Source organism: Rahnella sp. PAMC25617, from assembly GCF_050606005.1.
Classification (GTDB): Bacteria; Pseudomonadota; Gammaproteobacteria; order Enterobacterales; family Enterobacteriaceae; genus Rahnella; species Rahnella variigena.
The window spans coordinates 115,344-173,014 of the sequence record NZ_JBOCUM010000019.1 but is presented as its reverse complement, the minus strand read 5'-3'; the positions used below and the strand labels follow the sequence as shown (position 1 = coordinate 173,014).

49 protein-coding genes (2 of these 49 cut by a window edge) are annotated in these 57,671 nt (G+C 53.6%); 25 read left to right on the top strand and 24 right to left on the bottom strand.

Annotated features, from left to right (window positions below):
* The 7 genes from ACM615_RS22165 to ACM615_RS22135 form a co-directional block, all read left to right on the top strand.
* Positions 1–2,070, top strand: partial view of an intracellular growth attenuator family protein gene (locus ACM615_RS22165; protein ID WP_181955535.1) — the 3' portion only. The gene continues 72 nt to the left of window position 1, outside the view; the window shows 2,070 of its 2,142 coding nt (coding positions 73–2,142); its start codon lies off the left edge, out of view; the stop codon is at positions 2,068–2,070.
* 122 nt (positions 2,071–2,192) lie between these two features.
* Positions 2,193–2,882 (top strand): GMP/IMP nucleotidase, encoded by a 690-nt coding sequence (gene yrfG / locus ACM615_RS22160; protein ID WP_112288643.1) that lies wholly within the window; start codon positions 2,193–2,195, stop codon positions 2,880–2,882.
* A gap of 24 nt (positions 2,883–2,906) precedes the next feature.
* Positions 2,907–3,311, top strand: coding sequence for a ribosome-associated heat shock protein Hsp15 (gene hslR, locus ACM615_RS22155; protein WP_129637659.1), 405 nt, complete (start codon positions 2,907–2,909; stop codon positions 3,309–3,311).
* 22 nt (positions 3,312–3,333) lie between these two features.
* Positions 3,334–4,218 carry an Hsp33 family molecular chaperone HslO gene (hslO, locus tag ACM615_RS22150; protein ID WP_431012547.1) on the top strand — a complete coding sequence of 295 codons (885 nt, stop codon included), beginning with the start codon at positions 3,334–3,336 and terminating at the stop codon, positions 4,216–4,218.
* A 226-nt stretch (positions 4,219–4,444) separates the two neighbouring features.
* Entirely contained in the window at positions 4,445–6,067 is a 1,623-nt protein-coding gene (gene pckA, locus ACM615_RS22145) for a phosphoenolpyruvate carboxykinase (ATP) (protein WP_431012546.1), read from the top strand.
* A gap of 103 nt (positions 6,068–6,170) precedes the next feature.
* A complete protein-coding gene (locus ACM615_RS22140) occupies positions 6,171–6,383 on the top strand; it encodes a FitA-like ribbon-helix-helix domain-containing protein (protein WP_112288646.1) in 213 nt (70 codons plus the stop codon).
* Positions 6,380–6,859 (top strand): PIN domain-containing protein, encoded by a 480-nt coding sequence (locus ACM615_RS22135; RefSeq protein WP_431012545.1) that lies wholly within the window; start codon positions 6,380–6,382, stop codon positions 6,857–6,859. The genes ACM615_RS22140 and ACM615_RS22135 overlap by 4 nt, the downstream gene beginning before the upstream one ends.
* 662 nt (positions 6,860–7,521) lie before the next feature.
* On the opposite strand, the gene envZ is transcribed toward ACM615_RS22135, so the two are convergent.
* Together envZ and ompR are read right to left on the bottom strand one after the other, a co-directional pair.
* Positions 7,522–8,883 carry a two-component system sensor histidine kinase EnvZ gene (envZ, locus tag ACM615_RS22130; protein WP_112288648.1) on the bottom strand — a complete coding sequence of 454 codons (1,362 nt, stop codon included), beginning with the start codon at positions 8,881–8,883 and terminating at the stop codon, positions 7,522–7,524.
* Positions 8,880–9,599 (bottom strand): osmolarity response regulator transcription factor OmpR, encoded by a 720-nt coding sequence (ompR, locus tag ACM615_RS22125; protein ID WP_009635740.1) that lies wholly within the window; start codon positions 9,597–9,599, stop codon positions 8,880–8,882. Before ompR ends, envZ begins: the two co-directional genes overlap by 4 nt.
* 589 nt (positions 9,600–10,188) lie before the next feature.
* Here ompR and ACM615_RS22120 point away from each other — a divergent pair.
* The 4 genes from ACM615_RS22120 to ACM615_RS22105 all read left to right on the top strand — a co-directional run bounded on the left by ACM615_RS22120 (position 10,189) and on the right by ACM615_RS22105 (position 15,270).
* The gene (locus ACM615_RS22120) at positions 10,189–10,737 is read left to right on the top strand and encodes a fimbrial protein (RefSeq protein ID WP_113877193.1); all 549 of its coding nucleotides are present in this window, start codon (positions 10,189–10,191) and stop codon (positions 10,735–10,737) included.
* A 106-nt stretch (positions 10,738–10,843) separates the two neighbouring features.
* Positions 10,844–11,530, top strand: coding sequence for a fimbrial biogenesis chaperone (locus ACM615_RS22115; protein WP_132966958.1), 687 nt, complete (start codon positions 10,844–10,846; stop codon positions 11,528–11,530).
* Positions 11,531–11,601: 71 nt separating this feature from the next.
* Positions 11,602–14,145 (top strand): fimbria/pilus outer membrane usher protein, encoded by a 2,544-nt coding sequence (locus tag ACM615_RS22110; RefSeq protein ID WP_431012544.1) that lies wholly within the window; start codon positions 11,602–11,604, stop codon positions 14,143–14,145.
* 9 nt (positions 14,146–14,154) lie between these two features.
* Positions 14,155–15,270: a fimbrial protein gene (locus tag ACM615_RS22105; protein ID WP_431012543.1), complete on the top strand. Its 1,116-nt coding sequence runs from the start codon at positions 14,155–14,157 to the stop codon at positions 15,268–15,270.
* Between the two features lie 14 nt (positions 15,271–15,284).
* On the opposite strand, the gene pbpC is transcribed toward ACM615_RS22105, so the two are convergent.
* Together pbpC and ACM615_RS22095 are read right to left on the bottom strand one after the other, a co-directional pair.
* Positions 15,285–17,654: a penicillin-binding protein 1C gene (pbpC, locus tag ACM615_RS22100; protein ID WP_431012542.1), complete on the bottom strand. Its 2,370-nt coding sequence runs from the start codon at positions 17,652–17,654 to the stop codon at positions 15,285–15,287.
* Between the two features lie 56 nt (positions 17,655–17,710).
* Positions 17,711–23,728 carry an MG2 domain-containing protein gene (locus ACM615_RS22095; protein ID WP_431012541.1) on the bottom strand — a complete coding sequence of 2,006 codons (6,018 nt, stop codon included), beginning with the start codon at positions 23,726–23,728 and terminating at the stop codon, positions 17,711–17,713.
* 264 nt (positions 23,729–23,992) lie between these two features.
* Between ACM615_RS22095 and greB the strand changes: the two genes are divergently transcribed.
* The 6 genes from greB to ACM615_RS22065 all read left to right on the top strand — a co-directional run bounded on the left by greB (position 23,993) and on the right by ACM615_RS22065 (position 31,209).
* Positions 23,993–24,466, top strand: coding sequence for a transcription elongation factor GreB (gene greB, locus ACM615_RS22090; RefSeq protein WP_113877248.1), 474 nt, complete (start codon positions 23,993–23,995; stop codon positions 24,464–24,466).
* A 111-nt stretch (positions 24,467–24,577) separates the two neighbouring features.
* Positions 24,578–26,908: a Tex family protein gene (locus ACM615_RS22085; RefSeq protein WP_129637667.1), complete on the top strand. Its 2,331-nt coding sequence runs from the start codon at positions 24,578–24,580 to the stop codon at positions 26,906–26,908.
* Positions 26,909–27,303: 395 nt separating this feature from the next.
* A complete protein-coding gene (gene feoA / locus ACM615_RS22080; protein WP_112288655.1) occupies positions 27,304–27,528 on the top strand; it encodes a ferrous iron transporter A in 225 nt (74 codons plus the stop codon).
* Between the two features lie 102 nt (positions 27,529–27,630).
* Entirely contained in the window at positions 27,631–29,949 is a 2,319-nt protein-coding gene (feoB, locus tag ACM615_RS22075) for a Fe(2+) transporter permease subunit FeoB (RefSeq protein WP_431012540.1), read from the top strand.
* Between the two features lie 8 nt (positions 29,950–29,957).
* Positions 29,958–30,194, top strand: a complete 237-nt coding sequence (locus ACM615_RS22070; protein WP_112288657.1) for a FeoC-like transcriptional regulator — start codon at positions 29,958–29,960, stop codon at positions 30,192–30,194.
* Positions 30,195–30,288: 94 nt separating this feature from the next.
* Positions 30,289–31,209 carry a LysR family transcriptional regulator gene (locus tag ACM615_RS22065; protein ID WP_129637668.1) on the top strand — a complete coding sequence of 307 codons (921 nt, stop codon included), beginning with the start codon at positions 30,289–30,291 and terminating at the stop codon, positions 31,207–31,209.
* On the opposite strand, the gene ACM615_RS22060 is transcribed toward ACM615_RS22065, so the two are convergent.
* From ACM615_RS22060 to bioH, 12 genes are all read right to left on the bottom strand, one after another.
* Positions 31,189–31,455, bottom strand: coding sequence for a DUF2442 domain-containing protein (locus ACM615_RS22060; protein ID WP_431012539.1), 267 nt, complete (start codon positions 31,453–31,455; stop codon positions 31,189–31,191). The genes ACM615_RS22065 and ACM615_RS22060 overlap by 21 nt on opposite strands.
* Entirely contained in the window at positions 31,439–31,678 is a 240-nt protein-coding gene (locus tag ACM615_RS22055) for a DUF4160 domain-containing protein (protein WP_113877203.1), read from the bottom strand. The genes ACM615_RS22060 and ACM615_RS22055 overlap by 17 nt, the downstream gene beginning before the upstream one ends.
* A 100-nt stretch (positions 31,679–31,778) precedes the next feature.
* Complete coding sequence (gene mdcH, locus ACM615_RS22050) at positions 31,779–32,714, bottom strand: malonate decarboxylase subunit epsilon (protein WP_112288660.1); 936 nt, start codon at positions 32,712–32,714, stop codon at positions 31,779–31,781.
* 27 nt (positions 32,715–32,741) lie between these two features.
* Positions 32,742–33,368, bottom strand: coding sequence for a malonate decarboxylase holo-ACP synthase (locus ACM615_RS22045; protein ID WP_431012538.1), 627 nt, complete (start codon positions 33,366–33,368; stop codon positions 32,742–32,744).
* Positions 33,369–33,384: 16 nt separating this feature from the next.
* Positions 33,385–34,347, bottom strand: a complete 963-nt coding sequence (locus ACM615_RS22040; RefSeq protein ID WP_095923831.1) for an AEC family transporter — start codon at positions 34,345–34,347, stop codon at positions 33,385–33,387.
* 189 nt (positions 34,348–34,536) lie between these two features.
* The gene (gene mdcE, locus ACM615_RS22035; RefSeq protein WP_113877205.1) at positions 34,537–35,352 is read right to left on the bottom strand and encodes a biotin-independent malonate decarboxylase subunit gamma; all 816 of its coding nucleotides are present in this window, start codon (positions 35,350–35,352) and stop codon (positions 34,537–34,539) included.
* Positions 35,349–36,191 (bottom strand): biotin-independent malonate decarboxylase subunit beta, encoded by an 843-nt coding sequence (locus tag ACM615_RS22030; protein WP_112288664.1) that lies wholly within the window; start codon positions 36,189–36,191, stop codon positions 35,349–35,351. The genes mdcE and ACM615_RS22030 overlap by 4 nt, the downstream gene beginning before the upstream one ends.
* Complete coding sequence (locus tag ACM615_RS22025) at positions 36,181–36,483, bottom strand: malonate decarboxylase subunit delta (protein WP_112288665.1); 303 nt, start codon at positions 36,481–36,483, stop codon at positions 36,181–36,183. The genes ACM615_RS22030 and ACM615_RS22025 overlap by 11 nt, the downstream gene beginning before the upstream one ends.
* Positions 36,484–36,523: 40 nt before the next feature.
* A complete protein-coding gene (locus ACM615_RS22020; RefSeq protein WP_431012537.1) occupies positions 36,524–37,381 on the bottom strand; it encodes a triphosphoribosyl-dephospho-CoA synthase in 858 nt (285 codons plus the stop codon).
* A gap of 5 nt (positions 37,382–37,386) precedes the next feature.
* Entirely contained in the window at positions 37,387–39,048 is a 1,662-nt protein-coding gene (mdcA, locus tag ACM615_RS22015) for a malonate decarboxylase subunit alpha (protein WP_113877208.1), read from the bottom strand.
* A 301-nt stretch (positions 39,049–39,349) separates the two neighbouring features.
* Entirely contained in the window at positions 39,350–39,619 is a 270-nt protein-coding gene (locus ACM615_RS22010; protein ID WP_112288668.1) for a YdgH/BhsA/McbA-like domain containing protein, read from the bottom strand.
* Between the two features lie 229 nt (positions 39,620–39,848).
* Positions 39,849–40,619 carry a pimeloyl-ACP methyl ester esterase BioH gene (gene bioH / locus ACM615_RS22005; RefSeq protein WP_431012536.1) on the bottom strand — a complete coding sequence of 257 codons (771 nt, stop codon included), beginning with the start codon at positions 40,617–40,619 and terminating at the stop codon, positions 39,849–39,851.
* A 46-nt stretch (positions 40,620–40,665) separates the two neighbouring features.
* Here bioH and gntX point away from each other — a divergent pair, with 46 nt between their 5' ends.
* From gntX to ACM615_RS21990, 3 genes are all read left to right on the top strand, one after another.
* Complete coding sequence (gntX, locus tag ACM615_RS22000; protein ID WP_113877210.1) at positions 40,666–41,355, top strand: DNA utilization protein GntX; 690 nt, start codon at positions 40,666–40,668, stop codon at positions 41,353–41,355.
* A 97-nt stretch (positions 41,356–41,452) separates the two neighbouring features.
* Positions 41,453–42,028, top strand: a complete 576-nt coding sequence (gene nfuA, locus ACM615_RS21995) for a Fe-S biogenesis protein NfuA (protein WP_112288671.1) — start codon at positions 41,453–41,455, stop codon at positions 42,026–42,028.
* Between the two features lie 275 nt (positions 42,029–42,303).
* Positions 42,304–43,722 carry a DUF7594 domain-containing protein gene (locus tag ACM615_RS21990; protein WP_112288672.1) on the top strand — a complete coding sequence of 473 codons (1,419 nt, stop codon included), beginning with the start codon at positions 42,304–42,306 and terminating at the stop codon, positions 43,720–43,722.
* Positions 43,723–43,766: 44 nt separating this feature from the next.
* On the opposite strand, the gene malQ is transcribed toward ACM615_RS21990, so the two are convergent.
* From malQ to ulaA, 8 genes are all read right to left on the bottom strand, one after another.
* Positions 43,767–45,842 (bottom strand): 4-alpha-glucanotransferase, encoded by a 2,076-nt coding sequence (malQ, locus tag ACM615_RS21985; RefSeq protein WP_431012535.1) that lies wholly within the window; start codon positions 45,840–45,842, stop codon positions 43,767–43,769.
* A gap of 9 nt (positions 45,843–45,851) precedes the next feature.
* Positions 45,852–48,266 (bottom strand): maltodextrin phosphorylase, encoded by a 2,415-nt coding sequence (gene malP, locus ACM615_RS21980; RefSeq protein WP_431012534.1) that lies wholly within the window; start codon positions 48,264–48,266, stop codon positions 45,852–45,854.
* Positions 48,267–48,533: 267 nt separating this feature from the next.
* Entirely contained in the window at positions 48,534–49,223 is a 690-nt protein-coding gene (locus ACM615_RS21975) for an L-ribulose-5-phosphate 4-epimerase (RefSeq protein ID WP_129637675.1), read from the bottom strand.
* Positions 49,220–50,080, bottom strand: a complete 861-nt coding sequence (locus ACM615_RS21970) for an L-ribulose-5-phosphate 3-epimerase (RefSeq protein WP_120162635.1) — start codon at positions 50,078–50,080, stop codon at positions 49,220–49,222. The genes ACM615_RS21975 and ACM615_RS21970 overlap by 4 nt, the downstream gene beginning before the upstream one ends.
* A 10-nt stretch (positions 50,081–50,090) precedes the next feature.
* Complete coding sequence (locus ACM615_RS21965) at positions 50,091–50,747, bottom strand: 3-keto-L-gulonate-6-phosphate decarboxylase UlaD (RefSeq protein ID WP_431012533.1); 657 nt, start codon at positions 50,745–50,747, stop codon at positions 50,091–50,093.
* Between the two features lie 25 nt (positions 50,748–50,772).
* The gene (gene ulaC, locus ACM615_RS21960) at positions 50,773–51,243 is read right to left on the bottom strand and encodes a PTS ascorbate transporter subunit IIA (protein WP_159281890.1); all 471 of its coding nucleotides are present in this window, start codon (positions 51,241–51,243) and stop codon (positions 50,773–50,775) included.
* A 10-nt stretch (positions 51,244–51,253) separates the two neighbouring features.
* Positions 51,254–51,562, bottom strand: a complete 309-nt coding sequence (gene ulaB, locus ACM615_RS21955) for a PTS ascorbate transporter subunit IIB (protein WP_013573565.1) — start codon at positions 51,560–51,562, stop codon at positions 51,254–51,256.
* A 42-nt stretch (positions 51,563–51,604) separates the two neighbouring features.
* Positions 51,605–53,008, bottom strand: coding sequence for a PTS ascorbate transporter subunit IIC (gene ulaA / locus ACM615_RS21950; protein ID WP_112291912.1), 1,404 nt, complete (start codon positions 53,006–53,008; stop codon positions 51,605–51,607).
* 414 nt (positions 53,009–53,422) lie between these two features.
* Between ulaA and ulaG the strand changes: the two genes are divergently transcribed.
* The 5 genes from ulaG to ACM615_RS21925 all read left to right on the top strand — a co-directional run.
* Positions 53,423–54,487, top strand: a complete 1,065-nt coding sequence (gene ulaG / locus ACM615_RS21945) for an L-ascorbate 6-phosphate lactonase (protein ID WP_431012532.1) — start codon at positions 53,423–53,425, stop codon at positions 54,485–54,487.
* A 228-nt stretch (positions 54,488–54,715) separates the two neighbouring features.
* A complete protein-coding gene (ulaR, locus tag ACM615_RS21940; RefSeq protein WP_113877221.1) occupies positions 54,716–55,471 on the top strand; it encodes an HTH-type transcriptional regulator UlaR in 756 nt (251 codons plus the stop codon).
* 84 nt (positions 55,472–55,555) lie between these two features.
* On the top strand, positions 55,556–55,876 hold the full coding sequence (gene glpE, locus ACM615_RS21935; RefSeq protein WP_431012531.1) for a thiosulfate sulfurtransferase GlpE: 321 nt from the start codon (positions 55,556–55,558) through the stop codon (positions 55,874–55,876).
* A 187-nt stretch (positions 55,877–56,063) separates the two neighbouring features.
* Positions 56,064–57,254: a trans-sulfuration enzyme family protein gene (locus tag ACM615_RS21930; RefSeq protein WP_431012530.1), complete on the top strand. Its 1,191-nt coding sequence runs from the start codon at positions 56,064–56,066 to the stop codon at positions 57,252–57,254.
* 119 nt (positions 57,255–57,373) lie between these two features.
* A protein-coding gene (locus ACM615_RS21925) for a helix-turn-helix domain-containing protein (protein ID WP_132967020.1) crosses the window boundary here: on the top strand, positions 57,374–57,671 show its 5' portion. The gene runs 191 nt beyond the window's last position; 298 of the gene's 489 nt are visible here — the first part of the coding sequence; the start codon lies at positions 57,374–57,376; its stop codon lies off the right edge, out of view.

Below are 57,671 nucleotides of genomic sequence, written 5' to 3'. Positions count from 1 at the left end.
GTATTGCGCCGCCGCCAACGCGACGAATCTGTCGTGCGTTTTTCCGCACCAAGCCAGCGCAAACTTTCACAAAAAGAACGCGATGCCGTAGAGCGTTATCTTCGCCAGTATGAAGGCCTCGGACAGACGCCGATCACCCACCGTAATAATCTGATTATCCTGCAAGATAAACTGACGCTGACCACTAAAAGCGAAAATGTTTACAGCCTTAAGCGTGCAATCACCCGTTATGGCGTGGCGAGTGAAGATCCCAACAAATGGCGTTATTTCCTGGATGCGACTGAAATTCACCTGCCGCCTTTCTGGGAGCAGTACATCGCTCAGGAAAACGAAGTCGAGCTGATCAAAACGCAGACCCTGCCGCTGGTGATTTCACTCAACGGCCACACTCTGGCGGATCATGTCTACGAAGGTCCGGTGCCGGTTTCAGCGGTAATCCCTTCTCAGCCGCAGAACGCATCAATCCGCCATGAAGAAAGTGAACATATTGAACTGGTGAAAGTGCGCAGCGAAACCCGCGAGGAACGCGCCCTGACCCGTTCGAACGGCGTCAAAGAAGCGCTGGCCGTTTCGGGCATTCTCCTGCTGCTGTTCATCACGTTGCAAAGCCCGGTGATCTTTCTCCCCTGGATCCTGATGGTTGCCGCAGCGCTGGCGGGCTGGGTTATCTGGCGGGTGGTGTCTGAACGCTTTGGTAAAAACCGTAAAGAAATCCACTGCCTGCGGGGTTTACCTAAACGCTGGGGATTGTTTGGTGAGTCCAAGCAAGGTGATATCAGCAATATTTCTCTCGGTGCTATCGACCTGATATATCCGCCACACTGGCAACCTTATATTGGCCGCGACCTGGGTCAGCCGACGGATGTCGAAGTGTATATGAACAGTCAGGTTGTCCGTCAGGGCAGCATTTTGTCATTGCATGATGAGGTCAAAAAATTCCCGCTCCAGCTTTGGGGAAAAAATCTTGTACTGGCTACCAGCGCATTTCTTCTGCTGCTGGCATTACTGGTTTATGTCCCTCTTGGCCTGCCACTGAAGCTCAGCATTGCCTGGCTACAGGGCGCGCAAAGTACGCAGGTTAACAGCGTTCAGGATCTGGAAAAAACTACGCTGCGCGTTGGCGATACCCTGAAAGTTCAGGGGACAGGCATGTGTTATGTGCCACCGTCAGCTACCCGTACCGCCTCCGGTTACATGCCTTTCGATTGTTCTGCCATCTACTGGAATAACGCGACGCCGCTGCCTGTCCCGCAGTCAGAAATCATTGAAGCCGCGACGGCGTTGCAGACGACGGTTAATAATCAGATGCATCCCGGCGAAAGCCCCGAGCAAAATATCAACCCGCAACTGGCTACCGCGATTGAGAAATCCGGCATGATCCTGCTGGATGACTTTGCAGATATCGTACTGAAAACAGAAGCGTTATGCGGAAACAGCAATGATTGCGTGCGGCTGAAAAACGCGCTGGTGAATCTGGGGAACTCAAGTAACTGGAATTCACTGGTTAAACGGGCGAAAGCGGGCTCATTGCAGGGTATCAACGTGCTGTTGCGACCGATCAGTGCGCAGTCGCTGAGCGAGCTGGTGAATAACGCCACGTCGTCGTTCTTCATGCAGGAAACCCGTCGTGCGGCTGACAGCCTCAACAGCCCGCCACCAGGTGGTTTCTTAATCAGCAATGATGAAGGCCGTGATTTGATTGAAATGCCAGCTCCGCCGGTCGGGTTGTACGCCAATCCGCCACAGGATCAGTGGAAGCAACTGCAACATTTATCTACCCTGCTGCTTCACACCCCGTTCAGTGCGCAGGGAGTGATCACCAGTATCAGCGTAGATGCCAACGGTACCCGTCATATTTCATTGCACAGCGAGCCGGACATCTCGACGCTGTGGCGTTATCTCGGTACCAGCGTGTTGCTGTTCCTGTTGTTCGGAATTCTGCTGGTGAACAGCGTGTTGTTTATCCGCCGCTTTATAAAAGATAAGCGCCGCATCGACGATATCCAGCAACATTACAATTCGTGTTTTCACCCCACGCTGACGCCCGTGATGGCACATAACCCTGGCTGAAAACCGCAGGGTGGCTCTGCGCCGCCCTGTGAGATTGTGCTACCCTGAAGCCCTTCCCTGCTTTCATTTTTTCTCTCCTGCGGCGCACGGCCCCACTTCAGCCGCCAGGACATGGAGTTTTCATGCCCCCTGATTTTAACTGGAATTCCATTGATACCGTTTTACTCGACATGGACGGCACATTGCTGGATCTGGCGTTCGACAGTCAGTTCTGGTTGCAGGATGTACCGTTAGCACTGAGCCAGCAGCGGTCTATTTCGCTTGAAAATGCCCGGCAGATTATTCATGAGGAATATCTGGCGGTGCAGCACACCATGAACTGGTATTGCTTTGATTACTGGAGCGAGCGGCTGGACATGGATATCTATCAGATGACCACGAATATCGGCAAAAATGCGCGATTGCGTGACGATACGCTGCCTTTTCTGACGCATCTCCGTGAAAGCGGTCGTCAGACTATTTTGCTGACCAACGCACATCCACACAGTCTGTCCGTTAAAATTGAGCATACCGGTTTAGATCAGCACCTTGATTTATTACTTTCCACCCACACATTTGGATATCCGAAGGAAGATCAGCGGTTGTGGTCTGCGGTCCAAAAGCAAACAGGCTTTGATCCTGAACGGACTTTATTTGTCGATGACGGTGAACCGATCCTGAATGCGGCAAAAACCTTCGGTATCCGCTATTGTCTGGGTATAGAAAATCCGGATTCGACCATGGCAGATAAGTCATTTCAGGACCATCCCTCCATTAATGACTTCCGTAGCCTGTTGCCTTCGATTCACCCCGTAACAGGCCCGGCTAAATAATTCCGGTAGCGTCAGGGGAGAAAGATGAAAGGTAAAAAGGACGACGACGATAACGCAGTACGTCTCGATAAATGGCTGTGGGCAGCTCGTTTTTATAAGACCCGCGCGCTGGCACGAGAGATGATTGATGGCGGCAAAGTGCATTACAACGGCCAGCGGGGGAAACCCAGCAAGCTAATGGAACTGAATGCCGAAATAACGCTGCGTCAGGGTAATGACACCAAAACGATCACCGTTCTGGGGCTGACCACTCAGCGCCGCAGCGCGGAAGAAGCACAGAAACTGTATCAGGAAACCGACGCAAGCATTGCCAGCCGGGAGAAAATCTCCGAGGCCCGCAAAATGAATGCAATGCCGCATCCGGACAGACGCCCGGATAAAAAGGAACGGCGGACCCTGATCAAATTCAAATATGGCGATTCAGAATAAATCGCCACAAAGAGAGAAAATTATGTCTAATCACGACCAACTGCATCGCTACCTGTTCAATCATCACGCCGTTCGCGGCGAACTGGTCTCGCTCAAAGAAACCTTCCGGGAGATTGTTGCCGGTCACGACTATCCGTCAGAAGTGCGTAATCTGCTGGGCGAAATGTTAGTAGCGACCAGCCTGCTGACCGCGACCCTGAAATTCGACGGCGATATTACCGTGCAGTTGCAGGGCGATGGCCCGCTGAAACTGGCCGTGATTAACGGGAATAACAAACAGGAACTGCGCGGTATTGCGCGTCTGCAAGGTGACATTACCGAAGGCAGTTCTCTGAAAGAGATGATTGGTAACGGCTACATGGTGATCACCATTTCTCCGACCGTCGGCGAACGCTATCAGGGCGTGGTCGGTCTGGAAGGTGAAAACCTGGCGGAATGCCTGGAAAACTACTTCATGCAATCCGAGCAATTGCCAACCCGCATCTTCATCCGTACCGGTGAAGTTGAAGGCCAGCCTGCTGCAGGCGGCATGTTGTTGCAGGTTCTGCCCGCTGAAGATACCGATCCTGAAGAATTCAGTCATCTGGCGCAGCTGACCACCACCATTAAAGCGGAAGAGCTGCTGAACCTTCCGGCTAACGAAGTGCTTTACCGCCTGTATCATCAGGAAGAAGTCACGCTCTACGAACCGCAGGAAGTCTGTTTCCGTTGTACCTGCTCGCGTGAGCGCTGTGCAGGCGCGCTGCTGACGCTGCCAGATGAAGATATTCTCGAAATGCTGGAAGCGGATGGCAAAATCGAAATGCACTGCGATTATTGCGGCGCAGACTACGAGTTTGACGCGATGGACATGGCGACGCTGAAAGCGGGCGGAGATGTTCACTCCGGAGATGACCAGGTTCACTGATCGTTAACAGTTTAAAATTGAGGGACTTTTCGCCGAAGAGTCCCTTTTTTGTTTCTTTTACATAACCTTTTTGCATACCTTTCGAGTTTTTCATCACAATTCTGGAAAAACATTTACACCTCCCGTTATTCTTTGAGACTTGTCGCGGTTAAAACGCGATAAATACCTACAATAACAACTGATTTATCCCTACCGAGGGATTCAAAGTTCAGTGAGGAGCAGGGAAATGCCTACGACTATCGGGATCACCGCCGAAAAACTCGCCCTTTATGGGATCCATCAGAATAGCGAAATCGTCTATAACCCTGATTACGAAAATCTTTTTAATGAAGAGACGGCGCCGGGTCTCGAAGGCTTTGAGCGCGGGCAAGTGACAGAACTGGGTGCAGTCAATGTCGATACCGGTATCTTCACCGGTCGTTCGCCGAAAGATAAATACATCGTCCGCGATGACACCACCCGCGATACGCTGTGGTGGTCTGATCAGGGCAAAGGCAAAAATGATAACAAGCCGATGTCACAGGAAACCTGGACGTCACTGAAGGCTCTGGTGAGCAAACAGTTGTCCGGCAAACGTCTGTTTATCATTGATGCTTTCTGCGGCGCAAATGCCGATTCTCGTCTGAAAGTCCGCTTTATTACCGAAGTCGCCTGGCAGGCGCATTTCGTCAAAAACATGTTTATCCGCCCGACCGAAAGCGAACTGGAAAATTTCGAACCGGATTTCATCGTCATGAACGGCGCGAAATGTACCAATCCTGACTGGCAGAAACAGGGGCTGAATTCAGAAAACTTCATTGCCTTCAACCTGACCGAGCGTATCCAGCTGATCGGCGGTTCGTGGTATGGCGGCGAAATGAAGAAAGGCATGTTCGCCGTCATGAATTATCTGCTGCCATTACAAGGGATTGCTTCAATGCACTGTTCGGCTAACGTCGGCGAAAAAGGCGATGTCGCGGTGTTCTTCGGGCTTTCCGGCACGGGTAAAACGACGTTGTCGACGGATCCGAAGCGCAAACTTATCGGCGACGATGAACATGGCTGGGACGATGATGGTGTCTTCAATTTTGAAGGCGGTTGCTATGCCAAAACCATCAAACTTAGCAAAGAAGCCGAACCGGAAATCTTCAAAGCCATCAAACGCGACGCGTTGCTGGAAAACGTGATGGTCAGTGAAGATGGCAAAATCGACTTTGATGACGGCAGCAAAACCGAGAACACCCGCGTTTCATACCCGATTTACCACATTGAAAATATCGTCAAGCCGGTTTCCAAAGCCGGACACGCCAGCAAAGTAATTTTCCTGACTGCTGATGCGTTTGGTGTCCTGCCACCGGTTTCGCGCCTGACGGCATCGCAGACGCAATATCATTTCCTGTCCGGTTTTACGGCCAAACTGGCGGGCACTGAGCGTGGCGTCAATGAACCAACGCCGACATTCTCCGCCTGCTTCGGTGCCGCATTCCTGATGCTGCACCCGACGAAATACGCAGAAGTATTAGTGAAACGTATGGAAGCTGCGGGCGCACAGGCCTATCTGGTGAATACTGGCTGGAACGGCACCGGCAAACGCATCTCGCTGAAGAACACCCGTGCGATTATCAACGCCATTTTAGATGGCACCATTGATGATGCCGAAACGTTCACTTTGCCGATGTTTAATCTGGCCGTTCCGACCGCCTTACCGGGCGTCGACACTCATATTTTGGATCCGCGTAATACTTACGCCAGCCGTGAACAGTGGCAGGAAAAAGCAGAGCATCTCGCGCAATTGTTTATCGATAACTTTGATAAATATACCGATACCCCGGCAGGTGCCGCGTTGGTCAGCGCCGGACCGAAACGGTAATCTGGCAATAATCTCTCATCAGGCGCGGGCTTCCGCGCCTTTTTTATTGCAACCGGCCGGTCAGCATTTCAGAATGACGGCATTGCTGTCAGAGGAACCTCATATGGCGACGATTACCGTACGCAATCTCGATGACGATGTGAAGGAACTGCTGCGTATCGCGGCGGCCAAAAAAGGCCACTCGATGGAAGAAGAAGCACGTCTCATTCTGAAACAGGCGCTCACTCCCGCCCAGCCTGACTTTGGCCTCGGCAGCCAGCTCCGCCAGCGTTTTTCCTCCGTGATCGCAGAGCCACTGGAACTGCCGCCCAAATGATTATTCTTAATACAGCCGTCATTCTTGAGATGATCAATCCCAGGCCACAAAAAAACGTTCTGCAATGGCTGGATGCGCAGGATGCCACACAGCTTTACCTGACCAGCCTGAGCGTGGCGGCGCTTTTCACCTGGGTCGATAATCTGCCGGAGCACCAGCCGAAAGCCGCGCTTTCTGAAGCCTTGCTGGAAATGCTGAATCAGGATTTTGCCGGTCGATTACTGTCGTTTGATGCGGCAAGCGCGCTGCATTACCCGCGGGTCATGACGTTGTCAGAAGCTGCCAATGTAGTGATGTCAGAGCAGGACAGACTACTGGCGGCTATTTGCCTGAATCATCAGGCGACTCTGGCGACCGATCATGGCGAAGCGTTTGCGCATACAGATGTCGTATTGGTTAATCCGTGGGATACAGGGAACACGCCGAGATGGCGGGAAGAAGCGGCAGAGTATTATGTGATGAGCAGGAAGAGCTGAATTATGGATTGCCTTCCTAACTGGCCTTAGGTCAAGACCGTGGGCTGCCGCCCACACCGGCCTTAGGTCTAAACCATGAGCTGCCTTCCTAACTGGCCTTAGGTCAAGACCGTGAGCTGCCGCCCACACCGGCCTTAAGGGTGGCTTATCGCCACCACCCTTAAGAATCCCCGGCTCTTTTACTGCGCGCTTCGCTCGCTGGCTATGTTTCATCAGCCGCAGCGACAGGCTGGAAATCTTGCCGCTGCGCGGTACCTTCTCTCGGTCTTCGAGCCATAGGTCTCGAAGCCGCTCCGTTCAGCAAGATTTCTGAATCGCCCGCAGCATTTTAAAAATAAAGAGAGTGAGGTTGTGAAGTCAAAGCCAAGGGCCGGTTCCAAAATACCGCCGGAGGAGAGGCGCAAAACCGTGCGTCTTTTTGCGCGGGTTGTAGCCCGAACGGAGGGCACCGCGCAGCGGCGGAATTTTGCGGCTATCGCATCGCTACCTGAAACATAGCCAGCGAGCTAAGCGGGGAGTAAAAAGCGGGGAGAGATCCAAGAGAGGGAAAGCACTTCCCTCTCTTTGGCGGTTTCGGCGCAGCTCGAAAAGTGTTCACCGCAATTGAGAAACCGAAATTGCCGGCTGTCCAACTAAAACGGGATTATTAATTCCCCCCTTAATCAAACTGGTTTCTGCTGAACCGCCACCGCTTTCAGCATCTCCACCGGTAACGGCAGATACGCCCGGATCCGTAATCCCCCGCGGTCACTCTTGCCGATATCCAGCGTCCCTGAATGGGCATCAACGATACGCTGAATGATCGCCAGACCGAGGCCGGTTCCGCTGGTGGTTCGGGCGCTTTCACCGCGCACAAATGGCTGGAAGAGATGTTTGAGCTGGTCCGGCGCAATGCCCGGGCCATCATCTTCAACCTGGAACCATGCACGCTGAAGTTCACGACCGCTGCTGACTTTAATCCAGCCATCGCCGTAACGGGCGGCGTTGACCACCATATTCACAACAGCACGCTTGATGGAAAGCGGATGCGCATTCACCAGTAATTCGCCGTCGGCCAGATCTGAATCTATTTCGCGTTCGTAGCCGCTTTCTGTCGCAATCACTTCGCCCAAAATACCGTTAAGATCGGTGATCTCTGTCGGCATTTCCTGGCCAGTGCGCAGATAGTCGATGAACTGCTCGATAATGGCGTTGCACTCTTCGATGTCTTTGTTGATCGACTCGGCAAGATAACCGTCACCGTCGCTCATCATTTCAGTCGCTAAACGAATGCGTGTCAGCGGAGTGCGTAAATCGTGACTCACACCTGCCATCAGCAAGGTACGGTCATCGGCCAGCAGTTTGACACCGGCTGCCATCTGGTTAAATGCACGCGTCACTGACCGCACTTCCGACGCACCGTATTCACGTAATGGCGGCGGAATAATGCCTTTCCCGACCTGTAATGCCGCGTGCTCCAGTTCGACCAGGGGTCGGTTCTGAATACGGATAAACAGCCACGCGCCACCAATCGCCAGCAACATAATCGCTAACGTATAACGGAACAGCGGAGAGAAATCGCCCTGATGGATTTCAGTAAGCGGAACGCGTACCCAGATATCAGGCGACAACCAGGTTTTCAGCCACACAACCGGGGTATTTTTATTCACCTCGACGCGGACATCGGTAGGCCCACCAAGCTGCTGCGCCATCTGCTGACTGAGGAATTCGTAATGCTGCGCCCAGCGCAGACCACTCTCCTCGGCTGCAGAGTTGGTATAAAGAGAAATGCCCAGTTCGCGGTAAATTTCGCGACGAAACGCCGGTGGAACAGCCAGCAACGTGCCATCTTCCAGCTGCAGCCGGTCGGTCATCAGCATACGCACTTCGTATGCCAGAACCTTATTAAACTGCTGCAGGCTGGGAAGAATGGCGAAGTTAAGCACCACCAGATAGGTCGTCACCAGGCTGACGAACAGCAAGGTGACGATTAATAACAGTGTTCGGGCAAACGAGCTACGCGGTGAAAAGCGTATTCGCTTCATGCCTTACTGCCGTCCGGCACAAATACGTAGCCCAGACCCCATACGGTCTGAATGTAACGCGGATGCGCCGGATCTTCTTCTACCATACGACGCAGACGGGAAATCTGCACATCGATAGAGCGTTCCATCGCACTATATTCACGACCACGTGCAAGATTCATCAGCTTGTCACGGGACAACGGCTCACGTGGATGACTCACCAGTGCTTTCAGCACGGCGAACTCACCGCTGGTCAGCGGCATAGGCTCGTCTTCACGGAACATTTCGCGGGTACCGAGGTTCAGTTTGAACTTGCCAAATGAAATGACCGCTTCCTCCTGAGAAGGCGCACCCGGCAATTCGTTAGCCTGACGACGCAACACAGCGCGGATACGGGCCAGCAGTTCACGCGGGTTAAACGGTTTTGGAATATAGTCGTCGGCACCAATTTCCAGACCTACGATACGGTCAACTTCTTCGCCTTTAGCGGTGACCATGATGATCGGCATCGGGTTACTTTGACTGCGCAGACGACGGCAGATAGACAAGCCATCTTCGCCCGGCAGCATCAGATCGAGAACCATCAGATGGAATGACTCACGAGTCAGCAGGCGATCCATTTGTTCGGCATTGGCAACGCTACGCACCTGGAAGCCCTGTTCAGTCAGATAACGTTCCAAAAGTGCGCGAAGGCGCATGTCATCATCGACCACCAGAATCTTGTGATTTTCTTGCATTTAAATCTCCCAAAGGCGTGAATGCCTGAAGCTTGTATTGTCAGAAAAGTCAGCTAAAACAGACAGCGTTTAATGGTATATATTCTAGCCGAAATTGTAACAATGATTATGGATTTCCTAATTTATCAACAATATCAGAGGAATCTTCTGCAAGCGAAGGTTGGTTTGTTACGGTTTGTCCCGCTCTGCAAAATCTGTTCGTCCTTTTTTTGGTCATTATATGAACACTCCTGCTGCAAGTATCAAAAAAATGATCATCTCAATATGCGAGCGGGAAGAAATTTCTGGTGATTATACTTATTCGTTTACTTAATAATAAAACGATAAGAATAATATTTTCTTTGGAAAATAGAACATTTACACGCCAAAGAATAATTTGAATGAATTATATAAATGATAATGATCATTGGTAGTGATGTGTCAAACTAAAAACTCAGTATCATTCAAACAGGATGGCTACCATCTACTATTCAAGGTATAAAACACTTGGTAGAATCCGGCATCTAAAGGTGATGAATTCAATTTATTGAATCAGATAAAATTATCTTTAGCTTAACCTCCAATTTTTATTTCTGAATGGACGCAAAAAATGAAAACCAAGTTCAAGCTCTTAGCGGGCGGGATATTTTTGGCTATGGCAGCAAATAGCTATGCGATCGATGGTGCTATTAATTTCACAGGTGCAATTGTTGAAGAAGCCTGTGAGATTAATGGTGGTGAAGAACTCAATATACCGTTAGGGACTTATTCAGCAGCACAATTCCAGGAAATTGGTGACCTCTCGCCAAAAATCCCTTTCACCCTGCCACTTGATAACTGCCCTGTCGTTTCAGAGACCAACCCTACCCCTCACTTCCGGATATGGCTGGAGTCAGATACCGTTGCTGACACCACTGATCTGATTGCGCTTGGCAATGATTATGGTGACGCAATGGCGGATGGCGTAGGCATCAGAATTGAAGATGCGGCAACAAATAACATCATGAAAATTAACGCGCTGCCTGACATCATCTACCCAATTCCGGGTAAGGTCATGAATGTGAATCTTCTCGCATACTATGAATCGTTCAAGTTGCCTGGCGATATCACTGCCGGTGCGGCCGACGCCCGTGTGAAAGTTACTCTCGATTACAGATAAGCACCTTTAATCTTGCCCTGCAAAAGGTCAACTTTGCAGGGCATTTTATTAAGGGCTCATTCAATTACCGCATGAATATATTGCTACTGTAAGGATTCAAATTCGCATGGGTAGAAAAAATCCATATATATTATTTTTAATTATAATTTCATTATTCACGTCACAAATAACCTATGCTGGCGGAATTGTTGTGGGGCGCACCCGCGTTATTTATGACGCAGATAAAAGGGAAGCTACGCTTTCCGTTAAGAATAATGCTGAAAGCAACCCTTTCCTCATACAGTCCTGGGTTGATGCGGGGGGAGAAAAAACACGCGGTCCTTTTATCATCACTCCACCGCTATTTCGCCTGAATGCTCAACAGGAAAGTAACCTGCGTATTTCCTATACCGGCAGCGTCCTCCCGACAGACAGAGAGTCCGTTTTCTATATCAATGTTAAAGCGATTCCTTCAACGCCTAAAAATACAAAAAACGAACTTAAACTGGTCGTCAATACGCGGATAAAGCTCTTTTACCGGCCAACAAAACTGCCCGGAAAATCGTTTGAAGCACCGAAGGCGCTCACTTTCGCCAGAAACAACGGTCATCTCGTTATTAAAAATCCGAGCCCCTATCACGTGGTTTTCAGCTCACTCAGCATTGGCTCTACTTTCTTAAAAGATGTGGCAATGATTGCGCCTTTGAGCCAGATGGACGTTGTACTTCCACCGGGCACCTCAGGAAGCAGTGTGAAATGGGATGCGATTAATGACTATGGCGGAACAACAGCACGCTATGAACAGCCTTTATAACCAGACAAATAAAGCCACACCATAACTCACAGCCATTGCCAAATTATGGCACTCAGAAGTACGAGAAAACTATGCTCACGGATGAAAAATTTTTACACACGAGCTTGACTGAGGACGTTAAAAAGAACTCAGCGCCGCTCGTGCTTAAACTGGGTAGCCTGCTGGCCAGTACGGCTATTGGATTACTCGCCGCTCAGACAGCGCATGCAGAAGATGTCTATTTCGACCCTCTGTTTATCGAGCGTAAAGCCGGTGACGTTGGGGATGTCGACCTTTCTTTGTTCCAGAGTAATGATCAGGCGCAGCTGCCTGGTAACTATGACACAGCGCTGTATGTGAATAAAAAATTAAAATTACGACATTCAATCAGCTACTTATCCCGATCAGATGGCACACTTGAACCGCAGATAACGCCCGATATCTTGCGGGCACTGGGCGTCAATGTTGATGCTTTTCCGGCATTAAAAAGTCTTCAGCCAGATGCGCCACTGGGTTCGCTTGCACAATATATCCCTGCCGCAGACGTCAAATTTGATTTCTACCTCATGCAGCTTAATTTCAGCATTCCGCAAGCAGCGATCCTTCAGAAAGCAGAAGACTATATTGACCCGGCAAAATGGGATGACGGCGCCCCTTCTCTTTTCTCCAATTATTCCTATTCAGGCGGCCAGCGGAGTTATCGAAATGGCAACGATGACTCCAGCCAGTACCTGAATCTGCAAAATGGCTTAAACGTTGGCCCCTGGCGCGTTCGCAATTACACCACTTACAGCGACAGTGGAGATGAGAAAAAATGGGACACGATCTCGACCTACGTGGAAAGGGACATAAAATCCATCAAGTCAAAGTTACTGCTTGGTGAAAACTCAACCTCCGGGGAAATCCTCAGCAGTGTTCCGTTCTCCGGTGTTCAGCTTTTTTCTGACGATAATATGCTACCTAACAGCCAGCGCGGTTTCGCCCCTACCATACGGGGGGTTGCAAACTCCAATGCTGAAGTCACTATCCGGCAAAATGATCACATTATTTATCAGTCCTTTGTCCCTCCGGGCGCCTTTGAGATTAACGATCTTTATCCCTCATCCTACAGCGGAAATCTTGAGATAACGGTGAAAGAAGCTGACGGAACTGAACGCCGGTTTAATCAGCCTTTTTCGGCTATTCCGGTTATGCAACGCCCTGGTCGGTTGAAATACAGCGCAACAGCAGGTGTTTACCGCGCGACAGATAACAATGAGAAAGAGCCAACCTTTGCTCAGGGTACGGCTATCTATGGGCTTTCAAACACCATTACGTCCTACGGAGGCTCAGTGATATCTGAAGATTACCTCTCAGGACTCATCGGTGTGGGTTATAACCTCCAGTGGCTGGGCGGCATTTCAGCTGATGTTACCCATGCCCGTTCCACACTGGATAATAATCAGACCACCTCAGGCCAGTCGTACCGCGTTCAGTATTCGAAAAACATTGAAATGACCGACACGGATTTCAGTCTGGCGAGCTATCGGTACTCAAGTGCCGGGTATTACGATTTTGATGAATCCACACAATATCTTGATGGCGACAATGCTCTGGAACTTGACTACCACAAACGCAGTAAAATCCAGTTCAATATCAATCAGACATTATGGGAAGGGGCGAGCCTGTATCTCTCAGGATATGAACAGGACTACTGGAACAATGGCGGCAAGGAGAAGAACCTCTCCGTCGGCTTAAACAACAGTCTCTTCGGTGTCAGCTATAACCTGAGCTATTCCTACAGCCAGCTGCAAGGTGAAGATAACGATCAACAGATATCCCTGAACCTCCGTATTCCGCTAAGCCGTTGGTTGCCACAAAGTTGGGGTACATACAATGTCTCCCATGAGAAAGGCGAAGGAACGCGCCATCAGGTTGGGTTAAGCGGAACCGCACTTGACGATCGCCGTCTCAGCTATTCAGTTCAGCAAAGTTATACCGATCAGAACAATGAGAGCGGGAGCAACCTTTACTCAACCTACCGCTCCTCCTTTGGCAATCTCAACGCAGGTTACAACTACAGCAGAGATTCTCAGCAACTCAGTTACGGCATTGCAGGCGGTATCGTGGCGCATTCCCGGGGAGCCACGCTGTCTCAACCGCTCGGTGATTCCTTTGCATTGATAGATACCAATGGCGCCAGCGGAGCACGTCTGCAAAATCTGCCGGGTGTCAGAACTGACTGGCGTGGTTTTGCTGTCGTCCCGTACCTGACTGCGTATAACGAAAACCGTATCGCAATGGACACCACCACCCTGCCTGACGACGTAGATATCGAAAATACCTCAGCCATTGTGATCCCAAATTCCGGCGCTATGGTAACGGCACATTTTGATGCCCGTGTGGGAGCCCGAGTTCTGGTGACACTGGTTCGACCAAATGGTGCCACAGTGCCTTTTGGTGCCATGGCGGCAACTGAAAAACAAAGCAATATCGTGGATGAAGGCGGTGTCGTTTACCTGTCGGGTATCCCGTTAGAAAAACAGGTTTTACTTCATGTGAAATGGGGGAATGAAGCCTCTCAGCAATGTCAGGCTCAATTCAACATCTCTGCCTCAATCTCTCAGGTGAATTCGCTGACGGCTCCGTGTATTTAAGGATAATTCATGCACACAACAAAACAGGTTTTGCGCAACCTGACATCGTTCATAAAGCTTACCCTGCTGGGGATGGCCATCAATAGTTTTTCATCCCTTGCACAAGCGGGATCAGCGATATGCTCGCCGGAGGATGGCGCAGGCGCGAATTATGACAATTTTCTTCAGGAAGATATTCCCGCGTCGGATAACGAGAGAGGGAAAAAGTATGAAAAAAGCATGAATGGTGGGATGCAAAATTACACCATCAGTTGCAATTGTACCGACAGTGATGCCAACAGCAGCGGCGGGGTTTTACTGATGTACACCGTAAAAACCGCCTTGCCTAAGGGAACTGAGCCGGGATATTACAAAATTAACGATCACATTGATGTCAAGGCAATGCTCGATCTGCCTCCGGCAACAGGTATCGCTGTACCGACAACAAAAACACTCGGTGATGCCACACATCACACCGATGCAAATAATAATGGCGTTTGTGCTCAGCAAAGTACCCGTGCAAGCCTGAATGTTGGCTCTCAAGGCTCATTAACTTTTTATATCAGCACACCTTTTATCGGTGAACTGGATATTCCAAGAACAGAGATTGCCCAGATATATTTGTCCTCAGGCACGGCCATAGTGACCGCCCCTCCGCTTGGCCCGCCTGTTGCCCGCGTCTATATCAGCGGAAAACTGACCGTACCGCAAAGCTGTGAAATCAATAAGGGTGAAACGATCACGGTCAATTTCGGTGCTATTGCCGCCAGTAAATTTATCACCCTAAATCAGCCACCTAAGGGCCATATTCCCACAACATTTAACATTACGTATGACTGCACAGCAAATGGATTGCCTCAGATACCAACCGGCACACAGCTTGCCATGCTGTTGAAAGGTGACGATCTGGCTGATCAATATACGCTAATAGCGAGACGCCGACCTTCTGACAATCTACCCGATATTGGAATTCGCGTTGAAAATGCCGCCGGTACAGCGATACCTTTTGAATCGGGAAACTTACCCATGAATCAAAATGGTATAGGGAATATCTCAATGACGGCTTACCCGATTAATCTGATTGGGGGCAGTCTGGATACCGGTGAATTCAGTGGCATGGCGACCTTGAAAATAGATATCCGATAAGCCCGCCACGTTGTTCAGTTCACAATCTCAATACTGATTAACCGGCTGTCCGCGCGGCCATGATCATCTACCGCGCGGATACGGTATTGCCCGTTATTGATAGGCTGCCAGTCAATGGCGGTTTTACTGGCAGAGCTTCCCAGGTAGATATCATCGACAAACCAGTACACCGTTTTACTGTCCGCATCGGTCACCGCATTAAATGAAATCCGGTCACGCCCCTGCTGGGACTGACGCAGCGTATACGTGGTGTTTTTCAGCGGTGACGTGATGCGCGGCGGATTACCACTCACGTCCACGCCCTCATCTTTGCAGTGATTCACCGGCGGCTTGCGCTTCGGTAATCCGGCCTGCGCAAAGACATTCGCCAGGTCCGATGGCCAGAACTCAAATACTTCCGTACGGGTTTCGTCTTCCTCATACGGAGGGCAGGCGACTTCACCGGTCAGTTTATCGAGACGTACAGGACGGTAAACAGTATCCACTTTGATCGGCGACTTACCGGGAATAAACCAGGTTTTGCCTTTTTGCTGGCACCATGGCGTCGGTAAATTCCCGCTGGCGAGGCAGATATCCACCCGTTTCAGCCCTTTAGGGAAGGGTCTTTTGGGCTCCTGTAATGCAGGATAGCTGGCGGTAATGCTGTCGATAATATTGAAGAACAACGGTGCGGCAGCATCGGCACCGACAAAAACGTTATTGCCTTTACTGTCGAAATTACCTTCCCAGACCACCAGGACATAAGGGCCGAAAATCCCGACGCTCCACGCATCGCGAAAGCCCCACGAGGTACCGGTTTTCCAGTAAACCGGCAGCGAAGACGGAGCCTGAGCCAGCGTATCCCCCGGACGGCGGTGCTGACGCAGCATATCAAGCGTCATGAAACTGGCTTCTTCACTGAGCAAACGCACGGGCGTTGTCTGTTGCGCATCAGTTTTCTGCATCCGAAGCGGCTGCAACACGCCGCGGTTTGCCAGTAACGCATACAGTTTTGCCAGCTCCTGCATCGTCACTTCTCCGCCGCCCAGCACCAGCGACAGACCGTAATGGTTTTCACTGGCCATATCCGCCACGCCGGAAAGCCGGAGGAACTGATAAAACGTCGGCTGGCGCAGCTGCGATGCGACATACACGGCGGGAATATTACGGCTGAAGTTCAGGGCATCGGTTGCGGTCACCGGACCGAGAAAACGGCGGTCGAAATTTTCCGGCGCGTAAGCACCAAAGGCAGAAGGCACATCTTTCAGGATAGTCATCGGATGCAACACACCCTGCTCCATCCCCAGCGCGTAAATAAACGGTTTGAGCGCCGAGCCCGGTGAGCGTTTTGCGTTGGTGCCGTTTACCTGTCCCTGAATATCGCGGTTGTAGTAATCGGCTGATCCCACCAGCGATCGCACCCCCATGTCACGGGTATCGACCAGCAAAACGGCGGCGTTGTGAATACCGCGACTTTCGTTACGGGTGATAAACGCATTGACCTGCCGCTCAATCAGCCGCTGCAAGCCGGCGTCAATCGTGGTGTCCGTCCGGGTATCTGTACCGGCAAGCTGCTGATTCTGCTGACGCAGTTGTTCGATAAAATGCGGTGCAATATAGGGCATCTGCTCCGGCTGACGCAGCGCCAGCGGCAATCTGAACAAGGAGATCTGGCTGCTGTCAGTTTCATAATGTGCCTGCCAGCGCTGGAAAAGCCGGTTACGCGCCTGCGTCAGCGCCGCGCCCAAGACACCGGTCTTAGGGTCAATACGATAACTCGGTGATTGTGGCAAAACCGCCAGCGTCAGCGCTTCGGGTAACGTCAGGTCTTTCGGCGCTTTGTTGAAATAGATCAGACTGGCTGCGCCGATACTCTCAATGTTACGGCCATAAGGCGCGGCGTTCAGATAGGCTTCGAGAATGTCGTGTTTGGAGTAACTCAGTTCAAGCTGCACCGCACGCAGAACCTGCATGATTTTGCCCGACGGCGTGCGGGTATTCAGATGCCAGTGCATACGCGCCAGTTGCATGGTGATGGTCGAACCGCCCTGCATTTTGCCGCCTGTCACATAACTGCGCCAGAAGCCACGCATCAGGCTGAACGGATTGAAGCCAGGATTGTAGTAAAAACTGCGATCTTCATGCAGCAGAAGCCCTTTCACCGCCAGCGGAGAAACCTGTTCCAGCGGCGTCCACAGCCGGTAACGATCATCGTTAGCCAGCGTGATGCGCATCAGGATGCCCTGCCGGTCGTAATAGGCGGAGGAAAAAGGTTGTCCCTGAGAAAGTGGCGGATGGGGCCAGATCCGGCATGCCAGTACGATCAGCGCCAGTAAAAAAACGGCCATTGCGATATTTTGCAGCAGCCGTTTAGTGGATTTAGAAATCGCGGAAAAGGAGATCATCTTGCTACTCAGAACAGGTTACGCCCCGCCGTTAACGACGGGGCGACTGCGTTTTGTTATTTTTTAGCAACAGCGGCTTCGTCAGCCGGCACGACCACCAGTTTTTTATCACTGACGGCAAGCGCCTGAACGTCGCGGTCATACATCGCTTCACCGTAAGCTGGCGGGATCACGAAACTGCCGGTGTTGGTGGCTTTAATCTGATACACAAACTCCTGCACATCGGTAGTGGCGCTGCCGTAGATCACCACTCGGTCTTCACGAATATCGCTGTAATCCGGCGCCCATGTTGAACCCGATGCCGCCAGCGGTGACTGCCACGATGCCGACGCTTCTGCATCACTGTTTTCATCACTGCTGTCAGATTCCGGTTCCGGTGGCGTTTGCTGAACCACTTCAAAACCGCCCGGCAACAAATCGACAATCGCCAGATTGTCCTGTCCTTCCTGCGAGTTAGCGCGGACTTTCAGATGCACATTGATCTTCTGCCCCAGCGTCACTTGCGTGACCGCATTGCCTTTTTCATCCGTGTAATCGCGGGTGATTTCCAGACCACGTGAAATGGCTTTCTTCGGCGCGGACAGGTCATAACCGGCCTGTGTCACCACGTACCAGGCGGGCGCATCATTACCGTTTTCAATACGAAGCGCCTGTGCATCAGCGGTGAAATTCGCTTTAGCAAACAGTCCCTGAACCTGTGAAATCTGCTGCGGTTGCACATTTTTGGTTTTGCTTAACTGGGTGATTTTCAGCGCATCCGGTGCCGTTGCCTGCGCCGCCACCTGCGCGGAATAACTCTCCAGCGCCAGAATGCTCATCGCAGAGGAATACGTCGTATAACGCTCCTCTTTCAGCGCTTTGACCATATTCTCCAGCACCTGCGGCGGAATAGCGGAGACTTTTTCCGGGAAGTGACGGGTGATCAGATACAGCCGCGTCGCGTCCTGCACCAGCGGATCAAAGTAACTTTGCGTCCACCAGGCTTTGTCATACGCCTTGCTCAGTTGCTTCCAGGTTGGCTGCAACAGCGTATTCGCTTCATCATCCATTTTCAGCAGACGATAAGACGACGCCAGATACATCGCACTCAGATCGGTTTTCCAGGTGTCCGGATAACGCTGCTGCAAGGTGTCTTGTACCGAGGCCAGCGAACTGGTGGTGATTTCACCCTGACGCGTCAGCAGATACACCGCCCATGCGCGCAGACGAAGCGTATATAAATCATCATTCTGATTCGCTGCCAGTTCGCGCAGTGCCGAATTGGCCTCTTCCAGCATACCGGCTGGCAATGCAACGCCCGCGGCTTTGGCTTCCAGCAGATATTGCACCACGTAAGGCGTGACGAACGGATCGGTTTGCGGCGACGAACGCCACAGGCCAATCGCGCCGCTGTCATTCTGGCGTGAACGCAGTACCGCCAGCATATCTTTCAGCTGCTTACTGCTTTCTGCCTGACTCTTTATGCCTTTCATCTCAGGATGAAGGGTGCCGAGGATCAGCGGCACCGAGCGGCTGACAATCTGTTCAGAACAGTAATAAGGATAATCAGCCAGATACTGTGAAAGCCCGCGGGTCAGCACCAGCGGCGAGTTAGACACTGCTGCTGTACGCACCGCGTAGGCGTCAAACATCTGACGCAGATTATCGACGTTCTGACTGCTGCCGCTCATGCGTCCCATCACTGACTGCGTACGGAACGGCATTGCCGGACGCACTGAGGTACTGATGGTCCGGCGGCTGACCTTATCGCCATACGTTGCGTCAAACACCAGCGGCGCATCGCCCGGCAAGGCTTTGGCGCGCAGACGGAAGTTAATCACACCTTCACGTTTTTCGGCCAGCGACAGGCTCTGTTCAGCTTTACCCACCACTTCCAGCTGTGGCGGCACGGTCAGGTGAATCGCAACCGGAATGCTTTTGCCGTTCAGCCCTTCAAGGTTATTGCTGACTCCCACGCTGACGTCAAACTCATCACCTGGTGCCACCATTGACGGCACGTTCGGCGTCATGATGAAGTTGTCGCGCACCGTCGCAGACGTCTGCGCTTTGCCGATTTTGTCCGGCGTCACGGAAATCGCCATCACGCGGATTTTACCGTTGAAGTAATCCGGTACCTGATAATCGAACTGCTTCTTGCCGTTGACTTCGGTAATCCCTGACCAGTAAGCCACAGGCTTATCACGCTTGCGTTTGAACGGATTGACGTTCAGATCCAGCCCTTCACCCGCGTCACCGCCCGGGGCAGCCGCAAGCTGCATCAGTTTGCTGAACTCCGGCAGAATAAGATCCAGGATTTGCGAGCTTTCCACGCCCAGCTCACGTTTGCGGAAGAAGTATTCCAGCGGATCTTTCAGGCGATAACGCGCCACCTGCAAAATCCCCTCATCGACAGCAAACAGCGCCACCTGTTGCGGGCCGTCAGTTGTCACCGTCATGGCCAGATTTTCGCCCGGTTTAATCACTTCAGGCGCTTCGATTTCAAGAGTATTCTGGCGCGCTTTAGTGCTGATTTTGAACGGCATCACACCGTAGCTCAGCGGGCTCATAAAGATTTCATCGGAATTCACATCACGTACAAACTGCACGTTGATGTATCCGTTCCCTTCCATACCCGCAGGCACGCGGATTTTCTGCACAGAACTGGTGGTGTCAGTATGGAACCACTGCCAGCTGTAGACTTTGTCTTTCTCGATGGTGATCAGCCCGCTGCCGGTATAAGGCGCGTTAACAGCCACTTCGATTTCATCACCCGGCTGGTATTCCGCCTGATTGAGTTTCAGTTTCAGCTCGGCATTTCTGTCCAGCGAACGGCTCAGGTTGGCGTTACCGGCCACGGTGTAGCCAATACGGTTCAGCACGTTGCCTTTGGCATCTTCCACCACCAGCACGAAATCACCCGGTTTATCCGTCGCCAGCGTCAGGTCATTGCCCTGCGCCGTCAGCGACAGAGGCTGTTCCGACAGCTGTACTTCTTTCATTTTCGACTGATATTTGTAAACGCCGGAATCCTGTTTGGTCAGCACAGAGATATATTTCTGCTCGACGAGCGCGACTTTCAGATCCGGTAACGCCATCTTATTCAGCGAAGGATCGACCGCAATCACGTTCAGGTGACGGACCGCGTTATGGTTGATGTACCCCAAATCGCCGTCAGCTTTTACCCCAATCAGATAGTCATAAGGTGACACCAGCACCCGCGCCGTTGCGGCCACAGAACGCCCGCCACCGGCCACGAACGCCTCGGAAAGCAGTTGCAGCTGATAGGTCGCGTCAGCGTAAGATTTCAGATCCAGCGGAATAGTCGCCGTGCCTTTTTCATCGGTTGTGCGGTCTTCCAGTTCCGTTTCGAAACCGTCGCTGTTCTGGCGGTTCTCGTAGAATGCGTAATCCGGGAACTGATCAAAGCTTGGATACATCGGGCGCAGCGTCAGTTTCGAGGTCACACGGCGGTCCTGCGCTGGCGTCCCAAACAGGTTCTGCACATCGATATTGGCCTGCAGTTCTGACGGTTTCACCCAGCCTTGTTTACGCTCCGGCGTCAGTTGCAGTTTCACCTTCAGCTGATCCGGCTCGAATTCTTTGACGTTGACCGAGGTATGCCCCAGTAACGTGGAAGACTCGTTGTCTTTGCCGATCAGATACAAATAGACGTTCCATTCACCGGTCGGAGAATTATCGTCAGTGGTATAACTCAGCTCATTGAAACCGCTGGCACCCAGCGTCAGCGGGATGGTGCTCATCAGCTTGTCACGCGGGTCGTGAATTTCCGCACGTACCGGCACACCGGCCAGACCGTTACTCCAGTCGGCGGCGCGGGTGATCAGACCGATATTGAAGGTATCGCCCGGACGATAAACGCCGCGATCGGAAAACAGATAACTGCTCAGCGTACGCGGGTCATTCGGGGTAATTTCGCCGTCGACATCAAAACGGGAGAAATCGAGGCCGCGGTCATTATTTCTGTCAGCAGGCAGGAAAGACACATCGCCTTCTTTTTCGACCAGGAACATCACCGGCTGGCGCTCACTGGTATAGACGTCCAGCGCAGGGAAACGCACGTGGCCGTCGGCACCGGTGATTTGGGTCAGCAACGTCACACCGTTTTTGGCGATGACAGAGACTTTCGCATTCGCTACCGGCGTGCCGCTGTGAATCGACTGCACAAATACGTCACGGGTTTTATCCTGCGAACGCTTGGCAATAATCCCCAGATCGGTGACCACCACAAAGCGCGAATCCCCAACCGGCGCTTCATCCCCGCTCTGATCTTCGTCCTGATAGACATTGCCGTCATCATCCGCTTCGGGTTTCACTTCTTTCTTCTTCGGATCCCATTCCGACAACGTCAGCAGGAATACGCCACGATGTGATGTCGGATCGGTGGACAGATAACGCGAGAGGTCGACGCCCTGATAATTCACTTCACCCGGTTTGTCGTTGTTTACCGCGGTCTGATACTTAAAGTGCTCGGTAAAATACTCGTCATTGAGACGGTTAAATTCCGCCGAAGAATACTGGCGACTTTTGAACGACACGATGTGTTGCAGCTGGCCTGGGATCACCCGTTTGATATCCAGACGCATGCCCGGCACGTTGCGTGCCGCGACGCTGATTTGCTTGTCACCGTTGACCGACAGCAGTGAACCTTGCGACATAAATTGCAGGGATTTTGGATAATCAGGCACCGCGACGATGCGGTACACTTTTTCCGGCATTTTGTAGCCACCGGAAGAAGTCAGAATGTTGTCGATTTCCACCAGCATGGTGCGGTGCGCTGGCGCATCAAAGCGGAAACTAAACTGTGGTTGATAATCACTTTCGGCGTCGTTCAGCTGAATGTTCAGCGGCGTGGACTGCGCGAGAACGTTATTTTCCACGCTGTCGGCTTCCCAGCTGGCGTAATCATCCGGGCCTTTGGCTTCCTCCTGATCGTTGGGATTGTGCTGTGGCAGTAACCAGACTTTGACCGCCTGGCGGATATCTTTGTCTTTGACCGCATCGCTGAAGCCGACGATCAGCGCACGCTGACCTTTCGCGCCGTCGGCATCCACCACCTGCGCGCTGGCTTCGTTAACCACCAGGCTGTAAAGCGTCGGCACAGACACCACGCCATTTCTGGCCTGTGTGGTCGGTGCAGAAGTGACGGACGCTTTCACGCCTTCGCCAATGGTCACCCGCACGGAACCGCCATGGTCGAGCGATTTCAGCGGTTCGGAATGTACCCAGGCGTTGAGTTTCTTCTGGTCGTAGACCACGGAATAATTGAGTTTCGACTCAGTTTTGGCTTTGCCTTCGGTCAGGCCAAGCGAAATCTGTTTTTCAAAACTGGTGACATCCACCGGCGCGTTGAACTTAACGTTAAAAATCGCGCTGCGTTTTTGCGGGTCCTGCGGATCCTGATAGTACTCGGCTTGCCCCAGCTGATAACCGAACGCCGGAGCGGTGAATTCATAACGGGTTTTCGCCAGTTTGATTTGCGGCGCGAGCAGCACGTCAGGCGAGAAATTCACTTCATATTGGGTGCCCATCGGCAGCGGGTTTTTCGGGGTGAAGACTAAGGTGTAGCCGCTCCTCCATTTCCACTCACCTTCGGTGGCCGGTTTCAGGGCTATCCCTTTTTCGACCACTTTGCCCACGTCGGTAATTGGCGCGACAGAGTTACGGAAATTGAAAATCACCTGCTGCGGTGCAGGTTTTTGCGCCGCGTAATTGATGGCTTCGGGGCCGCTGACACGCACGCTGGTATCCTGATAAACCATCGGTGCCGGTTCGATCGGCTGCGGCCGGTTGAGCCACCAGTGCCAGCCGTAAACGCCCGCACCCGCGGCGCACAGAAAAACCAGAATCGCCAGACTGATGGCTTTGGGGTACTTATCTACTCCGCCTTCAAGACGCGCAAAACCACGCTTAAGCCAGCCGGACATTGCCGTCCACCAGACAGGCGCACGCCAGTCGATATTGCCGACAATCGGTTTAAAAATGCGACCCAGCAGACCCAATACAAAGGCCAGCACGCGCAGGATGCCTTTTATCAATGTAAAAGGCAGACGAAGTAAGAATTTTAATAAATCCATTTGTACCTGTACCCCAATCCCTGTAGACGGTTAAACGCGAGAGATATTTTTATTTAATTCATTATATTACGTGAAATATCTGAAGGTAAAAAAACGTAAGAAGCAGCACAGAAGGATAATAGCTCTCTGGCTAAAAAGCCATCATATAAAGCGTAGCAGTGAGTCAGACTTTTCGGTCAATTTGTGCGCTGTCAGGAAAGCGATTGTGTGAAACAATGGCGGCAGATTTCTGTGCAGGAAAACAGTGAGAAAGTGACAGGTAATATGAAAACGAAACTGATTACCCGTGAAGGCTACGACAAGCTCAAAACTGAGCTGGATTTCCTGTGGCGTGAAGAGCGCCCGGAAGTGACCAAAAAAGTGACCTGGGCCGCGAGCCTGGGCGATCGCAGTGAGAATGCCGATTATCAGTACAACAAGAAACGGCTGCGCGAAATCGACCGCCGTATCCGCTATCTGACCAAATGTCTGGAGCAGCTGCGCATCGTCGATTATTCGCCGCAGCAGGACGGCAAAGTGTTCTTCGGCGCCTGGGTGGAAGTCGAAAACGACGACGGCGACATCAAGCGTTTTCGCATTGTCGGCTATGACGAAATTTTTGGCCGCAAAGACTACATTTCTATCGATTCCCCGATGGCACGCGCCCTGCTGAAAAAGGAAGTCGGCGACAGTCTGGTGGTGACCACGCCAGCCGGCGACGCGACCTGGTACGTCAATGAGATTGACTACGGGAAATGATCAGCTAACTCTCAAAACGCGCAGACTGGCGGCCTGATGACTGGCATTTTCGGTCTTCAAACCGTATAACTGTGCCCTGCTTTTTTAACGAATAAAACTGATACCAGACCTATGAATGATCAACTGAGCCGCATTATCGCAAGTGAATTGCAGGTTCGCCCGGAGCAGGTTGCTTCCGTGGTGCGTCTGCTGGATGAAGGTAATACCGTGCCGTTTATTGCGCGGTATCGTAAGGAAGTCACCGGTGGGTTGGATGATACCCAACTGCGTCAGTTGGACACCCGTCTGGGTTATTTGCGTGAGCTGGAAGACCGCCGTCAGACTATCCTCAAGTCCATCGAAGAACAGGGCAAACTGAGCGACGATTTAGCGAAAGCCATTAAAACCACGCTGAGCAAAACCGAGCTGGAAGATCTGTATCTGCCGTTCAAACCGAAGCGCCGCACGCGCGGGCAAATCGCTATCGAAGCGGGGCTGGAACCGCTGGCAGAGTTATTGTGGAACGATCCGCAAAACGAACCTGAAACCGCCGCCGCGAAGTTTATTGATGCGGATAAAGGCGTCGCCGACACCAAAGCAGCGCTGGATGGGGCACGCTACATTCTGATGGAGCGTTTCGCTGAAGATGCGTCGCTGCTGGCGAAAGTCCGTGATTACCTGTGGAAAAATGCCCATCTGACCTCCCGCATGGTCGAGGGTAAAGAGCAGGAAGGCGCGAAATTCCGCGATTACTTCGATCACCACGAACCCATTTCTCAGGTGCCTTCCCACCGCGCGCTGGCGATGTTCCGTGGCCGCAACGAAGGTATCCTGCAGCTGGCGCTGAATGCCGATCCGCAGCATGACGAGCCGCCGAAAGAAAGTTACGCCGAACAAATTATCATCGACCATCTGGGTCTGCGCCTGAACAACGCGCCTGCCGACGTCTGGCGCCGTGCCGTGGTCAACTGGACATGGCGCATCAAAGTGCTGCTGCACCTCGAAACTGAGCTGATGGGCACCGTGCGCGAACGCGCTGAAGATGAAGCGATTAACGTATTCGCCCGCAACATGCATGATTTGCTGATGGCTGCGCCAGCGGGTATGCGCGCAACCATGGGTCTGGATCCGGGTTTACGTACCGGTGTTAAAGTCGCCGTTGTGGATAACACCGGCAAACTGGTGGATATCGATACCGTTTATCCCCACACCGGCCAGGCTGCAAAAGCCGCGCAACAGGTTGCTGCGCTGTGCATCAAACATAATGTCGAACTGGTCGCTATCGGTAACGGTACCGCTTCCCGCGAAACCGAGCGTTTCTTCCTCGAGCTGCAAAAACAGTTCCCGGCGGTCAAAGCGCAGAAAGTGATCGTCAGTGAAGCCGGTGCGTCGGTGTATTCCGCTTCAGAACTGGCGGCGCTGGAATTCCCGGATCTGGATGTTTCGATTCGTGGTGCCGTTTCCATTGCGCGTCGTCTGCAAGATCCGCTGGCTGAACTGGTGAAAATCGACCCGAAATCCATCGGTGTCGGCCAGTATCAGCATGACGTCAGCCAGTCTCAGCTGGCGAAAAAACTCGATACCGTCGTCGAAGACTGCGTGAACGCCGTGGGTGTGGATCTGAATACTGCGTCCGTTCCGCTGCTGACCCGCGTGGCCGGTCTGACGCGCATGATGGCGCAGAATATCGTTAACTGGCGCGACGAAAACGGTCAGTTCCGTAACCGCGAACAGCTGCTGAAAGTCAGCCGTCTGGGGCCAAAAGCCTTCGAGCAGTGTGCAGGCTTCCTGCGTATCAACCACGGCGACAACCCGCTTGATGCCTCAACGGTTCACCCGGAAACCTATCCGGTGGTCGAACGCATTCTGGCAGCGACGCAACTGGCGCTGAAAGAACTGATGGGCGATTCGAATGTGCTGCGCGGCCTGAAAGCCAGTGAATTCACTGACGAACAGTTCGGCGTACCGACTGTTACTGACATCATCAAGGAGCTGGAAAAGCCGGGGCACGATCCGCGTCCTGAGTTTAAAACCGCGACCTTTGCCGATGGCGTGGAAACCATGAACGACCTGATGCCGGGCATGATCCTTGAAGGTTCTGTCACCAACGTCACCAACTTCGGGGCATTCGTGGATATCGGCGTACATCAGGATGGTCTGGTTCACATCTCATCACTGGCGAATAAATTCGTTGAAGATCCGCATACCGTGGTGAAAGCCGGCGATATCGTCAAAGTCAAAGTGATGGAAGTCGATCTGCAACGTAAACGTATCGCGCTGACCATGCGTCTGGATGAGCAACCGGGCGAAGCACCGGCACGCCGTGCTTCCGCGCCAGCGTCAGATTCGCGTGACAATCAGAAACGCCATACGCCAAACAAACCTGCGGGCCGCAATGCTGCACCGGCGGGCAATAATGCGATGGCCGATGCTCTGGCTGCCGCTCTCGGCAAAAAACGTTAAATTCTCGCTTTTCCTGCAAAACGGAAGCCGCTGATATTCAGCGGCTTTTTTTATGTGTCTTTTTTCGACACTTTTTAAAGTCTCTCCTATTGAATCAATCACTGAGGTAAATCAATAAATCCTCACTGTTGCAGGCTTAGGATAGCGACGCGGTGGAGATTCCCGTGAAGAGGCCCCCCTCTTTTATTTTGTCTCCACACGCGTACTAATTATGATAACTATTCTCGTTTGTACTTCTTTGCGTATTCAATACGCCGTCGGCCTCAGGCTGGCAATTTCGCACCAGGGACAATTTCTGAGCAATATTTCACGAGCAGTGAAATCACCGGGCACGGAAGCGCGGCGTCACCTTTGTGACGCTGCCCCCAAAATGCCTGAACGCTTCGCGAGGAACTATGCAACTTCAATCAAAATGTGCTTATAAAATCACCGGCTTTTCTCATGAAATCAGCCCGGCCTATCGCCAGAAACTGCTGTCTCTCGGCATGCTTCCGGGATCATTCTTTAACATCATCCGCGTGGCACCGATGGGCGACCCGGTGCAGATAGAAACCCGCCGCACCAGTCTGGTCGTGCGCAAAAAAGACCTCGACCTGCTCAAGCTTGAGCTTCTGGCCTGATCTTTCTGATTTGTTTCTGAAAGTTGGTTTCTGAAAGATTGTTTAGCGCGGCTCTGTTGAGTCTTCCGCGTTTTTTCCTTTCTCACACGTAGATCTGAACGTATGAAAGCACTGACTATTGGCCTGATTGGTAATCCCAACTCAGGTAAAACGACCCTTTTCAACCAGTTAACAGGTTCGCGACAACGCGTTGGTAACTGGGCTGGCGTCACCGTCGAACGTAAAGAAGGCCAGTTCGCTACCGCAGATCACCAGATTACGCTGGTCGATTTGCCCGGCACCTATTCACTGACCACCATCTCCGAGCAAACCTCGCTCGATGAGCAAATCGCCTGTCATTACATTCTGAGCGGCGACGCAGATCTGATGATTAACGTCGTGGATGCCTCAAACCTTGAGCGCAACTTATACCTGACACTGCAACTGCTTGAGCTCGGCGTGCCCTGCATTGTCGCGCTGAACATGCTCGACATCGCCAAAATTCAGAACATCAATATTGATATCCCGGCGCTGTCTGCGCGCCTGGGCTGCCCGGTTGTTGCCCTGATTTCTACCCGCGCCAGCGGTATCAAAGAACTGAAAGCGGCCATCGATGAATTGCCACAAGTGACCGCGCTGGAACGTGTGAAATATCATCCGGTGCTGCAACAGGAAGTGGACGTGCTGGCCGCTGAAATGCCGCAAGATATGGCGCTGCAACAGCGTCGCTGGCTGGCGCTGCAAATCCTCGAAGGGGATATTTACAGCCAGACGCACGCAGGTAACGCACAGGCTTTACTGCCGCAGGTGAAAGCCCGTCTGGTGGAGCAAAAGCTGGAAGATCCTGCACTGCTGATTGCGGATGCGCGCTATCAGAGCATTGCGTCACTGTGCGCGGACGTCAGTAACTCGCACCTCACCGCGCCCAACAAGCTGACGCAGGTGCTGGACCGCGTGATCCTCAACCGTTTCCTCGGCGTGCCGATCTTCCTGCTGGTGATGTATCTGATGTTCGTGCTGGCGATCAACATCGGCGGCGCGCTGCAACCGATTTTCGATATCGGCTCGGCAGCAATTTTCATTCAGGGTATGCAATGGGTGGGCTTCACCCTGCACTTCCCGCAGTGGCTGACCATTTTCCTCGCTCAAGGCGTGGGCGGCGGTATCAATACGGTTCTGCCGCTGGTGCCGCAAATCGGCATGATGTATCTGTTCCTCTCCTTCCTTGAAGACTCCGGTTACATGGCCCGCGCCGCGTTCGTGATGGACAGGCTGATGCAATCACTGGGGCTGCCGGGTAAATCATTTGTGCCGCTGATTGTTGGCTTTGGCTGTAACGTGCCGTCCATTATGGGTGCCCGTACGCTGGATGCCCCGCGTGAACGCCTGATCACCGTGATGATGGCGCCATTTATGTCATGTGGCGCACGTCTGGCGATTTTCGCGGTGTTTTCTGCGGCATTCTTCGGGCAAAGCGGTGCATCCATCGTGTTCTCGTTGTATCTGCTCGGTATTGTGGTCGCTATCCTGACCGGCCTGCTGCTGAAATACACTATTATGCGCGGTGAAGCTTCGCCGTTTGTGATGGAACTGCCGGTGTATCACGTGCCACATCTGAAAAGTTTGCTGCTACAAACCTGGCAGCGTCTGAAAGGGTTCGTGCTGCGCGCCGGTAAAGTGATCGTGATTGCGAGTATTTTCATCGGCGCACTGAACAGCTTCTCTTTCAGCGGTCAGGCGGTGGATAACATCAATGATTCGGCACTGGCCTCGGTCAGTAAAGTACTGACACCGGTGCTGGCGCCGATGGGCGTACATTCTGACAACTGGCAGGCGACCGTGGGTCTGGTCACCGGCGCGATGGCGAAAGAAGTGGTGGTCGGTACGCTGAACACGCTGTACACCGCCGAACATATCCACAATGAGGAGTTCGACGCTGCCAGTTTCAATCTGTTCGATGAGCTGGGCGGCGCAGTGCAGGAAACCTGGCAGGGTCTTAAAGACACCTTCAGCATCAGCGTGCTGTCGAACCCGATCGAAGCCAGCAAAGGTGACGGCGAAATGGGCGTCAGCTCCATGGGCGTCATGAGTACCAAATTTGGCACCGCCATTTCGGCTTACAGTTACCTGATTTTCGTGCTGCTTTACGTGCCTTGCGTCTCGGTGATGGGGGCGATTGCCCGTGAAACCAGCCGCAGCTGGATGACGTTCTCCATCTTCTGGGGGCTGAACGTCGCCTACTCGCTGGCAACCCTGTTCTATCAGGTGGCCACTTTCAGCAATCATCCGGCCTACAGTGCGGGCGTCATCTTCATCGTGTTACTGTTCAACGCTATCGTCCTCACCTGCCTGCGTAAGGCACGCAGCCGGGTCAGCCTCCATTTGCAGCCACGTAATATCGCGGCCTGTTGCGAACCGGCTACCGGCAGCGACTGCCACTAGGAGATAACATGACTACGCTGATTCAGGTTCGCGACTCTCTCGCACTGGCTGGCCGGGCAGATGCCCGCCAGCTCAGCCAGCAGCTTAAGGCTCCGCAGCCGCTGGTGCAGGCCATGCTCGAACGGCTGGTGGCAATGCGAAAAGCAGAAACAGTGGAAGCGGATGACAGCTGTCTGAGCGGCAGCTGTAAAAGTTGCGCTGACGGCAAAAAGTGCCTGACCGTGTCTTACACCCTGATCCCCTGAACCCGGCTTTTCCGCCCTTCCTGAATAGTCGCCCGGCGGCTATTCAGCTATCATCTCAGACCGCAACGGCCTAAAACGCTACGCAGGAGCCTGTATGATCGACAGTGAAATCACCTTCCGCAAACTCGAAATTTTCCTCGCTTACATGGAAAAGCAAAACATCACCCGCGCAGCCGAACAACTCGGTCTGAGCAGCGTGAGCGTGCATCGCGCCCTGCATTCTCTGGAAGAAGGTTTGCGCTGTCCGCTGTTTATCCATCGCGGGCGCAATCTGCTGCCGTTGCCCGCGGCTGAAGCGTTACTGGAACATGCCACGCAGGTGATTGAACAGATGGAACATGGGATCCAGGCCACGCAGCGCGCCGCCGGTTTCGGGGATAAACGCCTAAAAGTCGGCACATTGTATTCGCTGACCCTGGAAACTATTCCGCGCCTGATTATGGGGCTGAAACTGCGCAGACCCGAGCTTGAACTGGAGCTGGTGATGGGATCTAACAGTGATTTGCTGCAAAAGCTGGAAGACGGCCTGCTCGATGCGATTCTGATTTCGACCAGTGATTCGAGCGTGGACGCACAGCGCTACGATCAGTTGCCGCTGTTTCAGGATGATATTTTTCTCGCCGCCCCCGCCAGCGCAGAACTGGCGTCGGAAGGCACGGCGGATTTACGCGATTACAAACAGAAGAAATTCGTTTCACTGGCAGAAGGGTTTGCGACTTACCACGGCTTTCAGGAAGCCTTTCAGATCGCCGGTTTTGAGCCGGACATTGTCACACGGGTAAACGATATTTTTTCGATGCTGAGTCTGGTGCAGGCGGGCGTCGGATACACGCTCATTCCCGGCAGGATGAAAGGCGTGTATGAAAATACGGTGAAATTACTGCCACTGGCCGAAACCTATCAGATGCGCCAGACCATTTCGCTGGTCTTCCCGCACAGCCGCGAGCACGATCCCAACCTCCTCGCCCTCGCCGCTGAAAGCCGGATGTATGCGCTAGCGAGCAGAAAGCGCTGACAGACGGTTATGTGCTGTCTGTTTAGCGACCGGCTTTCCCACTATTAAGCCCTCAATAGAAATATCTTCATCAAGGGCATCCCAATGCAAACCATAAGCACTGATTTCATAATCCTGACGCTGCGCGGGTGTTGCATTCAGCAGGACCGGGAACTGCGTCAGCGGTACCTTCAGGACTTGCCCATCTTCAAGAGTGACCCACATCGTACTATCATCGAACCGAACACTTTTAGGCGAAATATTCATTCCATGCTCCTTGAAAGACTGTCTGATAAACGTTTGTTAGCGTTATGATTTCCCTGACTTCTCTGGAAGAAAAACCTGTCTGACGACACATGGCAACAGGCACAAGCCAAAGTTTGGCTTCTTTCTGACCGGATCTTACATGAATATGATGAGGCTCAGGCGGGTTTCCCTCATTGGAATAAAAGAAAAAACGATAATTTTTAAAGCGCAGAATAACTGGCATGTCGGTGACTTCCCTGTGTGAACGATTCGGTAAAAACAAAAAACCTTTCACTCAGGAAAGGCTTTTATTCCGTAGCATCCCCAACCTATCATGCCTTTAATCAGCGTTCGTTTTCCCGTAACCGCGCTGCGAGACGTCCCGCAACATGCATACCTGACTGGCATAAAGACAGCGCTTCGCCCTGTTCCATCGCACGGCGGGTCAGGCCGGTAAGCACCGCGCCCGGCGGCATTTCAATTGCCAGTCGCACATCGCGCTGGTAGGCCGCGACCATGGCATCACGCCAGTTCACGGTACGCGCCATGTTCATCGCCAGATCGTCCGCGATTTTTTCCGCCTGCCAGTAAACGCGACCCGTTGTTCCGCTGAGATAACCGCAGGTCGGACGGGAAATGTGAATCTGTTTAAACGCCTCAACCAGTTTCGCCGCAGGTTCATCGAGCAGTGCGCAATGTGATGGCACGCTGACCGCCAGCTGATGCGTTTTCTGCGCTCCCAGCCCTTTCGCCAGTTGCATGACCTGTGCCATAGCGGCATCACTGCCCGCAATCACCAGCTGGTCTTCCGCGTTAATATTCGCCAGATACACCGGCGATGTGGCGCTGTTGACCTGCGCGACCAGATCTTCCACCTGCATCTGACGCAACCCGGTGATCGCTGAAAGGCCAAAGCCTTGCGGATAGGCCTGTTGCATCAGTTCCCCGCGCAGCGCGACCAGCCGTACGGCATCATCAAAGTCGAGCGCACCGGCAATCACCGCTGCCGGAAACGCACCAATTGACAGCCCGCTGCAAAAATCTGCCTCAACTCCTTCGGCCTGACACTGTTTCGCCCAGACCACACCGGCAATCAGCAAACACAGTTGTACGGCACGGGTGGAACGTAAGGCATCGGCAGTATCAAGCAGCAGAACATCTTCGCCCAGCGCGATGCTGGCCTGTTCAATGAGGGAATGTGTGAGCGGGTTATCCGGCAGACGATGCAGCATTTGCGGCACCTGCGGGCCCTGTCCGGGGAAAGTAAATAGGATTTTCATCGTGCTCCTTGCTTCTTGTGGCCGGTTTCAGTCTGCCGGCAATTGCCACGGGTCGCGCACCAGCAACGGGCCGGACGCCGTTTTCAGCATGATGTCACCGCCACGCAGCCATTCGCTGAGGGCAAATCCGCCCTGTGGCGTATTGATCTGAACATCGGCGCGGCAGGGAAGCCGCTGAAGCTGGTCGTAAAAATCGGAAAACTGAGAAGGATCCTGCGACGTGTCGCAGCGTACCAGTAAATCAAGATCGCTGTCGGCGTGCATGACCGGCAGGTCACTGACCAGCGCGTAGGCGCAACTGCCCGTCACGCCCCACGGGAAAGGCAGCTTCAGACTGCATAACGTAATCAGCGCCTGCACCGGTTGCTGTGACACAAACGGCGAATGCAGTAATGCATTCACGTCGCTGACCAGAGATTCGGGCGTGACGACCCGCACCACCGCCGCCGGATCTATCCAGGCGGCAGCACGCTTAATACGGGTCATGCCGCGTATGCCCACAGGAATTGCGCCGTCAGCCCGCTTATCGCGACGCACCACCAGCGGCAGCGACGTACGCCAGCCGGTGTTTACCCACGCGGGTAACGTGTCGTCGCTTTGCAGCGCTGAACGGTCGCTAATCCAGACAAAATCATGGGCACGCGGGTCACACATATTCCAACCTTTCTGATTAGTGAAGTGCGGCTGTCAGAGAGATAAACAGCGGCAATGTCACGATACATAATACGGAACTGATCAGCAGTGACGCTTCTGCATCCGGAGACTGAACCCCGAAACGGTTACCGAACACGATACCGAAGAAACCAGCAGACAACGCAATCATCAGGATCGCCGTCACAGCCACCTGACCGCTCAGGCCAAATGCCAGAACCAGGCCCCAGGCAATAAACGGCTGGATCAGGTTTTTCGCCACGCAAGACAACAGCACCGGACCGTTAATTTTCAGTTTACGCGCTGACAGGATAACACCGGTCAGGAACAGCGCAGACGCGGTAGCTGACAGACCCAGCGGTTTGATCGATGCCAGGAAAATTTCCGGCATTTTAATGCCAATCGCCGACAGGATCACACCCAGCAACGGTGCCCAGACGATCGGTTTTTTCACTGAACGCCACATCAGAACCGGCAGCAGTGCCAGAGAAGACCCCTGATTTTCACCACTGAGACGCGCTTTTTCACGTTCAAGGATCAGCAGACAGAACGGCGTCATCAGCACGGAACCGCAGGCGATAGATACCGCGACGGACAGTGAAGTCGACGGCGCATCACCCATCACGCTGCTCAGAATCGGCAAACCAAGCGCCGCATAGTTCGGCAGTGCGACAGTCAGCGTCAGAACCGCCGCGTCCTGCGGAGACTTTTTAAAGACTTTGGTACAAATAAAGTAAATCGCCGCGTAGGTTATCCACATGGCCAGCACCAGCACCAGAATCAGCGGTGACTGTTCAACAATGCCCGCCCACGGGGTCTGTACGGTTGCTGCAAACAGCGCAGCGGGTAAAGCAAAATCCATCACGAAAATATTAAGTAAAGAGACATTCTGGTTATCCACCATTTTCGCTTTCCCGGCGTAAAAACCGAGGATCATGATGACGAAAATAGGGGCAAGCGCGTGCAATATTACGTAAGTCATAGCGTTTTTCCTGAGGCAAAAAATGAATGCTCAGTCGGCGCCGGTGCGATGGTTTTTTTAGTATGACAGTCCAGTTGCAGACAACAGCAGGCCCTCGCCCGGACGGTATGTCAGGGCGGGAACCCGCAATGCGGCTGCGTCACGCTGTTTGCAGGTGCGTTACCGGTTGAGACTGAAAGTTTTAACGAATTACCATTCCTGACGCATCAGCTGGCGAACGCGCTGCGAACTTGCGCGGTTTTCCGCACCCAGACGGTTGCTGAGGCTAACGCCTTCTTTGCGTGCGTCCTGGATGTTTTGCCAGACAACGTTTTGCACGTTGCTGATATCGTCGGGTGTTGCCTTGTCCGGATCAGCGATGTCGAGTAATTGCGACAGCAGGCCCAGCGTGGCGTAGTTTTCGATGTCATAAGCCATCGGCGGAATGGTGGCGGCCAGTTTTTCCAGCGCGTCCACAGAACGTAAGGTGATACGTGCAGCGGATTCTTTACCCATCGCGTGGATCATCACGCCGTTGTTTTTGAAGGCAATCAGTTTGTTGGCCTGATAACCGTGCGCCAGAAACGCACCGGACATCGCTTTACCGACAATCAGCCCGACCACCGGATGCCCGGCCAGACGTGCTTTGGCGTACGCCCCTGCGGCACCGGCCAGCGCCTGATGGATACCGAATGCTTCTTCGCGACGACCGTATGCCTGACTTGGCACATCAATCACAGCCACGATGGCGCGTTTGGTGGTGGCATTAGCGTCGGCATCAATGACGTCGTTGACTACTTTTGCCAGATTCCAGCCTTCGAGCAGGCCGACTTCGCCGCCCGCAGCACGCGGATACTGGTTATTTTTATCCGGTACCACGGCGATGAAACGCACGGGCTGGTCATTCAGTTTGCCGTCAGCCGCTTTCACGGAAGGGCAAAGACCGGTCACCGGAGTGGCGTCTTTGGTCAGTTCAGCGAACCAGTAATCACCCCGGCTGGCTGCATTATTTGCTACGTTGCTCATGCGCGATCCTCCCGGTTAAACAAGGCTTCCGTCACTTCACGGCTGGCCTGCTGCGCGGTGTCAAAACCGGTCAGTTTTGGCAAGTAATAATCATAATTATCAGAACGATGTGTCGCAGGTACGCCCGCCTTAATAAAGGCCAGTACGCTGTCTTTCACTTCATTCAGGGAATCTTTCACCAGCGCATCAACAAACCCGCTGTGATAGCGCACTTCGCCACCGGTCATGCTCCAGATAAACGGACGGTCGCGGGAATCGTATTCATCGATACCGGCTTCCTGTTCAATAACCTGCGGACCATTCAGACCCAGACGGGCTTCGCGGGTGACAATCAGATAGCTGCACAGCGCAGCGGCGATCGACATCCCGCCAAAGCAACCGACAGTACCAGCAACCACGCCAATCACCGGCGTATAGCGGCGTAAATCTACAATTGCGGCGTGAATATCCGCGATCGCCGCCAGACCCAGATTGGCTTCCTGCAAACGCACACCGCCGGTTTCGAGCAGCAGAACGGCCTGCGTCGGAATACCGTTGCGGTTATCTTCTGCAGCCAGTTCCAGCGCCGCGGCCATTTTGGCACCGGACACTTCGCCCATGCTGCCGCCCTGGAAGCTGCCTTCAATCGCCACAACCACGGCGGGCTGACCGTTAATCTGGCCTTTCGCGACCACCATGCCATCATCGGCTTGCGGTACGATGCCCTGCGGTTCCAGCCATGGCGACATCACGCGTTCGAACGGCCCGAGCAGTTCGCGGAAAGTGCCGTCGTCCAGCAGTTTGCGGGCGCGCTGACGGGCGCTTAGTTCGATAAAGCTCTGATCAGTATCAGTTGGCATTTTCAGCCTCCTCAAAGACCTGTTCGATACGCAGACGGGCAACCCCTGGTGTGGCGCCAAAATCATTAATGTCCAGACGGCCTGCCGGTAATTCACGCAGCGCGCTCAGACGGTTAAAAAAGTTCTGCCACAAGGTATGGCTGCCGTCGACCGATGTGGTGACGATAATTTTCAGCGCACTGGCTGTGTCGGGTTCATACAGCGCTTCTAAATCGCCGGAACCTACCACGCCGGCTTCGGCGCGGCCTGCCAGCGGTTTAGCCGCCGGGTAGTTAAATTCAAAACGTTCCATAACACCTCTTTGTACTGATGTTAGTTAATTCGTATCCGGTTCAGACCACGCTCACGCGGTCGAGGAACAGCGTCGCAGCCAGTAAATCAGCGGCACCGCCGGGCGATGTGTTGTCCGTTAGCATCCGGTGTTCGAGATGGCGCAACCGTTGTTTGCCCGCCATCGTGCTGGTGCCACCGGCTTCCAGTACCGCCTGCGCGCCCTGATGCATGGCTTCGAGCGCCGGTAAACCGCCGCGTGACAGCACGCAGGTGTCGGCAAGCGTGGTCATCACCGCCAGTAAGGCATCGACCTGTGCTTCGCTTTCGCTGGCGCCGCGTGTCCGGCTGTGATGAAGCTGCGGCAGTGCCCGGTCGATAATGTGCGGGAAACCACGTTGTGCTTCTTCACGGGCACCCGGCACCTGATAACGCTGCACGGCGTGGGAACCTTTACTGAATTTTTTCGGGCTGAAAGCATCGGGTAACGCTGCAATTTTCGCGGCGCGCTGCACAATACTTTGCGACAGCAAACGTTCCGGTTGCATGGCAACGGCGCTGACCAGCAGCCCCATCGCCCAGATAGCGCCCCGGTGAGTATTCACTCCGCCGGTTTCCGCCATCATTTGTGCTTCACCAGCACGTCCTAAACGGCCCACTTCCTGACGCAGGGCGATATCCGCCGGGCGCTGCCAGCTGTGTAAAGCCAGCAAATAGAAAGTGGAGGTCAGGCTGCGTGCCGAACGCACCATCAGATCCAACGTTAAATCCTGATGTGCGCCGGAACTCCGGCTGTCTACCAGCCCCGGTTTCGGGCTAAGCCGCGCTTCGTCGATCAGCGCCTGCGTCGCCGTTTCAGCCAGCCTTTCGGCCAGTTCTTCCGCTGTCAGTACAGCGCCAATCGTTAAAGTCTGCGGCATCAGGATCACCAGCTACGGAATTTGGCTGGCGGGTTATACAAACCGCCGGACCAGTCAACCAGTTCGCTCACGCTGCCTGCCGCCAGTAAAGAACGGGTGGCGTCGGTGCGACGAATCCCCATGTCTTCAGGGAAGACCACCAGTTCCTGACGGCGCAGGTCGGCGACGCGTTTGGCGTCAACGCCCAGACCGATGTCAGTGATACCGGCCACCGCAGCGACCATTGCGCGGCGTTCTTCCAGAGAGCGGGCGCGGTGCAGGTAAGCAATCCCCTCTTCGGTCAGCACGTGGGTCACGTCGTCGCCGTAAATCATCACAGGCGCCAGCGGCATACCGGATTCTTTACCCACATCGACGGCTTCGAGTTTCTCAACGAACGTCGGTTTGCCCCCGGCCTGGAAGGTTTCCACCATCTGTACGACCAGTTTTTTACCGCGTGCCATCGGATCCGGCTCTTCAATCATGTCGAGCCAGGCTGGCGTGGAGTGACGACGACCGTGCGGGTCATGGCCCATGTTAGGCGCGCCACCGAAACCGGCCAGACGACCGCGGGTCACCGTTGAGGAGTTCGCCAGACCATCGACCTGCAAGGTGGAACCGATGAACATGTCGACCGCGTACTGGCCTGCCATCTGGCAGAACGCACGGTTGGAACGCATGGAGCCGTCGGAACCAGTGAAGAACACGTCCGGACGGGCGCGAATGTACTCTTCCATCCCCATTTCGCCGCCAAAGCAGTGAACGGTTTCCACCCAGCCGCTTTCGATAGCCGGGATCAGCGTCGGGTGCGGATTCAGCGTCCAGTGTTTACAGATTTTGCCGCGCAGACCGAGCTGTTCGCCGTACGTCGGCAGCAGCAGTTCGATGGCTGCGGTGTTAAAACCGATACCGTGGTTCAGGGACTGCACGTTGTGTTTGGCGTAAATACCCTTAATCGCCATCATCGCCATCAGCACGTGAACCGGTTTAATCAGGCGCGGGTCACGGGTGAACAGCGGTTCGATAAAGAACGGCTTGTCGGCGACGACCACGAAATCAATCCAGTCGCCGGGAATATCGACGCGCGGCAGGTCGGTGTCTTCTTCGACCAGTTCATTCACCTGCGCAATCACGATGCCGTTTTTAAAGGCAGCGGCTTCGACCAGCGCCGGTGTATCTTCAGTGCTTGCGCCGGTATACAGATTGCCTTTGCGATCCGCTTTGAAGCCGGCGATCAATGCGATGTTCGGCACCAGATCGACATAAAGACGGGAATACAGCTCGATGTACGTGTGGATCGCGCCGATTTCCATCTGACCGTCTTCAAGCAGTTGCGCGATACGCAGGCTTTGCGGGCCGGAGAAAGCGAAATCAAGCTTGCGGGCGATACCGCGTTCGAAGAGATCCAGATGTTCAGAACGGCTGACGCTCGGCATGATCATATGCAAATCATGCAGCTTTTCAGGGTTCACTTTTGCCAGCGAACGGGAAAGAAAGTCAGCTTGTTTTTGGTTGTTACCTTCCATTACCACGCGGTCACCGGAGGCGATCAGCGTTTCGAGGATAGGGATGATTTTGTCTGTGGGTAAAACTTTACCCTCTGCCACGGAACGGACACTGTCGATACGCCGTTGTTTTTCGCTGCGGCGGGTGTCCCATACTTTCGTGGTCTGCGGATGTTGCGGCATGCCAAACCTCCCTGGGTTGAGCTTGCTGAATCTTCCCGGCGTGATGAAACAAAGAGGACGGTGGGAAGTTCAGTCAAGTGGCGGTTGCATCACAATTGACCTGTTTAATTAGCGTGTTAAGTGTAGGAAGCGGTGAGATAACCATCAATTAAGGGCGCTGACACTTCGTTACCCTGAGAGTAACGATTGAGGAGAATTCTTTAAAAACAGTTTGATACAGAACAAGGAATGAGAGGAAGTGCGCAAAAACAGGCGAAAAAAAGGGATGCACCAGGCATCCCCTTTTCGCAGATTCAGAGAATTACTTGAACACTTCTGCGGTAGCAGTGATTTTCTTTTTCTCCTGCGCGGCGATGACGACGTAGTATTTCCCGCCTTTTTCATCAGCCAGTTTGGACAGCTCATCTTTAGCATCCATTGGCGCAGTGTATTCATTGCTGGTCGTTACCACGCCCAGGCTGGTGTAACCCTTATCTTTGGCTTCTTCTTTGGTGATCATCTCAGCGGCCATTGCGTTCACAGAGAACAAACCTGCCAGAACAGCTGCAATAATAATTTTATTTGATTTCATGACATTACCTCTAATTGGATGAATAATTTTGAAAGAAAGCAGTCAAGATATGAACGGCAGGTGAATCTGTGCTGGCACGAACCTTCCTGGTCAACCACCAGATTTCTCCCCAGAGACACAAACGGGCGATGGAAACTCTTCCCCCTCTCACCTCCGGCATCTATCGGCTTAAGTATTAATCACCTTCGGGAATTATCCAGAAATTAGTAAAAAATATTTACATTGATTTTCATTCTGACATCAGGAACTGACCGGCAAGTTCACAAAAAGCGTCCGGGTGAGAAATAAACGGCGCATGTGCTGCTTTTTCAATGACTTCTGAACGGGAATCCGGCAGTAACACATCCAGCAACGGCACGACTTTTCGCGGCACCAGCCCGTCCAGCGCGCCGTAAATACGCAATATTGGCAACGTCAGTTGCGTCATCGGCTGGCGTAAATCGGCCGTGCGCAAAATCTCCAGCCCGCCGTTGAGCACATCAGCCGGTGGCATCGGCAGATTCAGAACAATCGATTTAAGCAATCGGGCATCCTGACGCGCGCTGTCGCTGCCGAGTGTCTGCAACGCCAGAAAACGCTCGACCGTGCGCTGGAAATCTTCACTCAGCTGATGCTGAAAACCCTGCAGCACATCTGGGCGGATCCCCGGCCAGTCTTCGTGCGCGGTAAAGCAAGGCGAAGATGCCACGGTAATCAGTTTTTCCACGCGCTGCGGCGCGCTCAGCGCAATCTGGCTGGCGACCAGACCGCCCAGCGACCAGCCCATCAGCGAGGCCTTTGGCGGCATGACCGCCAGAACCGTTTCCGCCATCTCTTCCAGCGTCATCGCCCCGAAACCTTCACTGCGGCCATAGCCCGGCAGGTCGATCAGATGCAGACAAAATTGCGGCGCAAGTCGCTCTGCCGTGTAACGCCAGACTTCGGCATTCAGCCCCCATCCGTGAAGCAGCACAAGATGGCGATCTCCTTCGCCGATTGTCTCCTGATAAAGCGTATTCATAGCGTATTGTCCGTGTCTGTCTGAATGGCTAAAGGAACCCGCCACTATGCTAACAATTGCCGGCCGCTGTTGGCTATGCCAGTGTCCGCTGCATCTTACGATCCAGGGCATTTGCAGCCTGTGTATGAAACATCTGCCGGTCGCTCCGCCGCATTGCCTGCGCTGCGGATTGCCCTCCAGCGGCGGTGAGGCTGATTGCGGGCGGTGTTTATTAAAACCGCCGCCGTGGGACGCGATGATCTTCGCCAGTCCCTATGAAATGCCGGTGAGCGGGCTGGTGTTGCGGTTCAAATTCTCCGGGCAACCGGAGCTCGACACCGCACTCACCCGCTTGCTGTTGCTGCGCTGGCAGGAACGCTACCGGAGGCGCAATCTGCCCAGACCCGACGTGCTGCTCAGCGTGCCGCTGCATCAGAAACGCTACTTCTCACGCGGTTATAATCAGAGTGAATTGCTGGCAAAACCACTGGCACGCTGGCTGCATTGTGAATACCTGCCCAATGCCCTGAGCCGCGACCGGCAGACGACGTCACAACAAAGCCTGACCGAGCGGGAAAGAAAGTGGAATCTGCGTAAAGCTTTCACCTGCCATATCAATCTGCGAGATAAGCACGTGATGCTGCTGGATGATGTGGTGACGACCGGCAGCACAGTGCGTGAAATCAGTAAAATACTGCGCAATCAGGGCGTTGCTTCACTGCAAATCGCCTGTATCTGCCGGACGTTGCAGACATAGGCACGTGCTGCTAACACTCTGGCAACGTGAAGGGTGACGGGTAAAATGAAAGGGCGTATTATAACCAACTAGAGTAGTCAACTATTGAGCGAATGTTATGATCCTTATTACCGATGCTGCCCAAGAGCACTTTGCCAAATTGCTGGCAAGCCAGGAAGAAGGCACCCAAATCCGCGTATTCGTGATCAATCCCGGTACGCCGACCGCAGAATGCGGTGTCTCTTATTGCCCGCCGGACGCCGTTGAAGCGACGGATACCGAACTGAAGTTCGAGAAACTGTCCGCTTTCGTCGATGAATTAAGCGCACCTTATCTGCAGGATGCGGTCATCGATTTCGTTACCGATCAGCTCGGTTCTCAGCTGACGCTGAAAGCACCGAACGCCAAAATGCGTAAAGTCTCTGACGATGCGCCGCTGATGGAACGTGTTGAATATCAGCTGCAATCGCAGATTAACCCGCAGTTAGCCAGCCACGGCGGACGTGTTTCCCTGATGGAAATCACTGACGACGGTATCGCTGTTCTGCAATTTGGCGGCGGCTGTAACGGCTGTTCAATGATTGATGTCACCCTGAAAGATGGCATCGAGAAAGAACTGCTGCAAAACTTCCCTGAGCTGAAAGGCGTTCGTGACCTGACCGAACACCAGCGCGGTGAACACTCGTTCTACTGATCGGTTAACGCCATTCCAGTATCACAATACTTTAGGGTTCAGCACCGCTGAGCCCTTTTTATTGCCTGCAATTTCCCCCTTCCTGTTGTGCCCGTAATGGCACAACCAGACTCGCTTTCAGCACGCACAGATTGCGCATAAAACAGAGGCAGGGGAAAAGGAATCGTGTATTACAACACGTCTCAGACCTGCTTTCTCAAGCGAGAGCCAGGCCGGACACACACACTTCCCCGGATGTCATTTCTAAGGAAATCACTGTCTGTCCGGAGTCTGTTATGAAAAAAACCTTACGCGTTTTAGTCCCTCTCGCAGGTCTGTTCGCCCTGATGCCGCTGGCTTCTCATGCGGCATCAGGACAGTCGAACGTTTCCTGTTCCTACAGCCATACCCTCGGCGACGATGCCATTCTGATGTTTGGTATGCCCAATCACGCGATGCTCCACGACTTCTTCGGTAACACCAGCACCGATGCGTATTCCACCTACGACACGCTGCAGGCAAAACCGGAAACCACCTGTGACAACAAGGCAGATTCCACCGCCTATTGGGCACCGACCATGAAACTGCCTTCAGGCGAAGTCGTGAAGCCGTCGTATCAGAAAACCTATTATCAGGCTAACTCGGTAGAAAAGTATCCGCTGACGCCTTTCCCAAAGGGGTTACAGCTGCTGGCAGGGGATCACGTGGGCACCGCACCCAATCCGCACGTCAGCTTCTTGTGTGCCAATGGGAACGGCTACACAAACACCGCCGATCAGGTCTGTGGTTTGCGCTCAGGCGGGGATGCCGTGCAGTTCAACATCGGCATTAACTTCCCCAACTGCTGGGACGGTGTCCATCTGAAACCTGAGAAGGGTGTGGCGAACGCCACATATGACTCAAACAATGTCTGTCCTGCGGCTTTTCCGGTGAAAATACCTAAGGTCAACATGAACATTGCCTACGTGTTGCCGCAGATCACCTCACTGGATACCAGCAAAATACAGCTTTCGCTGGATCCTGAAATGGTCGGTGATCAACGCATCGAGAAGTGGGGCAGCATTTACACCGCCCATGGTGATTTTGTGAATGGCTGGCCTGAACAGTCAGCGAAATACATGACCGACTTGTGTATGAATCTGGCTTTCGATTGCAGTAACACCATCCCTTACAGCTACGAGCCGGCACTGGAAGACACGGTCGTCAGCAGTACCAACAGCAGCACCAATTACGGCAGCAGCACATTGCTGACCGCCAGCGACAACTGGAAAAACGGCGGTCATGCCAGTAATCCGGAAAGCCTGGTTCTGTTTAAGTTTAAAATTCCTGCACTGCCGGAAGCCATCCCGGCCTCTGAAGAGGGATTATTCGTCTACCGTCTGCGGGTGTTTGGTGGCAATGCGGCTTCCAGCGCCACCGGCAAGCTGAATGTCTACAGCACAACCACGGACTGGGATGGCAAAACAGTGAACTGGGATAACCATCCGGCAACGGATTACCAGTCAGCTGGCACCATCTCGATGAATAATAACCGTCAGTATCGCGACGCTATCGTGGATACGGCTGTTCGCCAGGCGCTGGCAGAAGGCAAAACGGAAGTCGCTTTCTACCTCGGCGGTGATCAGAACGGCGGGACGTACACCTTCGATTCCACCGAAACCAACCATCCACCGTTGCTGATCGTGAAAGGCTACAAGGCGGCAACAGAGAATTAATCACAGCGGCCTGAGGAAACTCAGGCCCTTTTCTGCCTCCTGGATTACCCCTTTCGCCGTTTGCTCAAATCGGCCAGCAGCGCATCAATATGCTCATCGCCAAACATTTCCTCCAGCGTTCGCGTCAGTTTGCGCCGCCAGTTAGGGTATTCGGTATTCGTGCCCGGCACATTAACCGGCAAATCCATATCCAGCCAGTCTTCCGGTTGCAGGCCGAGCAATGCGCTGGCACTGCCTGCCAGATAACGCTGCAGCCCGCCATTTAGCACCAGCGTCATCGGCATGTTTGCTGCCGTTTTGCCGATCGATTTCGGCACGCACCCTGTCCGATGTAACGCATCCAGCAATCCCTGCTTGCTGTGTTCACGCTCCCCGCGCAATTTCTCCAGCACCTGCGGATCAGGATAAACGCCAAGTGACGCACCGAGCGTTAAATCGCCGCCTTCCCAGTAACCGCGCAACGTAGGCAGATCATGCGTGGTGACCGTTGCCATTGCCTGCGAAACATAGTCTTCCGGCGGCCGGTAAACGTAGTTTTTATCGTGCTCGAAATACAACACCTTGTAGGAATACACCCCGCTGTCACGCAGGCTGGCGACAATCTCTTTCGGCACCGTACCGAGATCTTCGCCAATCACCATGCACTGATGCCGCTGACTTTCCAGCGCCAGCACGCCGAGTAAATCTTCCAGCGGATAACGGACATACGCGCCATTCCCCGCCTCCTGATCCGCCGGTATCCACCACAAACGCAGCAGCCCCATCACGTGATCGATACGCAGCGCCCCGCACTCCGCCATATTTGCCCGCAGCAAATCAATAAACGGCTGATAGGCACGGACTTTCATTTCGTGCGGATCAATGGGCGGAAGTCCCCAGTTTTGCCCCTGTGGGCCAAGAATATCCGGCGGCGCGCCAATGGTCGCTTTCAGGCAATACAGCGCCGGATCCGACCAGGTTTCCGCGCCGCCTTGCGCTACGCCGACCGCCAGATCACGGTACACGCCGATCGGCATCTCCAGTTTCACACTGCGCTGATAACATTCTGAAAACTGCGTATGCGCCAGCCATTGCTGCCACTGATAGAACTCAACTTCACTGGCATAACGCTCACTGAATTCGCGTACATCCGCGCTTTGGGCATCGCGATAGGCTTGCGGCCACACCGGCCAGCCCCACTGGCCTAAATCCAGATCCCGCAGATGCACATGCAGCGCGTCGAACAGCGCCTGTTGCCGCAAACTGTCGCCGCCGAGTTCCACGAACCGGCGGAAATCCTGCTTACGCAGGCTGTCTTGCGGCAGTTCACAAAACAGCGGCCAGGCCAGTTTCAGCGCGGCGGATTTCAGCGCCATGACCTGCGGATAATCCACAAACTCCGTACTGCGTGCCTGCAATAACGCGTCACGCGTCTCTCTGGAATGCCACCAGTTTTGTGCCTCGCGACTGGCGGCGAATTCCTCCACGGCGTTCACATCGATGTAGGTCAGGTTCAGCCAGCGGCGGGACGACGGACTGTACGGGCTGGCACTTTGCGGATTCGCCGGATACAGCGAATGAATGGGATTCAGCCCGACAAACGCCCCGCCACGTTTTCCGACTTCTTCGACCATTTTTTTCAGGTCACCGAAATCACCCACGCCCCAGTTATTTTCCGAACGCAGGGTATAAAGCTGCACCGTCGCGCCCCACAGTTTTTTGCCCGCCCGCAACGCCTGCGGCTCATAGCAACGCGGCGGCGCGACGATAATCCGGCAAGGCCAGACATTGCCGTTTTGCGATAACGTCAGCTGGTGATAACCGGCAGGCAGCGCTGCGCCGAGGTTCAGCGCCTGACCCGCCGGGATGTCGCCATGCGTCTGACTGCCGTTTTCCTGCGTCAGTTGCCAGCTGAAAGCGCCAGCACCTTCCGGCGTCAGCAGCACTTTTTTGCTTTGTGTAAATACTTTTACCGGCGGCACGGGCGTGATTTCCGGCATGTCAGCCGGGTCCCGCCCCATCGCCGCGAGCAAAGCCGCCCGCGTGTTATCGGATACTGTTTCGACGTCATCCGTCATATTGATGAAACTGTCTACAATCCCTGCCCGGCGCGCGGCTGCAACGAGTTGCTTATCTTCCATGTCTGCTCCTTATCGTTTGGCCTGCCAGATGCGTTGCTGATAATCACGGATGGAGCGGTCGGCGCTGAACATGCCGACGCGCGCCGTATTCAGTAACGTGCGGCGCGTCCATTCATCGGTATTCCGGAACAGCGTATCGACCTGTTTCTGTGCTTCGCAATAGGCCGCAAAATCGGCCAGCACCAGATACGGATCACCGCCGTCGAGCAGGCTGTTGAGCATCAGATCGAAGGCTTTCTTGTCTCCATTGGCATAAAAGCCGCTGGCCAGTTCGTCGAGAATGGCTTTGAGATGTTTGTCCTTTTTCACCAGCGCTTTCGGCTTGTAGCCTTTTTTCAGCTGCGCTTTTACTTCATCGACGGTCAGGCCAAAGATAAAGATGTTGTCCTCGCCGACTTGTTCGGCAATTTCGACGTTGGCACCATCCAGCGTGCCGACGGTCAGCGCACCGTTGAGCGCCAGTTTCATATTGCCGGTACCGGAAGCTTCTTTCCCGGCGGTAGAAATCTGCTCGGAGACATCCGCCGCTGGAATCATCAGTTCAGCCACCGACACACAATAATCCGGGATGAATACCACTTTGATACGATCGGCGACGATCGGATCGTTATTGATCTTCTCTGCCACCTGATTGATCGCATAGATGATATTTTTGGCGAGGTAATAGCCGGGCGCGGCTTTTGCACCGAACAGGAAAACACGCGGCACGATGTCGAGTTTCGGGTTATCGCGGATCTGGCGGTACAGTGAAAGAATGTGCAGAAGATTGAGATGCTGACGTTTGTACTCGTGCAGACGTTTGATCTGCACATCGAAAATCGCGTCAGGATTGAGCCGGATCCCCATGCGCTGCCAGACGTATTCCGCCAGCCGCACTTTATTGTCGTGCTTGATTTTGCGGTACTGCTTGCAGAATTTTTTGTCTTTGATGCCGTCTTCCAGACCTTTCAGCAAATCCAGATTGTTCACCCAGCCGTCGGTTTTCAGGCGCTCATCAATCAGCGCGGACAGCGCCGGATTGCACTGTTTCAGCCAGCGGCGCGGTGTAATGCCGTTAGTCACGTTGTGGAATTTCTGCGGCCAAAGCTGGTGATATTCCGGGAACAGATCTTTGACCACCAGATCTGAATGCAGCGCCGCCACGCCGTTAACCGCAAAACCGGCAACCACGCAGAGGTTTGCCATGCGCACCTGTTTGTCGTGATGCACGGCAAGCTTCGCCCAGACAGCCTCATCGCCCGGCCATTCTTTGCTGACCCGTTTCTTAAAGTTGGCGTTGATTTGTTTAATGATCTGGAAATGGCGCGGCAGCAGGCTGCGCACCAGACGCTCGTCCCAGGTTTCCAGCGCTTCCGGCATCAGCGTGTGGTTGGTGTACGCAAACGTACGGCTGGTGATGTGCCATGCGTCATCCCAGCTCAGCTGATGCTCATCGAGCAGCACGCGCAGCATTTCAGGAATGGCAATGGTCGGGTGCGTATCGTTAAGCTGGATGACTTCATAATCCGGCAGTTCGCTGATTTTGCGGCCAAGGAAATGGTGACGACGCAGGATATCGGCCACCGAGCAAGCGCACTGGAAATATTGCTGCATCAGGCGCAGGCGTTTACCGGCCTGATGGTTGTCATTCGGGTATAACACTTTGGTGAGTTTGGCGGCGTCGACGCCTTGTTGTTCCGCTTTCAGAAACTCGCCGTCATTAAACTTTTCGAGATCAAACGGATGCGGATGCGTGGCTTCCCATAAGCGCAGCGGCTGCGTGATGCCATTGCGATAGCCCATCACCGGCAAATCCCAGGCTTCGCCACGCAGCGTAAATTCCGGTTCCCAGCGCGACACACCCTGCTCATTTTTCACGACTTTACCGCCGACGCCGACGCTGACCGCCAGCGAACTGTTATGGCGAAACCATGGATATTCGCTGCGGTGCCAGTCGTCCGGCGACTCTTTCTGTTTGCCGTCAACAAAACGCTGCCGGAATAAACCGTACTGATAGTTCAGGCCATAACCGATACCGGGCTGCCCGACCGAGGCCATCGCATCCAGATAACAGGCTGCCAGCCGTCCCAGTCCGCCGTTGCCCAGCGCCGGATCGATTTCCTCTTCCAGCAAATCAGTCAGATTGATAGCAAACGGCTGCAGCGCTGTGGCGATTTTTTCGTACCAGCCGAGGTTAATCAGATTGTTACCGGTAAGACGCCCAACCAGAAATTCCATCGAGATGTAGTTAACGTGGCGGGTAATTTTTTTGCTTTTGCTGCTGACGGTATCATTTTGCGGAGGAAGCTGTTCGGCGACGGCAGCACTGACTGCGTGCCACCACTGATGCTGAGTCATATCTGAAGCTGAAGTGAGTCCGAACGCTTGCCACTGGCGGGTGAGCGCCGCCAAAAAAATATCCTGCTTGAACGTGATCTTCGACATAGGGCAGTCTCTTTTCTGTCTGAGGGGACGGAATGCTTCCGTGAGAAAAAGTGTGATCGCGATATCTATGTATAAACCCTATGCTGGAAAAATGCTCACTGCGGGGATGAGGAAAAATGCATGAAATCATGTCGAAGGGATGGGGCGTTGCCATTAAAACCCCCTCCCCGCCTCCCACTTCGCAGGGGGAGGCGCAAAAACTCGATCGGCTCCCTCCCCTGCGAAGGGGAGGGCTGGGGAGGGGTTCTAATGGCATCTCAATAGCGATTATTTCTGCCCGTAATACGCATCCGGCCCATGCTTTCGGCTGAAATGTTTTTGCAGCAGGTAATCATCCATCGGAGTTTGGTTACGGCGGATGGAACCGGTGATCCACGCCATTTTCGCGACTTCTTCCAGTACTACGGCGTTGTGTACTGCCTGTTCCGGCGTGGTTCCCCAGCAGAACGGACCATGCTGGGCGACCAGAATGCCGGGCATATGCAGCGGGTCGGTACCGGTCAGCGCAGCGGCGATCACTTTGCCAGTTTCAAGTTCATATTCCCCGTTCACTTCGTGGCGCGACAACGGCCGCGTGCAGGGAATGGCTCCGGCAAAATAATCCGCGTGCGTGGTACCGAGCGGAGGAATCGCCACTCCGGCCTGCGCCCATGACGTCGCATAAGTCGAATGGGTATGCACGATGCCACCAAGCTGCGGGAAACGGGCGTAAAGTTCGAGATGCGTGGCGGTGTCGGAGGACGGTTTGTAATGCCCTTCCACAACCTCGCCTTGCAGGTTCAGCACGACCATGTCGCTGACCTGCATTGTCTCGTATTCCACGCCGCTCGGTTTGATGACCACCAGCCCGCGCTCGCGGTCAATGCCGCTGACATTTCCCCATGTGAACGTCACCAGACCAAAAGCCGGCAGCGCCATGTTGGCTTCAAATACACGTTGTTTCAGTGCGTCCGTCATGCCATTTCCTCCATGTTCAGCCCGGCTTTCTGCATTTTATCTACCACCCAGGCGCGGGCGTTGCGCACTTCCTGCATCGGGTCGGCGGCAGTTTCGCTCCACATTTCGATCAGATACGGCCCGCGATAGCCGCTTTTTTGCAGGGTTTCAAAGCAGCGCTCAAACTCCACCACGCCGCTGCCGAACGGCACGTTTTTGAATACGCCGGGCTGCGTGTCTTTAATATGCACGGCGACGATGTGCCCTGCGCCGCTCGCCAGTTCCATCTGCACGTCGTTGTCCCACGCCGATAAATTGCCAATGTCAGGATAAAGCTGGAACCACGGATTGTTCAGGTAATGCGTGTAGCCAAGCGCTTTGCTGATCGAGTTCATCAGCGGGTAATCCATGATTTCCATCGCCAGCGTCACCTGCGCGCGACTGGCCATTTCGACGGACTCCTGCAAACCGTCACGGAAACGCTCGCGGGTATGATCGTTGGCCTGCTGGTACCAGACGTCATAACCGGCGAGCTGGATCACGCGGATGCCCAAATCCTGTGCCAGCACGATGGCTTTACGCATGATTTCCAGCCCGTGATTGCGGGTTTCATCGTCTTCTGCGCCGAGCGGGAACCGCCGGTGGGCGCTCAGACACATCGACGGAATACGGATGCCGGTACGCGAAATCGCATCGACGACCTGCAACCGCTGCTCACGTGACCAGTCAAGCCGCGCCAGCCGGTGGTCGGTTTCATCCACCGACATCTCAACGAAATCGAAGCCCAGCTCTTTCGCCATGGTCAGGCGCGCCAGCCAGTCTTCGCCCGCAGGCAGGGCTTTTTCATAGATACCGAGGGGAACGGCTTTGTGCATCATCTGATGTTCCTTAGCCCCAGAGCTGGCGGATGGATTTTTTGAACTGACGCGCCGCATCAACCGGATCTTTGGCATCGCGGATACTGCGCCCGGCAATAAATACGTGAACCGGAATGTTTTTAAACAGCTGCAAATCTTCCAGCGCCAGACCGCCTGTGATCGTCACTTTAAAGCCCATGCCGGAAAGGCGTTTGATTGCAGTGATATCGGCATCGCTCCATGCCACACCGGCGGCCTGTGCGTCACGGCTGCGGTGATAAACCACCTGCTGGATACCGGCGTCATGCCATTCCTGCGCCTGTTCCCACGTCCAGTAGCCGGTCAGTTCAATCTGCACATCACCGTTGAATTCCTTCGCCACTTCCAGCGCGCCTTTGGTGGTGTTGATGTCGGCGCAGCAAATCACCGTTACCCAGTCGGCATTGGCTTCAAAACACATGCGCGAGAGTATTTTTCCGGCGTCAGCGATTTTGGCATCGGCCAGCACGATTTTTTCCGGATACAGCGCTTTCAGGTCACGCACCGCACGCACACCTTCTGCGACACACAAAATGGTGCCGACTTCGATAATGTCGACTTCACTGGCGATCAGGCGCGTGGTTTTGTAGGCGTCGTCCATCGACTGGTTATCCAGCGCCACCTGCAACATCGGTAATGAATGAGTCATAGTGAATTCCTTCTCTGATAACGAATTAGTGAACCGCCGTGGCGGAGGTCAGGTCGATCAAATCCAGCACCTGTTGCGCGGTGGTGCAGGCGCGCAGGCGGTCAAAATTGGCTTCATCATCAAACAGGTTCACCACCTGCATGATGCCCACTTCCTGATGTGCATTGGCATCCACCGCTGCCAGCGTAATGAGGATATCCACCGGATCGTTATCCTCATGATTGAACACCAGCGGCGTTTTCAGTGTCACCAGCGCAAAACCGGTTTTGAGAACACCCTCTTCCGGGCGGCCATGCGGCATCGCCAGACCCGGCGCAATCACGAAATACGGCCCGAACTGTTTCACGCCATCCAGAATCGCCTGGTAATAACGCGGCTCAACCACACCGGCTTCCACCAGCATATCGACGCCAATTTTCACGGCGTCCTGCCAGGTTTCTGCTTCTGCGTGAAGGCGAATCGAGTTGTTTTCAGCCAGCGAATCTCGCAGTTTCATACATCGCTCCTTACTTTTTCAGGTCAGCGGAAAAGTGCGCGTTAATTACTTCCATCACTTTCGGACCGAAGTCTGCCGCCGACAGCATGTTGCGCACGCCGACCACGTATTTGTTGCCACTGACGGTGATTTCATCCGCCACGTGTGTGGAGGCGACAATAATGTCGGCGCCGCTCAGCTCAGATTTGTATTCCCCCACCGCGCAGCTGTTCATGGTGTGATCCACGCCTTCCTGGGTCAGGAACTGGCCGATTTTCATCTTCATGATCATCGAACTGCCCTGCCCGCAACCGCATACCGCCAGAATTCGTACTGTCATGAGAACCTCTTTGTTTGCTGATACATCATTTATGAGAAGTCATTAGTGAGAAACGGACTGATTAAGTGTTTGTTTTTCAGCATCTTCTTCAGCGCGCAAGGTGCGACCGGCGAAGAACATGTAAAGCAATGCGATGACCGCAATGATCCCCATAAAGGCCATGCCGAGGCTGAAGAAGCCCTGCATCATTGGTGGTGCCAGAATTGACCAGTCGGCCATGCCCATCCAGGCGCTCAGACCGGTGAGTTTAATGGCCCAGACGCAGCCGAAGATTTCGATCATCCCCATCACCAGACAGATTTTTAGCGCCGCACGCCAGCCACCGAAGTGGTTGGCAAACACGCCGATGGTGGCGTTTGAGAAGAACATCGGGATGAAGCCGGGAATGATCATGATGGAAGAGCCCATGCCAAACAGAATGGCGACGGCAATCAGCTGGCCGATGGTGCCCCACATAAAGCCCCAGACCACGGCGTTCGGCGCAAAGCTGTAGATAGCCGCACAGTCGATGGCCAGAACGGCACCGGGAATTAAGCGCTGGGAGATGCCGTTAAAGGCTTCCGTCAACTCAGCGACGAACATGCGCACGCCCTGAATGATGATGAAAATCGCCACCGCAAACATCAGACCGGTTTGCAGGATGTAAATCGTCCAGTGAGTTTTTCCGGCCATCTGTTGCAGGGTATCGAGGCCAAAGGAGCACAGAATAATGCCGAAGAATACGGTCATCACGATGGCCGTAGAGACGATATTGTCGTGGAAGATATTCAGCCAGCCCGGCAATTTAAGGTTTTCAACGCTGTCTTCTTTTTTACCGAGATAGGGCGCGACCTTACAGGCAATCCACGAGGCAAATTGCTGCTGATGACCAATCGAGAAGCCGCTGTTTTCGGTCACGGCCTGCGTCGGTTTGTACATCATGTTCGAGGTGATGCCCCAGTACAATGACACCAGAATTGCGGTTGACCAGATGGTCGTCCACATCGGGTAGCCCATGATGAAGAAGAACACCGCAATCAGCCCCGCCTGCTGAAACATAATGTGGCCGGTCAGCATGATGGTGCGAATGCCGGTAATGCGGCGGAACACCACCATCAGAATATTCAGCGCCAGCGCGATCAGCACCGCGTATCCGACCCAGCTGTAGGCCTCGCCCATGCGCTCAACCGTGGCCATCATCGACGCATAGGTGTCTGATATTGCGCCGTTAATGCCATACACTTCTGAAAGTTTTGCCACCACCGGTTTGAAGGTACCGGTCAGAATGCCGGATCCTGCCTGCAGTAACATAAAGCCGATAATGGTTTTGATGGTGCCCTTGATGATCACCGTCGCACTCTTCCTGAGCAGGATGTAACCGAGCATGGTCACAAGCCCCAACAGCAACGGCGCGTTGGTCATAACCTGATTAAAAAATACGGTGAAGATGGTGTAGAGGAATTCCATAAGACTCTCCGTCTGACCTTGTTTGATCTCTTCAGCACGTTTGTATAGCAAACTCCGCGCTAAACAGTGAGGGACAGATGCACTCTAATGCTCACATCGAATCAGATAAAGATTCATAATGATTATTTGTGAGCAGTCTCGCAAGATATCGTCATGACGTGTCATTGCCACCGCAATGAAAATTCTTATATTTACTATGTATTTCAATACTATAATCATTTTGAAAATAACGGATATCTCGCTAAATCCTTACATCTTCATCCAATCCCATCGCTATTCCCGCTGAGAAACACATCCTGAAAACCATTGTCATGATGAGTTTTCGATGATAACTTTCTCACAAACAAATCACATATAATCATTAAATGATTTATTGTGACTCTATTTCAAAGCCAACTCAGATGAGGGAATACCATGAGCAAAGTAGAAACGATCAGCCGCGAGTCCTGGATCCTCAGCACTTTTCCGGAATGGGGCACCTGGTTAAACGAAGAAATCGAGCAGGAAAAAGTCGCGCCGGGCACCTTCGCCATGTGGTGGCTGGGCTGTACGGGGATCTGGCTGAAGTCTGAGGGCGGCGCCAATATCTGCGTCGATTTATGGTGCGGCGTGGGCAAGCAGAATCACAGCAGTCCGCTGATGAAAACCGGCCACCAGATGCAGCGCATGGCCGGTGTGAAGAAGCTCCAGCCGAATCTGCGCACCACGCCGTTCGTTCTCGATCCCTTTGCGATCAGGGAGATCGACGCGGTGTTGTCCACCCACGATCATAACGATCATATCGATGTGAACGTGGCCGCCGCTGTCATGCAAAACTGTTCTTCTGAAGTCCCGTTCATCGGCCCGCAAACCTGCGTGGATTTGTGGATGAGCTGGGGCGTGCCTGCCAGCCGCTGTATCGTGATGACACCGGGCAAAGTGTTACGGATCAAAGACGTGGAAATTCACGCACTGGATTCCTTCGACCGCACGGTGCTGATTACCCTGCCCGCGGATCAGAAAGCCGCCGGCGTATTGCCGGATATGATGGATCAGCGTGCAGTCAATTATCTGTTCAAAACGCCGGGCGGAAACCTGTATCACAGCGGCGATTCGCACTATTCCAACTACTACGCCAAGCACGGCAACGAGTATCAGATTGACGTGGCGCTCGGCTCTTATGGCGAGAACCCGCGCGGCGTCACCGACAAAATGACCAGCGTGGATATGCTGCGCATGGCGGAATCCCTGAACACCAAAGTCGTTATTCCGTTCCATCACGATATCTGGTCGAATTTCCAGGCCGATCCGCAGGAAATCCGCGTGCTGTGGGAGATGAAAAAAGATCGCCTGAAATACGGCTTCAAACCGTTTATCTGGCAGGTTGGCGGTAAATTCACCTATCCGGATGATAAGGATAATTTCGAATATCATTATCCGCGTGGCTTTGACGACTGCTTTACGACAGAAACCGACCTGCCGTTTAAATCCTTCTTATAAATACCCGTCATACTTCAAGTTGCAGATGCGTTGACTGCGCTCACTCACCCCGGTCACTTAGTTAACTAAGCTCCCGGGGCTTCCTGAGCTTGTCGCCTTGCTGCAACTCGAATTATTTAGGGGATTGATTGAGGTCGATTAATTTGCGCCTTCATAAACAATGCATTTCGCATTACTGCTCGTTTATAATCATGGAATAATCATTTAACGATTTTGCCCGGAGCCACCATGACTGAGCCACAACGCCACAATGCTATTCTCGATCTGCTGCAACGTCAGGGGCAGATTTCCGTCGCTGATGTGATTGATCAGTTTGATATTTCACCCGCTACGGCGCGTCGTGACATCACCAAACTCAACGAACTGGGCAAACTGCGTAAAGTGCGTAACGGTGCGGAAGCCGTGAATCAGCCGCGTCAGAACTGGACGCCGTTGAACATCCATCAGACGCACAATCTCAACGAGAAAATGCGCATCGCCAAAGCGGCTGCCGGACTGTGCCAGCCGGGTGAAAGTGTGGTGATTAACTGCGGGTCGACGGCGTTTTTGCTGGGGCGCGAAATGTGCGGAAAAGATATTCAGGTCATCACCAATTATCTGCCGCTGGCCAATTATCTGATCGAGCAGGAACACGACAGCGTGGTGATCATGGGCGGTCAGTACAATAAAAGTCAGTCAATTACCTTAGCGCCACAGGACGGCGACGCCAGCCTGTATGCCGGGCACTGGATGTTCACCAGTGGCGCAGGACTGACGACTGACGGCCTGTATAAAACCGACATGCTGACGGCGATGGCCGAGCAGAAGATGCTGAATTATGTCGGAAAACTAGCGGCACTGGTCGACAGCAGCAAAATCGGGCAACGTGCTGGTATGCTGTTCAGCCGCACCGAGCAAATCGATGTGCTGATCACCGGCAAAGAAGCCAACAGTGAAATCATCGAACAATTACGCCAGAAAGGTGTGCAGGTGATCCTCGTTTAATGCTTAACCCTGCTTTTCGTCTGGTCTTAGTCGCGCAATTATTGGGTAGAATAGCGGCATAACCTTTTATGAGGCACGACCAGAATGGAACAATTTGAAGCAATCAGCGTTGAACAAGCGCATTCCCGCCTGACCTCAGGCGACGCCGTGATGGTCGATATCCGCGACCCGCAAAGCTTCGGCGCAGCACATGCCCCGGGCGCTTATCACCTGAGCAACGACAGCCTGCCCGCCTTTATTCAGCAGGCCGATGCCAAAACGCCGGTACTGGTGATGTGCTATCACGGCATCAGCAGCCGTGGCGCCGCGCAATTCCTGATTTCTCAGGGTTTCGAGTCGGTGTACAGCGTTGACGGCGGTTTCGAAGCCTGGTCAAAAGCCTTCCCGCAAGATATCGAAGCCTGATCCCACCCTTAATTGCCTCCGGCGCAGGCTATAGCCTTTATAAACCGGGTCTTTATAAACCGGGGCGTTTTAGCCCAGGTCTTTATAACCAGGCTAATGAGTTTGCGCCGAAAATGTTCTTAAGCTGAAAAAGCTACCTTTCTCCAGTGTTGATATAATTTCCGCCTACTATCGACAGGATTCCAAGATGAAACATCTGAACACTTCACGTTCTTTAGGGATGCGTACGCTCGCCGTTCATGGCGGACAGCAGCCTGATGCCCTGACCGGCGCGATTGCGACACCTATCACCGCCGCATCGGCATTTTCGTACCCGGACTTTGACAGCGGCGCACGTCGTTTCAGCGGTGAAGAGCCCGGCTATATTTACAGCCGTTTCGCCAATCCGACGGTGGCCGTTTTCGAACAGAAACTGGCGGCACTCGAAGGCGCAGAAACCGCCGTGGCCTGCGCAAGTGGCATGGCGGCAATCAGCGCCACATTGTTTGCCCTGCTGGTTCCCGGCGATGAAATCATTCATATCGGCACGCTGTACGGCGGCACCGAAGGTGTGGTGCGCAACCTGTTGCCGCGCTATGGCATCAAACCGGTTCACGTCACGAATGTGAAGGAACTGGAAGCGGCATTCACCAAAAATACCAAAGTGGTGCTGGTGGAAACACCGGCTAACCCGGGGCTGGATATCGCCGATCTGGCAGAAATTGCCCGCCTTGCCAAAGCCGCCGGTGCAGTCAGTGTGGCAGATAATACCTTTGCCACGCCGTACCTGACGCGCCCGCTGGAACTGGGCATTGATATCGTTCTGCATTCCGCGACCAAATACATCGGCGGTCATGGCGATGCGACCGGCGGCGTGGTGGCCGGTCCTGCGGCGTTGATCACGCCAATCCGCACCCTCGGCCTGAAACAGTTCGGCGGAAATCTGAGCCCGTTCGAAGCCAGTTTGCTGATCCGCGGCCTGAAAACCTTGCCGCTGCGCGTCGAGGCCAGCTCTCTGAGCGCGCAGGCAGTCGCGGAATTCCTTGACGGGCACAGTGCAGTAGACACCGTGTTTTATCCGGGACTGAAACAGCATCCGGGACACGCTACGGCGTCGAAACAAATGAAATTGTTTGGCGGGATTATGGCCATTGAGCTGAAAGGCGGGCTGAACGCGGCACGAACTTTCCTCGATAAGCTGAGCATCATCACGCAGGCGGTTTCTCTGGGAGACACCGATTCGCTGGCCTGCCATCCGGCGTCTACCACGCACAGCGCCGTCGCGCCGGAAATCCGCCGTCAGAGCGGTATTACCGACGGACTGGTGCGCATCAGTATCGGTATTGAAGACACCGAAGACCTGATTGCGGACCTGCAACAGGCACTGGAAGGGTTGTAAAAGACCCGGAAATCGCGCTGAGCATCACATCTCCTGCATGCTAAAGTGTAATTATTATGGCGATATTGAGCATATATCGCCATAATACTTTCAGTTTACACTTCACATTGGCTGCTACTATGCCCCGTAAAACGTCACCTTTGCTCCCGGCAACTGAATCGCTATTAACTGAATTTGGCGATCGTCTTCGTCTGGCGAGGCTGCGCCGCAAACTGACGGCAGCACAGGTCGCAGAACGCGCAGGTATGGTTCCCATGACATTGCGCAATCTTGAACGCGGCAACACAGGCGTCACTCTCGGTGCGTGTCTGGCGGTAATGCAGGTTCTGGGCGTAGAACAAGATCTCAATTTGTTGCTCAAAGATGATCCGTTCGGCCGCCAGTTACAGGACGCCACATTAATTCCCCGTAAACCCA

Coding starts and splice junctions, on each gene's coding strand:
- ulaA (WP_112291912.1), bottom strand. CDS start 53,008: ATGGAATTCCTCTACACCATCTTCACCGTATTTTTTAATCAGGTTATG.
- ACM615_RS22140 (WP_112288646.1), top strand. CDS start 6,171: ATGGCGACGATTACCGTACGCAATCTCGATGACGATGTGAAGGAACTG.
- feoB (WP_431012540.1), top strand. CDS start 27,631: ATGAAAGCACTGACTATTGGCCTGATTGGTAATCCCAACTCAGGTAAA.
- ulaC (WP_159281890.1), bottom strand. CDS start 51,243: ATGAAACTGCGAGATTCGCTGGCTGAAAACAACTCGATTCGCCTTCAC.
- ACM615_RS22095 (WP_431012541.1), bottom strand. CDS start 23,728: ATGGATTTATTAAAATTCTTACTTCGTCTGCCTTTTACATTGATAAAA.
- gntX (WP_113877210.1), top strand. CDS start 40,666: ATGCTAACAATTGCCGGCCGCTGTTGGCTATGCCAGTGTCCGCTGCAT.
- ulaG (WP_431012532.1), top strand. CDS start 53,423: ATGAGCAAAGTAGAAACGATCAGCCGCGAGTCCTGGATCCTCAGCACT.
- ulaR (WP_113877221.1), top strand. CDS start 54,716: ATGACTGAGCCACAACGCCACAATGCTATTCTCGATCTGCTGCAACGT.
- ACM615_RS22070 (WP_112288657.1), top strand. CDS start 29,958: ATGACTACGCTGATTCAGGTTCGCGACTCTCTCGCACTGGCTGGCCGG.
- hslR (WP_129637659.1), top strand. CDS start 2,907: ATGAAAGGTAAAAAGGACGACGACGATAACGCAGTACGTCTCGATAAA.
- yrfG (WP_112288643.1), top strand. CDS start 2,193: ATGCCCCCTGATTTTAACTGGAATTCCATTGATACCGTTTTACTCGAC.
- ACM615_RS22135 (WP_431012545.1), top strand. CDS start 6,380: ATGATTATTCTTAATACAGCCGTCATTCTTGAGATGATCAATCCCAGG.
- malP (WP_431012534.1), bottom strand. CDS start 48,266: ATGTCGAAGATCACGTTCAAGCAGGATATTTTTTTGGCGGCGCTCACC.
- ACM615_RS21990 (WP_112288672.1), top strand. CDS start 42,304: ATGAAAAAAACCTTACGCGTTTTAGTCCCTCTCGCAGGTCTGTTCGCC.
- ACM615_RS22060 (WP_431012539.1), bottom strand. CDS start 31,455: ATGAATATTTCGCCTAAAAGTGTTCGGTTCGATGATAGTACGATGTGG.
- ACM615_RS22045 (WP_431012538.1), bottom strand. CDS start 33,368: ATGTGTGACCCGCGTGCCCATGATTTTGTCTGGATTAGCGACCGTTCA.
- ACM615_RS22105 (WP_431012543.1), top strand. CDS start 14,155: ATGCACACAACAAAACAGGTTTTGCGCAACCTGACATCGTTCATAAAG.
- nfuA (WP_112288671.1), top strand. CDS start 41,453: ATGATCCTTATTACCGATGCTGCCCAAGAGCACTTTGCCAAATTGCTG.
- ACM615_RS22120 (WP_113877193.1), top strand. CDS start 10,189: ATGAAAACCAAGTTCAAGCTCTTAGCGGGCGGGATATTTTTGGCTATG.
- ACM615_RS22115 (WP_132966958.1), top strand. CDS start 10,844: ATGGGTAGAAAAAATCCATATATATTATTTTTAATTATAATTTCATTA.
- ACM615_RS21930 (WP_431012530.1), top strand. CDS start 56,064: ATGAAACATCTGAACACTTCACGTTCTTTAGGGATGCGTACGCTCGCC.
- pbpC (WP_431012542.1), bottom strand. CDS start 17,654: ATGATCTCCTTTTCCGCGATTTCTAAATCCACTAAACGGCTGCTGCAA.
- ompR (WP_009635740.1), bottom strand. CDS start 9,599: ATGCAAGAAAATCACAAGATTCTGGTGGTCGATGATGACATGCGCCTT.
- mdcA (WP_113877208.1), bottom strand. CDS start 39,048: ATGCCGCAACATCCGCAGACCACGAAAGTATGGGACACCCGCCGCAGC.
- ACM615_RS22055 (WP_113877203.1), bottom strand. CDS start 31,678: ATGCCAGTTATTCTGCGCTTTAAAAATTATCGTTTTTTCTTTTATTCC.
- ACM615_RS22040 (WP_095923831.1), bottom strand. CDS start 34,347: ATGACTTACGTAATATTGCACGCGCTTGCCCCTATTTTCGTCATCATG.
- hslO (WP_431012547.1), top strand. CDS start 3,334: ATGTCTAATCACGACCAACTGCATCGCTACCTGTTCAATCATCACGCC.
- ACM615_RS21975 (WP_129637675.1), bottom strand. CDS start 49,223: ATGACGGACGCACTGAAACAACGTGTATTTGAAGCCAACATGGCGCTG.
- ACM615_RS22065 (WP_129637668.1), top strand. CDS start 30,289: ATGATCGACAGTGAAATCACCTTCCGCAAACTCGAAATTTTCCTCGCT.
- ACM615_RS21965 (WP_431012533.1), bottom strand. CDS start 50,747: ATGACTCATTCATTACCGATGTTGCAGGTGGCGCTGGATAACCAGTCG.
- ACM615_RS22025 (WP_112288665.1), bottom strand. CDS start 36,483: ATGGAACGTTTTGAATTTAACTACCCGGCGGCTAAACCGCTGGCAGGC.
- ACM615_RS22030 (WP_112288664.1), bottom strand. CDS start 36,191: ATGCCAACTGATACTGATCAGAGCTTTATCGAACTAAGCGCCCGTCAG.
- ACM615_RS21970 (WP_120162635.1), bottom strand. CDS start 50,080: ATGATGCACAAAGCCGTTCCCCTCGGTATCTATGAAAAAGCCCTGCCT.
- ACM615_RS22010 (WP_112288668.1), bottom strand. CDS start 39,619: ATGAAATCAAATAAAATTATTATTGCAGCTGTTCTGGCAGGTTTGTTC.
- ACM615_RS22110 (WP_431012544.1), top strand. CDS start 11,602: ATGCTCACGGATGAAAAATTTTTACACACGAGCTTGACTGAGGACGTT.
- ulaB (WP_013573565.1), bottom strand. CDS start 51,562: ATGACAGTACGAATTCTGGCGGTATGCGGTTGCGGGCAGGGCAGTTCG.
- pckA (WP_431012546.1), top strand. CDS start 4,445: ATGCCTACGACTATCGGGATCACCGCCGAAAAACTCGCCCTTTATGGG.
- bioH (WP_431012536.1), bottom strand. CDS start 40,619: ATGAATACGCTTTATCAGGAGACAATCGGCGAAGGAGATCGCCATCTT.
- mdcE (WP_113877205.1), bottom strand. CDS start 35,352: ATGAGCAACGTAGCAAATAATGCAGCCAGCCGGGGTGATTACTGGTTC.
- mdcH (WP_112288660.1), bottom strand. CDS start 32,714: ATGAAAATCCTATTTACTTTCCCCGGACAGGGCCCGCAGGTGCCGCAA.
- glpE (WP_431012531.1), top strand. CDS start 55,556: ATGGAACAATTTGAAGCAATCAGCGTTGAACAAGCGCATTCCCGCCTG.
- ACM615_RS22020 (WP_431012537.1), bottom strand. CDS start 37,381: ATGCCGCAGACTTTAACGATTGGCGCTGTACTGACAGCGGAAGAACTG.
- malQ (WP_431012535.1), bottom strand. CDS start 45,842: ATGGAAGATAAGCAACTCGTTGCAGCCGCGCGCCGGGCAGGGATTGTA.
- envZ (WP_112288648.1), bottom strand. CDS start 8,883: ATGAAGCGAATACGCTTTTCACCGCGTAGCTCGTTTGCCCGAACACTG.
- feoA (WP_112288655.1), top strand. CDS start 27,304: ATGCAACTTCAATCAAAATGTGCTTATAAAATCACCGGCTTTTCTCAT.
- ACM615_RS22085 (WP_129637667.1), top strand. CDS start 24,578: ATGAATGATCAACTGAGCCGCATTATCGCAAGTGAATTGCAGGTTCGC.
- greB (WP_113877248.1), top strand. CDS start 23,993: ATGAAAACGAAACTGATTACCCGTGAAGGCTACGACAAGCTCAAAACT.